Annotated in this window: 53 protein-coding genes and 1 pseudogene (1 of these 54 running past the window's edge); 44 read left to right on the plus strand and 10 right to left on the minus strand. The window is 37.7% G+C overall.

What is annotated here, in order from left to right; all coding sequences use genetic code 11:
* The 3 genes from C7N65_RS12840 to C7N65_RS03355 form a co-directional block, all read left to right on the plus strand.
* The coding region (locus C7N65_RS12840; RefSeq protein WP_158698097.1) for an SdrD B-like domain-containing protein at window positions 1–150 on the plus strand (150 nt) is incomplete at its 5' end.
* A 115-nt stretch (window positions 151–265) separates the two neighbouring features.
* On the plus strand, window positions 266–1,864 hold the full coding sequence (locus C7N65_RS12895; protein WP_415918788.1) for an SdrD B-like domain-containing protein: 1,599 nt from the start codon (window positions 266–268) through the stop codon (window positions 1,862–1,864).
* A gap of 708 nt (window positions 1,865–2,572) precedes the next feature.
* Window positions 2,573–3,085 carry a methylated-DNA--[protein]-cysteine S-methyltransferase gene (locus tag C7N65_RS03355; RefSeq protein ID WP_105993065.1) on the plus strand — a complete coding sequence of 171 codons (513 nt, stop codon included), beginning with the start codon at window positions 2,573–2,575 and terminating at the stop codon, window positions 3,083–3,085.
* Here the strand turns inward: C7N65_RS03355 and C7N65_RS03360 are convergent.
* Window positions 3,070–3,906 (minus strand): alpha/beta hydrolase, encoded by an 837-nt coding sequence (locus C7N65_RS03360; RefSeq protein ID WP_105993066.1) that lies wholly within the window; start codon window positions 3,904–3,906, stop codon window positions 3,070–3,072. The genes C7N65_RS03355 and C7N65_RS03360 overlap by 16 nt on opposite strands.
* Window positions 3,907–4,037: 131 nt before the next feature.
* Complete coding sequence (locus tag C7N65_RS03365) at window positions 4,038–4,658, minus strand: YIP1 family protein (RefSeq protein ID WP_105993067.1); 621 nt, start codon at window positions 4,656–4,658, stop codon at window positions 4,038–4,040.
* Between the two features lie 261 nt (window positions 4,659–4,919).
* On the opposite strand from C7N65_RS03365, the gene C7N65_RS03370 reads away from it, so the two are divergent.
* From C7N65_RS03370 to C7N65_RS03425, 13 genes are all read left to right on the plus strand, one after another.
* Complete coding sequence (locus C7N65_RS03370) at window positions 4,920–6,047, plus strand: efflux RND transporter periplasmic adaptor subunit (RefSeq protein WP_105993068.1); 1,128 nt, start codon at window positions 4,920–4,922, stop codon at window positions 6,045–6,047.
* Entirely contained in the window at window positions 6,044–6,724 is a 681-nt protein-coding gene (locus tag C7N65_RS03375) for an ABC transporter ATP-binding protein (RefSeq protein WP_105993069.1), read from the plus strand. Before C7N65_RS03370 ends, C7N65_RS03375 begins: the two co-directional genes overlap by 4 nt.
* Window positions 6,721–7,911 (plus strand): ABC transporter permease, encoded by a 1,191-nt coding sequence (locus C7N65_RS03380; protein ID WP_105993070.1) that lies wholly within the window; start codon window positions 6,721–6,723, stop codon window positions 7,909–7,911. Before C7N65_RS03375 ends, C7N65_RS03380 begins: the two co-directional genes overlap by 4 nt.
* 150 nt (window positions 7,912–8,061) lie before the next feature.
* Window positions 8,062–8,949 (plus strand): cidABC operon transcriptional activator CidR, encoded by an 888-nt coding sequence (gene cidR / locus C7N65_RS03385; protein WP_105993071.1) that lies wholly within the window; start codon window positions 8,062–8,064, stop codon window positions 8,947–8,949.
* 112 nt (window positions 8,950–9,061) lie between these two features.
* On the plus strand, window positions 9,062–9,196 hold the full coding sequence (locus C7N65_RS12815) for a hypothetical protein (RefSeq protein WP_267894443.1): 135 nt from the start codon (window positions 9,062–9,064) through the stop codon (window positions 9,194–9,196).
* Entirely contained in the window at window positions 9,197–9,598 is a 402-nt protein-coding gene (locus C7N65_RS03390) for a YdhK family protein (RefSeq protein ID WP_234019047.1), read from the plus strand.
* Window positions 9,599–10,034: 436 nt separating this feature from the next.
* A complete protein-coding gene (locus tag C7N65_RS03395) occupies window positions 10,035–10,421 on the plus strand; it encodes a CidA/LrgA family protein (RefSeq protein WP_105993072.1) in 387 nt (128 codons plus the stop codon).
* Window positions 10,418–11,104, plus strand: coding sequence for an LrgB family protein (locus tag C7N65_RS03400; protein WP_105993073.1), 687 nt, complete (start codon window positions 10,418–10,420; stop codon window positions 11,102–11,104). The genes C7N65_RS03395 and C7N65_RS03400 overlap by 4 nt, the downstream gene beginning before the upstream one ends.
* 104 nt (window positions 11,105–11,208) lie before the next feature.
* Complete coding sequence (locus tag C7N65_RS03405) at window positions 11,209–12,951, plus strand: pyruvate oxidase (protein ID WP_105993074.1); 1,743 nt, start codon at window positions 11,209–11,211, stop codon at window positions 12,949–12,951.
* Between the two features lie 158 nt (window positions 12,952–13,109).
* A complete protein-coding gene (locus C7N65_RS03410) occupies window positions 13,110–13,667 on the plus strand; it encodes a GNAT family N-acetyltransferase (RefSeq protein WP_105993075.1) in 558 nt (185 codons plus the stop codon).
* Window positions 13,668–13,745: 78 nt separating this feature from the next.
* A complete protein-coding gene (locus tag C7N65_RS03415) occupies window positions 13,746–14,141 on the plus strand; it encodes an acyl-CoA thioesterase (protein ID WP_105993076.1) in 396 nt (131 codons plus the stop codon).
* A gap of 85 nt (window positions 14,142–14,226) precedes the next feature.
* Complete coding sequence (locus C7N65_RS03420) at window positions 14,227–14,937, plus strand: AzlC family ABC transporter permease (RefSeq protein WP_199790645.1); 711 nt, start codon at window positions 14,227–14,229, stop codon at window positions 14,935–14,937.
* A gap of 1 nt (window position 14,938) precedes the next feature.
* On the plus strand, window positions 14,939–15,265 hold the full coding sequence (locus C7N65_RS03425) for a branched-chain amino acid transporter permease (protein ID WP_105993078.1): 327 nt from the start codon (window positions 14,939–14,941) through the stop codon (window positions 15,263–15,265).
* Window positions 15,266–15,315: 50 nt separating this feature from the next.
* On the opposite strand, the gene C7N65_RS03430 is transcribed toward C7N65_RS03425, so the two are convergent.
* The gene (locus C7N65_RS03430) at window positions 15,316–16,326 is read right to left on the minus strand and encodes a HoxN/HupN/NixA family nickel/cobalt transporter (RefSeq protein WP_105993079.1); all 1,011 of its coding nucleotides are present in this window, start codon (window positions 16,324–16,326) and stop codon (window positions 15,316–15,318) included.
* Window positions 16,327–16,516: 190 nt separating this feature from the next.
* Between C7N65_RS03430 and C7N65_RS03435 the strand changes: the two genes are divergently transcribed.
* Both C7N65_RS03435 and C7N65_RS03440 read left to right on the plus strand, forming a co-directional pair.
* The gene (locus tag C7N65_RS03435; protein ID WP_105993080.1) at window positions 16,517–17,284 is read left to right on the plus strand and encodes an alpha/beta hydrolase; all 768 of its coding nucleotides are present in this window, start codon (window positions 16,517–16,519) and stop codon (window positions 17,282–17,284) included.
* 63 nt (window positions 17,285–17,347) lie between these two features.
* Window positions 17,348–18,373, plus strand: coding sequence for a LacI family DNA-binding transcriptional regulator (locus C7N65_RS03440; protein WP_105993373.1), 1,026 nt, complete (start codon window positions 17,348–17,350; stop codon window positions 18,371–18,373).
* Window positions 18,374–18,537: 164 nt separating this feature from the next.
* On the opposite strand, the gene C7N65_RS03445 is transcribed toward C7N65_RS03440, so the two are convergent.
* Window positions 18,538–19,107 (minus strand): hypothetical protein, encoded by a 570-nt coding sequence (locus tag C7N65_RS03445; protein ID WP_105993081.1) that lies wholly within the window; start codon window positions 19,105–19,107, stop codon window positions 18,538–18,540.
* 757 nt (window positions 19,108–19,864) lie between these two features.
* Between C7N65_RS03445 and C7N65_RS03450 the strand changes: the two genes are divergently transcribed.
* The 9 genes from C7N65_RS03450 (at window position 19,865) to C7N65_RS03485 (ending at window position 29,012) form a co-directional block, all read left to right on the plus strand.
* Window positions 19,865–20,908, plus strand: coding sequence for a PTS sugar transporter subunit IIC (locus tag C7N65_RS03450; RefSeq protein ID WP_105993082.1), 1,044 nt, complete (start codon window positions 19,865–19,867; stop codon window positions 20,906–20,908).
* Window positions 20,909–20,951: 43 nt separating this feature from the next.
* Window positions 20,952–21,629, plus strand: a complete 678-nt coding sequence (sdaAB, locus tag C7N65_RS03455; protein ID WP_105993083.1) for an L-serine ammonia-lyase, iron-sulfur-dependent subunit beta — start codon at window positions 20,952–20,954, stop codon at window positions 21,627–21,629.
* 13 nt (window positions 21,630–21,642) lie between these two features.
* The gene (gene sdaAA / locus C7N65_RS03460) at window positions 21,643–22,533 is read left to right on the plus strand and encodes an L-serine ammonia-lyase, iron-sulfur-dependent, subunit alpha (RefSeq protein WP_105993084.1); all 891 of its coding nucleotides are present in this window, start codon (window positions 21,643–21,645) and stop codon (window positions 22,531–22,533) included.
* Window positions 22,534–22,711: 178 nt separating this feature from the next.
* The gene (locus C7N65_RS12600) at window positions 22,712–22,888 is read left to right on the plus strand and encodes a hypothetical protein (protein ID WP_162912115.1); all 177 of its coding nucleotides are present in this window, start codon (window positions 22,712–22,714) and stop codon (window positions 22,886–22,888) included.
* Between the two features lie 74 nt (window positions 22,889–22,962).
* Complete coding sequence (locus C7N65_RS03465) at window positions 22,963–23,493, plus strand: NAD(P)H-dependent oxidoreductase (RefSeq protein WP_105993085.1); 531 nt, start codon at window positions 22,963–22,965, stop codon at window positions 23,491–23,493.
* A gap of 79 nt (window positions 23,494–23,572) precedes the next feature.
* On the plus strand, window positions 23,573–24,244 hold the full coding sequence (locus C7N65_RS03470; protein WP_105993086.1) for an NAD(P)H-dependent oxidoreductase: 672 nt from the start codon (window positions 23,573–23,575) through the stop codon (window positions 24,242–24,244).
* 166 nt (window positions 24,245–24,410) lie between these two features.
* Window positions 24,411–25,409 (plus strand): D-2-hydroxyacid dehydrogenase, encoded by a 999-nt coding sequence (locus tag C7N65_RS03475; RefSeq protein ID WP_105993087.1) that lies wholly within the window; start codon window positions 24,411–24,413, stop codon window positions 25,407–25,409.
* A gap of 41 nt (window positions 25,410–25,450) precedes the next feature.
* Window positions 25,451–27,247 (plus strand): ABC transporter ATP-binding protein, encoded by a 1,797-nt coding sequence (locus C7N65_RS03480; protein WP_105993088.1) that lies wholly within the window; start codon window positions 25,451–25,453, stop codon window positions 27,245–27,247.
* Entirely contained in the window at window positions 27,231–29,012 is a 1,782-nt protein-coding gene (locus C7N65_RS03485; RefSeq protein WP_105993089.1) for an ABC transporter ATP-binding protein, read from the plus strand. Before C7N65_RS03480 ends, C7N65_RS03485 begins: the two co-directional genes overlap by 17 nt.
* A 71-nt stretch (window positions 29,013–29,083) precedes the next feature.
* On the opposite strand, the gene C7N65_RS03490 is transcribed toward C7N65_RS03485, so the two are convergent.
* Entirely contained in the window at window positions 29,084–29,365 is a 282-nt protein-coding gene (locus C7N65_RS03490) for a GNAT family N-acetyltransferase (RefSeq protein WP_105993090.1), read from the minus strand.
* 345 nt (window positions 29,366–29,710) lie between these two features.
* Between C7N65_RS03490 and C7N65_RS03495 the strand changes: the two genes are divergently transcribed.
* From C7N65_RS03495 to melB, 4 genes and pseudogenes are all read left to right on the plus strand, one after another.
* Window positions 29,711–30,802 carry a metal ABC transporter solute-binding protein, Zn/Mn family gene (locus tag C7N65_RS03495; RefSeq protein ID WP_105993091.1) on the plus strand — a complete coding sequence of 364 codons (1,092 nt, stop codon included), beginning with the start codon at window positions 29,711–29,713 and terminating at the stop codon, window positions 30,800–30,802.
* 148 nt (window positions 30,803–30,950) lie between these two features.
* Window positions 30,951–31,845, plus strand: a pseudogene (locus C7N65_RS03500) (VOC family protein).
* A 103-nt stretch (window positions 31,846–31,948) separates the two neighbouring features.
* Window positions 31,949–34,012: a heavy metal translocating P-type ATPase gene (locus C7N65_RS03505; RefSeq protein WP_199790646.1), complete on the plus strand. Its 2,064-nt coding sequence runs from the start codon at window positions 31,949–31,951 to the stop codon at window positions 34,010–34,012.
* Window positions 34,013–34,249: 237 nt separating this feature from the next.
* On the plus strand, window positions 34,250–35,647 hold the full coding sequence (gene melB, locus C7N65_RS03510; protein WP_105993092.1) for a melibiose:sodium transporter MelB: 1,398 nt from the start codon (window positions 34,250–34,252) through the stop codon (window positions 35,645–35,647).
* A 66-nt stretch (window positions 35,648–35,713) separates the two neighbouring features.
* On the opposite strand, the gene C7N65_RS03515 is transcribed toward melB, so the two are convergent.
* Window positions 35,714–36,556 (minus strand): AraC family transcriptional regulator, encoded by an 843-nt coding sequence (locus C7N65_RS03515; RefSeq protein ID WP_105993093.1) that lies wholly within the window; start codon window positions 36,554–36,556, stop codon window positions 35,714–35,716.
* 94 nt (window positions 36,557–36,650) lie between these two features.
* Between C7N65_RS03515 and C7N65_RS03520 the strand changes: the two genes are divergently transcribed.
* Window positions 36,651–39,620: a glycoside hydrolase family 2 TIM barrel-domain containing protein gene (locus C7N65_RS03520; protein ID WP_199790647.1), complete on the plus strand. Its 2,970-nt coding sequence runs from the start codon at window positions 36,651–36,653 to the stop codon at window positions 39,618–39,620.
* Window positions 39,621–39,691: 71 nt separating this feature from the next.
* Here the strand turns inward: C7N65_RS03520 and C7N65_RS03525 are convergent, their stop codons facing one another.
* On the minus strand, window positions 39,692–41,644 hold the full coding sequence (locus C7N65_RS03525) for a fructose-1,6-bisphosphatase (RefSeq protein WP_105993095.1): 1,953 nt from the start codon (window positions 41,642–41,644) through the stop codon (window positions 39,692–39,694).
* 222 nt (window positions 41,645–41,866) lie between these two features.
* On the opposite strand from C7N65_RS03525, the gene C7N65_RS03530 reads away from it, so the two are divergent.
* Both C7N65_RS03530 and C7N65_RS03535 read left to right on the plus strand, forming a co-directional pair.
* Window positions 41,867–42,724 carry an ABC transporter ATP-binding protein gene (locus tag C7N65_RS03530; protein WP_105993096.1) on the plus strand — a complete coding sequence of 286 codons (858 nt, stop codon included), beginning with the start codon at window positions 41,867–41,869 and terminating at the stop codon, window positions 42,722–42,724.
* Entirely contained in the window at window positions 42,721–43,383 is a 663-nt protein-coding gene (locus C7N65_RS03535; protein ID WP_105993097.1) for an ABC-2 transporter permease, read from the plus strand. Before C7N65_RS03530 ends, C7N65_RS03535 begins: the two co-directional genes overlap by 4 nt.
* 53 nt (window positions 43,384–43,436) lie before the next feature.
* On the opposite strand, the gene C7N65_RS03540 is transcribed toward C7N65_RS03535, so the two are convergent.
* Window positions 43,437–44,051, minus strand: a complete 615-nt coding sequence (locus C7N65_RS03540; protein ID WP_105993098.1) for a DedA family protein — start codon at window positions 44,049–44,051, stop codon at window positions 43,437–43,439.
* Window positions 44,052–44,461: 410 nt separating this feature from the next.
* Here C7N65_RS03540 and C7N65_RS03545 point away from each other — a divergent pair, with 410 nt between their 5' ends.
* The 5 genes from C7N65_RS03545 (at window position 44,462) to C7N65_RS03565 (ending at window position 49,578) form a co-directional block, all read left to right on the plus strand.
* Complete coding sequence (locus tag C7N65_RS03545; protein WP_105993099.1) at window positions 44,462–45,736, plus strand: MFS transporter; 1,275 nt, start codon at window positions 44,462–44,464, stop codon at window positions 45,734–45,736.
* Window positions 45,737–45,950: 214 nt separating this feature from the next.
* Window positions 45,951–46,253 carry a putative quinol monooxygenase gene (locus tag C7N65_RS03550; RefSeq protein WP_105993100.1) on the plus strand — a complete coding sequence of 101 codons (303 nt, stop codon included), beginning with the start codon at window positions 45,951–45,953 and terminating at the stop codon, window positions 46,251–46,253.
* 90 nt (window positions 46,254–46,343) lie between these two features.
* Window positions 46,344–47,051, plus strand: coding sequence for an acetolactate decarboxylase (budA, locus tag C7N65_RS03555; protein WP_199790648.1), 708 nt, complete (start codon window positions 46,344–46,346; stop codon window positions 47,049–47,051).
* 154 nt (window positions 47,052–47,205) lie between these two features.
* Window positions 47,206–49,131: an FUSC family protein gene (locus C7N65_RS03560; RefSeq protein ID WP_105993102.1), complete on the plus strand. Its 1,926-nt coding sequence runs from the start codon at window positions 47,206–47,208 to the stop codon at window positions 49,129–49,131.
* Between the two features lie 42 nt (window positions 49,132–49,173).
* On the plus strand, window positions 49,174–49,578 hold the full coding sequence (locus tag C7N65_RS03565; protein WP_105993103.1) for a DUF2188 domain-containing protein: 405 nt from the start codon (window positions 49,174–49,176) through the stop codon (window positions 49,576–49,578).
* Between the two features lie 182 nt (window positions 49,579–49,760).
* Here the strand turns inward: C7N65_RS03565 and C7N65_RS03570 are convergent, their stop codons facing one another.
* Entirely contained in the window at window positions 49,761–50,960 is a 1,200-nt protein-coding gene (locus C7N65_RS03570; RefSeq protein ID WP_105993104.1) for a GTP-binding protein, read from the minus strand.
* A 215-nt stretch (window positions 50,961–51,175) separates the two neighbouring features.
* Between C7N65_RS03570 and C7N65_RS03575 the strand changes: the two genes are divergently transcribed.
* The 3 genes from C7N65_RS03575 (at window position 51,176) to C7N65_RS03585 (ending at window position 55,284) form a co-directional block, all read left to right on the plus strand.
* Complete coding sequence (locus C7N65_RS03575) at window positions 51,176–51,871, plus strand: GTP pyrophosphokinase family protein (RefSeq protein WP_105993105.1); 696 nt, start codon at window positions 51,176–51,178, stop codon at window positions 51,869–51,871.
* Between the two features lie 594 nt (window positions 51,872–52,465).
* Window positions 52,466–54,562, plus strand: a complete 2,097-nt coding sequence (locus C7N65_RS03580) for an AAA family ATPase (protein WP_105993106.1) — start codon at window positions 52,466–52,468, stop codon at window positions 54,560–54,562.
* Between the two features lie 143 nt (window positions 54,563–54,705).
* Window positions 54,706–55,284, plus strand: coding sequence for a hypothetical protein (locus C7N65_RS03585; RefSeq protein ID WP_105993107.1), 579 nt, complete (start codon window positions 54,706–54,708; stop codon window positions 55,282–55,284).
* A 110-nt stretch (window positions 55,285–55,394) separates the two neighbouring features.
* On the opposite strand, the gene C7N65_RS03590 is transcribed toward C7N65_RS03585, so the two are convergent.
* Window positions 55,395–56,021, minus strand: a complete 627-nt coding sequence (locus C7N65_RS03590; protein WP_105993108.1) for an FMN-binding negative transcriptional regulator — start codon at window positions 56,019–56,021, stop codon at window positions 55,395–55,397.
* A gap of 124 nt (window positions 56,022–56,145) precedes the next feature.
* On the opposite strand from C7N65_RS03590, the gene C7N65_RS03595 reads away from it, so the two are divergent.
* Together C7N65_RS03595 and gntK are read left to right on the plus strand one after the other, a co-directional pair.
* A complete protein-coding gene (locus tag C7N65_RS03595) occupies window positions 56,146–56,826 on the plus strand; it encodes a GntR family transcriptional regulator (RefSeq protein WP_105993109.1) in 681 nt (226 codons plus the stop codon).
* Window positions 56,827–56,848: 22 nt separating this feature from the next.
* Window positions 56,849–57,671, plus strand: the 5' portion of a protein-coding gene (gntK, locus tag C7N65_RS03600) for a gluconokinase (RefSeq protein ID WP_105993110.1). The gene runs 713 nt beyond the window's last position; only the first 823 of its 1,536 coding nucleotides appear in the window; its start codon is at window positions 56,849–56,851; its stop codon lies off the right edge, out of view.

The following is a 57,671-nucleotide window of genomic DNA, read 5'->3' on the forward strand; positions in this document are numbered from 1 at the left end:
GCGACTGGTAAGTATAACTTCGCTGGATTAGAGAACGGCGAGTACACAGTAACGTTCACACCGCCAGCAGGTTATGAAGCATCACCAGTGAATGTAGGTGATGTTGCATTAGATTCAAACGGCTTTAACAACAACAGCGACAATCAATAACGCTGATAATACAACAATTGACAGTGGTTTCTTCAAACCAGTTGTAGAAACACCGCAAGAACCAGCAACTTATACAGTTGGAGACAAAGTATGGGAAGATACAAACAAAGACGGAATCCAAAACTCAAATGAACCGGGTATCGAAGGTGTAACTGTTACATTAACTAAGCCGGACGGATCAACGGTTGTGACAACAACTGACAATAACGGTAACTACGAGTTTACGAACCTTCCAAATGGTGATTACACAATCACGTTTGAAACACCAGAAGGTTATGAGCCGACAACGCCAAACGTTGGAAACACTGAATTAGATTCAAACGGCACAACTACAACAGTTACAGTTAATAACGCTGATGATAAAACAATCGATAGCGGATTCGTTAAACCGACGGTTGAACCAACACCAGTTCCAGCAACGTACAACTTAGGTGACTATGTATGGGAAGACTCAAATAAAGACGGCATCCAAAACTCAAACGAGGTTGGTATCGAAGGTGTAACAGTAACGTTGACTAAACCAGATGGTACAACAGTAACGACAGTTACAGACGCGACTGGTAAGTATAACTTCGCTGGATTAGAGAACGGCGAGTACACAGTAACATTCACACCGCCAGCAGGTTATGAAGCATCACCAGTGAATGTAGGTGATGTTGCATTAGATTCAAACGGCTTAACAACAACAGCGACAATCAATAACGCTGATAATACAACAATTGACAGTGGTTTCTTCAAACCAGTTGTAGAAACACCGCAAGAACCAGCAACTTATACAGTTGGAGACAAAGTATGGGAAGATACAAACAAAGACGGAATCCAAAACTCAAATGAGCCGGGTATCGAAGGTGTAACTGTAACATTAACTAAGCCGGACGGATCAACAGTAACAACAGTTACAGATGAAAACGGTAACTATGAGTTCACAGGTCTTCCGAATGGTGATTACACAATCACATTTGAAACACCAGAAGGTTATGAACCGACAACACCAAACGTTGGTAATACTGAATTAGATTCAAACGGTACAACAACAACAGTTACAGTGAATAACGCTGATGACAAGACAATCGATAGTGGATTTGTTAAATCTGTAACACCAGAGGAGCCAACAACACCAGAAGAGCCGACGACTCCAGAAGAGCCAACAACACCAGAAGAGCCAACAACTCCAGAAGAGCCGACGACTCCAGAAGAGCCAACAACACCAGAGGAGCCAACAACTCCAGAAGAGCCGACGACTCCAGAAGAGCCAACAACACCAGAAGAGCCGACGACTCCAGAAGAGCCAACGACTCCAGAAGAGCCGACGACTCCAGAAGAGCCAACGACTCCAGAGGAGCCAACAACTCCAGAAGAGCCGACGACTCCAGAAGAGCCGACAACACCAGAGAAGCCAACAACACCAGAAGAGCCAACAACACCAGAGGAGCCAACAACACCAGAGGAGCCAACAACACCAGAGGAGCCAACGACTCCAGAAGAGCCGACAACACCAGAGGAGCCAACAGCTCCAGAGAAGCCAAGTCAACCTGAAAAGGCAGCTGTAAGCCCAATCAAAGAAGGCAAAACTGAAACACCATCTAAAGGTAAAGAAGCTAAAAAAGAATTACCTGAAACTGGTCAGGATGGATTGAATGCTACGTTAATCGGTTCAGCTTTTGCGGCACTTGGAAGCATCTTATTATTCAAACGTCGTAAAAAGAATCAATAAGATCAAACGAAATCAATAAAAAATGCAATACAAATAAGTATCGTTTTACTAGAGTACTGCTCTAGTAATTCGGTACTTTTTTTATTTTAAATAATGTGGAGGATATAAAATTGAATGAGGCAAAAAGCGTATAAATAAGAGTATTTACTTTAAAAATGATAACTATTCATATTAATGTGGATAGTTATCTCTATAAATGTGTCCAATTTGTGACAATTGTAAACGTTTTATTAAGTGTATTATGTAACTTTAAATAGGGAAAAATGTCAGTTTTTGCCATAGCAAAACCTTATTTTCAACGGGAATTGTATAAATATAAAATTGATTGAACTCAATTGCATTGCGTAATCTAGCGTGCTTTATTTAGGTAAAGTATATAAGAAAATTATGTTATAGATTGCAAAATTGCATATCGAAAATTATTTGATAATAAAAAGCGTGGCGACATAAAAATTTAAGAAAAAATGGATAAAAGACTTAACTAAATTGATAGGTTCAATCTTCTTATTCGGCAAACGCCGCAAAGAAGACAAAGAAAAATAAGAATTGAAAAATCTCTATAGATTTTAAGGGGCACATCTCATTTGAGGTGTGCTTCTTTTTCTTTCATAATAGGTATAACGCCATGTATTAAAGTAATGCATTTTAACGAAAGCAAAAGCCTATTTTGAAACGTTTAAATATATAAAATGAAGAAAAGGTGATGTCATGATTAAAATAAGCGATTATCCTTCACCCATCGGTTTATTAACATTGATGAGCGAAGATGATATCTTAACAGGGGTTTATTATCCAGGACAAATCAATAAAGACAATCCGCATTATGAGAAGGTGCAAATTAATGAAGTGCCTGTTTTACAGAAAACAGGGCGTTGGTTAGATGCATATTTTAAAGGAGAAAATCCTGAAATTGATTTTAAATACCATGCTTCAGGTACAGAATTCAGAGAGCAAGTATGGGAAGAATTAACGAGAATACCTTACGGTGAAACAGTCACGTATGGCTCCATTGCACAAAAGATTGCTAAGCTTCGAGGCAAAACAAAAATGTCGGCACAAGCAGTCGGAGGTGCAGTAGGAAGCAATCCGATCTCTATTATTATTCCATGCCACCGTGTTGTTGGTCATAATCATAAACTTACAGGGTACGGCGGCGGATTGGATAATAAACGTTATTTGCTGCAATGCGAACATCATGATTTGAGTCAGTTCACCGAATAAGCATCAGCCCATTGATGCAAGAACTTTACAGCTTTTAAATAGATAGCTTCTGCCTCAGTATTAAAAGTTCGGTCAAAGTCATGTGCGTCGCTATCAACCGCAACTAATTCTGCTTGTGCAGTATGCTGCATAAGACGCAAGCTTTCGTGATAAGGCACATCGATATCTCCTTTCGCATGTGCAATAAACACAGGCGGCAATTGTTTTAAGGAGAGATTATCTAAATTCAAAGTATGTCTCTTTTCATCAGTAATGCCGGTATAGTCAAACCATTGTCCTTGGCCGCGTGTATAGAGATAAAGCGGATATCTGAATTGTGCATGGCCTTCAATGATAGGCTCAGGCTGAATCATAAATTGAATCATCGCTTCGTTTAAATGCGCAGTCATTTGACGAAATGCTGCGTGCGGGTGTATCAATTCAGGAAGTGCAACTTGTGCGAAACCATAGAAATCAAGCACACCTTGGACATTGCGCTTATGTGCAGCCTGCAATGCAAGAAAGCCGCCCGAAGAACGTCCGAAAGTAAAGCATGGCAGATCAGGATATTTTGCAAAAACTGCATCAAATACACATAAAGCATCTGACATAATCGTATCGATTTTTGCTTCCGGCGCAAGACGATAAGGGGCTTCTGCAAGATAAAAGTGTTCAGTGAATAATGCAATCACTTCAGGAGGCAAATCATGCGGTGTGCCTGCAATCAAACCGCCGCCATGATAATAAACAATAATCCCTTTCGGTTTTTGTTTCGGTGAATGTATTTGAATGGGTAAAGCAAATTTGTCTTGAGTCAGAACGGTAAAAGTGTGTGACGACATAGTAATTCCTGCTTTCTTTCTAATTGAAATGTATGAATAACTCTATTTTAGTGGTTAAAGGATTAAATAGGTAGCAAGAAGTTGAAAAAGGAGCAGCTGAACATGAATGTGTTCAACTGCTCCTGATTTTTTTACGGTTGCACCATTGCGCCGATTAAGCCGAAACCGACAGATAATACGACTAAGATAACACCGAATATTATAGAAACTTTTCCTGATAACTTGCATGTTTTATAAAGCAGCAAGCTGAATAAATAACCAGATAATAAAGTTTGGAGATTAAATACTCCTAATACTTTATTTCCACTGTCAAATATATTCAAGCTGGTAATTGAAACTTGTGCAACGTCTAAACCTACAATAGCTTGAATACCTAAAACTACGAATGCGACAAGCGAACTGATTAACAATGCGAAGAGTGTACCTGCAAAGATACTTCTTTTTCTTACATCTGATTTAAAAATTCTCGCAATGCCCCAAACAATCAGATAGGCAAATAACAGAGAGAATAATTGCCCGAGAATTCCAAAAATAATTGTCACAGGACCCATGAATAACTTGAATTGTTCAAGTTGTGCTTGATTCATTTCTTGATTTCTGTCTTTTAAGACTTGTGTCCAATCTGTAGCAACAGAAGTAATCCATAAAACTGCAAGTACGATAACAATCCAAATGATTAAGTTGATGATCCATTTCGGATGTTCTCTGTACTTTTGGAAGTTTGAACCTAATAGTAATTTTGAATGTTCCATGCTGTACTCCTTCTCTTTTTTATTTCAACAAAAGCGTATCATAATTGTTTATTATAATAAATAGGTTTCTTAAAATTGAAAAACATACTTTAATTCTGCATTTTCATGAAGTGTTTTTGATAAAGATTATAGAATCAATATTAGAGTATAGTTAAAGAATTTAAAATTCTAATTTAATTCATGTAAAGGTATTTATTTATTTTTAAGTTGTGATATTATGCAAATGAAGTAATAAAATCAAAGCAAGGAGAGAAAATCAGTGTGAAGAAAAAACTTATTTGGATTGCTTCGATCATCGCAGCTGTTTTAGTCTTATTTATTGTTGCTGTGATTGTGAAGAATGCAACCGGTACATCGAATGGCGAGGATACATATCAAGTCTTTAAAGTTAAAAAAGAAAGTCCGTTAACTATGCAAGGCAAGGCTTCTCCAGAAACAGTGAAGTCTTATAAAAATAATTCGTCGATAGGGGATTATATCAATACTACCGTATCAGACGGCCAAGAAGTTGAGAAAGGTCAACAAATTATTACCTATAATACTAATAATCATCAACGTCAAAGCCTTGTAAATAAAGTAAATGAAGCAGAACAAGCAAGACAAAAGGCACAAGAAGCGGTCAATCGCGCACCGAATGATACACAAGCTAATCAACAATTATCTGATGCACAAACCCAGCTAGATAAAGCGAATCAATCTTTAAATCAATTAGATAATCAAATCAATGACAGTTTGTTTGCGGCATTTGACGGCAAAATCGAAATCGAACAAGATGAAAATCCTAATGAAGGAGATACTATTCTGCAATTGATTTCAAAAAATCCTCAAATCAAAACAACAGTCGCTGAATATGATTTAAGCAAAATCAAAGAAGGCCAAAAAGTCGAATATACTGTAAGCAGTACAGGGAAAAAAGGTTACGGTGAAATTTTAAAGATCTCTGAATTGCCGACAAACTATGAAGAGCAATTAAACAGCGGCAGTATGAGCAGTGCCGCAGCCGGACAAGGCGGAGAACCATCAGAAGAAGGTATGGATACAGCACAAGCGTCAAATCCAGTTGTGAATGATATTTCCGGAAAAGGAGATGCAAGTGATGCATCTAAATATACGGTGCTCATCGGACAATTGTCATCACCGGTACGTCCAGGGTTATCTTTAGATGCAGCTGTTACGACAGATAAAGTGAAACTGCCTTCTAATGTATTAGGCAAAGATAATACTGTTTATGTGCTGAATAAAGATAATAAAGTTGAGAAGCGGAAAGTGAAAATTGAAAAACAAAATGGCGATATTTATGTGAAGTCAGGAGTTAAAACTGGAGAACGTCTAGTGAAGCACCCGAAAGCATCTCTGAAAAATGGTGATGCAATAGAGGTGAAACAATGATTAAGCTGGATAAGATTAATCGTTCTTTTAAAAATGGAAACAAGGTGAACCATATCTTAAAGGATATTTCCCTGGAAATAAAGAAAGGGGAATTCATTGCTATTATGGGTCCTTCCGGTTCAGGAAAAAGTACGCTGATCAATATTATCGGCTTCATTGACAGAGGTTATGAAGGCAACTACTATTTCAACGATAAAAGTTATAAAGAAAGTTCTGATAACCAACTCGCAGAAATCAGAAACCGTGTGGTAGGATTTGTCTTTCAAAACTTTAAGCTGATTCAAAATAATACAGTGTTAGAAAATGTCAGCATTCCTTTAGTTTATGCAGGTATCGGCAGTCAAGAACGCAAGCAGCGTGTAATAGAAACACTGCATAATGTAGGGTTGTATGAAAAAGAACATTTAGTGCCCAATAAATTATCCGGAGGTCAGCAGCAACGTGTTGCGATTGCGCGTTCTGTAGTCAATGAACCGGAATTCATCATCGCAGATGAGCCGACAGGGGCATTAGATTCAAAAACTTCTGAGGATATCATGCAGTTATTTACACGTTTGAATGAGGAAAAGCATACGACCATGATTATGGTGACACATGATAGAGCTGTCGCAGAAAAAGCAGACCGCATTATTCATATCTTAGATGGACGCATCCAAGAAGAAGAGGTGGTAAAATGAACCGATTTTCAAACATTCTGGCGGTATCATTACGCTCTATTATGAAAAACAAACGACGCAATATCTTTACAATGATCGGTATTATTATCGGTATTGCGGCAGTTATTACTATTATGTCTTTAGGTAACGGATTTAAGAAAACAGCCAATGAACAATTTTCAGATTCAGGTGCCAGCAAAGATACAGCTTTAATCAGTTATATGCAATCTATGGATAGCAACAACAATGATAAAATCGATCCGTTTTCACCTAGCGATATCACTTTAGCAGAAAATGTAGAGGGTGTTGAAAAAGCACAAAAGAAACAAGATAAAACCCAGTCGTTCAAAGCTAAAGTGACCAATTCTCAAAAGAACGGCGATGCCAACATCTACATTAATAAGCATTATAAAAAGGTCAGCAAAGGCAAAGGGTTTAATGAAGATGACAATGATTTAGCTGAAAAAGTAGTAACGATAGATAAAAAGCTAGCGAAATCATTGTTCCACCAACCCAAAAAAGCTGTAAACCGTACCTTATATATTAATGGGCAAGGTTTCAAAATTGCAGGTGTCACAAATGGTGATCAATTTGAAACGAATACAGTGCATATGCCGACAAAGACTTTTGAACGCTACTTGCCGAATCTGACACAAGATTTTGTGCAGTTGGAAGTGAAAATAGAAGAAGGTTCGAATAAGAAAGACGTTGCGCAAAAAGTCGCAAAGACTTTAAGTAAAAAAGGCACCGGACAAGCCAACGGCAGTTATCAGTACTCTGATATGGAACAAATGATGAAGGGTATCGAAAAAGTATTTGATGCGATTACTTATTTCGTAGCGGCAGTCGCTGGTATTTCACTATTTATTGCTGGTATCGGTGTAATGAATGTGATGTATATTTCAGTTGCTGAACGTTCTGAAGAAATTGCAATAAGACGTGCTTTCGGCGCAAAAGCAAGAGATATCGAAATACAATTCTTAGTTGAAAGTGTGGTCTTATGTTTAATCGGGGGTATCATCGGATTAGTATTAGGTATTGCTATTGCTTCTCTTGTTGATGCGGTCACACCGGATTACATTAAGAGTGCAGTGACTCTAGGATCTGTGCTGCTTGCTGTAGGTGTCTCATCTTTAATCGGTATTGTCTTCGGTTGGATTCCTGCACGTGCAGCAGCTAAGAAAGAATTAATTGATATCATTAAATAGTCTTTTTTAAACCGGGTGAACGTTATCGTTCCTCGGTTTTTTATAATGCGAATATCGGGTACATTTTAGAGAAGCAGTTGATTATTTCTTTGAAAGTGGATATGTTTAATTTAACGAATTAAAAACGTTGTGAAAGGGGGTACAAAGGTTTTGGATATTAAACAAATGGGTTACTTTATTGCTGTAGTACAATACGGGGGTATGACCAATGCATCCAGAGAGTTATTTATTGCACAACCGACAATCAGTAAAGCTATTAAAGATTTAGAAAATGAACTCGGCAGTGCTTTGTTTGATCGCAGCAAGCGTCATTTAACCTTAACAGACAGCGGTGAAATCTTTTATAAAAAGTCACTGGAAATTATGAATCTTTTCGAGAATTTGCCGAAAGAAGTCAATCAGCTCAAAGGGCTTGAAGCAGGACATATCAGTATTGGTTTATCTGCGGTCATGAATATGAATAAATTCATTGAAACATTAGGGAACTTCCACCAGCTGTATCCAAACATTACTTATAACTTAGTAGAAAACGGCGGTAAAGCGTTAGAGTCTCAAATTATCAATAATGAGATTGATATCGGCATTACAACACTGCCTGTAGATAGTGCAATCTTTGAATCGATTCCGCTCTATACGGAAGATTTACTGCTGGTTGTCAGCGAAACACATCCGCTTGCAAATAGAGAGGTAGTAGAGATGCATGAACTCGCAAATGAGGACTTTATTTTATTTAATGAAGATTTCTATTTAAATGATAAGATTATTGAAACTGCGAAGCGGTCTGGCTTTGTACCGAAAACTATCTCTAAAATTTCTCAGTGGAACTTTATCGAAAACTTATTAACAGCCGGATTAGGTGTTAGTATTCTTCCTGAAAATATCGTTAAGATGTTAAACGGTCCGATACATAGCTCAAAGATTAATGATTCTGCGATGCGATGGCAATTAGGAGTGATATGGAAGAAAGAAAAATATATTAATTATGCGACAAGAGAATACATTGATTACATGAAATCATCATTGACGATGCAAGATTAAAAAAGAGCGGCGTACTTTACAGTAGTTGTAGGGTACGCCGCTTTTAAAGCATAAAGTTTGTTATATACGTTATAGGGGTATATGGTATATGTAGCAAGAAAGGAAGGATAGAATGCTTTATAGATTAGGAGCTGCAGTTATAGCTTCAGGTTTATTATTAACTGCTTGCGGGACACAAGAGCAATCGGACAAACAATCAGAACAACATCAAATGGAACATAATCAAAAAAGCGATGCACCAAAGTAAATGACACAAGCTAAAGACAGCCAATTTAAAAAAGGTGATAAAGTCATCTTAAAAGAAGGGCATATGCCGGGCATGATGAATGCTGAAGGCAAAGTTAAAGGTGTTTATCACACAAAAGTGTACCAAGTCAGCTATGAACCGACGAATGGCGGTAAAAAAGTAAACCATCATAAATGGGTAGTAAATGAAGAAATCAAAGATGCGCCGAAAGAAGGATTTAAAAGCGGTGATCAAGTTACTTTAGAAGCGGATCATATGAAAGGTATGAAAGGTGCTAAAGCAACTATTGATAAAGTTGAAGATAAAAACGTATATATGGTGGATTACAAAGATACTGACAATGGCAAAATAGTGAAAAACCATAAGTGGATGACAGAAGATGAATTAGAAGCAGATCAATAAAGTTCATCTAAATGTCATAAAGCGGTTAAAAGCGAATGTTTGCAGCAAAACCTGATTCCAATCAATCTATAACTGCCATACTTGCGCGTTTAAGCAAGATTAAAGCAGCGGTTGTTCGGTAAAGCCGAGCAGCCGTATTTTTGCGATGCAATGCCGAACGCTAACAATAGGATAAAGGGGTAAATACTGTATGGCCATGGTGTAATCTTCAGAAAGTTTCGATTTGAATGAAAAGTAATAGATGGTATCGCTTACATAGAAAAAAGTAATAGATACTATCTAAAATCGATATTTTTATGATACACAAAATTGTCATACAATAGGGAATGTAAGTCAAAAGAATATGTATAAATGATGATGGACACTTAGGTTCAGACACCAGAACCGACATGAAAATGACCATTTATACAGTTAAACAAAAGAAAGGTGTTAGCTTATGACATCGAAAGTTTTAAAGATTATCTTTCAAATTATCTTGATTATGGGCATCACGTATTTAGGCAACACCCTTCAACGCCTTTTGCATATTCCATTAGCTGGAAGTATCGTCGGCCTAGGACTCTTTTTCCTACTTTTACAATTTAAAATTATACCTGTCAAATGGGTCGAAGCGGGTTCCAACTTCCTTTTAACAACGATGGTCTTTTTCTTTATTCCATCTGTCGTTGGTGTAATGGATATCATAGGCGACATTCACCTTAATTTTATTGTGTTCTTCGGCGTCATTATTCTCGGCACAATTGCTGTCGCTTACGTCTCTGGGCTTATTGCCGAGAAAATGGCTAGAAGACTCCATGGTGATAAGGGGAGTCACACATCATGATTATTATTAAAGACATCATTATGATCTTGCTTACAGTATTCATGTATCTAGCAGCAAAGAGATTACACAAACGGTTTCCAAGCCCGTTTTTAAATCCAGCCTTAGTTGCTTCAATCGGAATTATAATCGTGTTATTATTATTCCGCCAGAATTATAATTCTTACATGGCCGGCGGACATTTAATCAATTATCTGCTGAGCTGTACGGTTGTATGTTTAGCATATCCGCTGTATATTAACCGTCATAAAATCTTCGAGAATTTTAATATTATTTTTACAAGCGTATTAACTGGTGTATTACTCAATTTTGTGTTAGTTTATTTCTCGTTGAAGATTCTAGGCTTCGATAAGGAAGAAATTGTAACACTGTTGCCAAGATCAATTACTGCAGCAGTCGGTATCCAAGTATCGCATCAGATGGGCGGTGCGGATACGATTACAGTATTGTTCATTATTACGACTGGTTTAATCGGCAGTATGCTTGGTTCAATGCTGCTTCGCATGGGCAATTTCAGAACTTCCATTGCAAAAGGGCTTGCATTCGGAAATGCCTCTCATGCGTTCGGTACAGCTAAAGCACTGGAATTGGATCTAGAATCTGGTGCATTCAGTTCAATCGGTATGATTTTAACTGCAGTTATCAGTTCTGTATTATTACCGATTCTCATCATTTTGTTTTATTAAAAGTTTTATATATAACGACGCTCAAGCATAACGAAGTATCAAACACTAAAGGGTAGTTTGAATACAGTTACTTTTTTAATGAATAGAAAGGGGCTATTTTTAAAATGGCAAAAATTAAAGCAAATCAAGCACTTGTAGAAGCGTTACTACAATGGGATATTGATCATTTATACGGAATCCCTGGCGACTCAATCGATGCGGTAGTAGACAGCTTGCGTACAGTAAGCGAACAAATCAAATTCTATCATGTTCGTCATGAAGAAGTTGGAAGCTTAGCAGCAGCATCTTACACTAAACTTACTGGTAAAATCGGTGTGTCATTAGCAATCGGCGGACCAGGTGCAATCCACTTATTAAATGGTATGTATGACGCTAAAATGGACGGTGTTCCTCAATTAGTATTAGTTGGTCAATCTAACAGCAACTTATTAGGAACTAAAGCTTTCCAAGAAACAAACTTATTAGATTTATGTAATGATGTTTCTGTTTACAACCGTCAAATCAGCGAAAAAGATGATGATATCTTCGGTATCGTAAACGAAGCTATCAAAACAGCTTATGAGAAAAAAGGTGTGGCAACTTTAATCTTGCCTAACAACTTATTAACTCGCAAAGTTAAAGACACAACTAACAAACCAGTTAATAAAAAACGCCCAACAATCCCAGCTCCAAACCAAGCTAAAATTAAAAAAGCAGCTAAATTAATCAACAAAGCTAAAAAACCTGTATTATTAATGGGTACTGGTGCTAAACATGCTGGTCCGGAAGTAGAAGCTTTCATCAACAAAGCTAAAATTCCTACAATCATTACTTTACCAGCTAAAACAATCATCCCTGATGATCACCCGTACAACTTAGGTAACATTGGTAAAATCGGTACTAAACCAGCATATCAAGCAATGCAAAATGCTGACTTATTAATTATGGTTGGTACAAACTATCCTTACGTTGACTACCTACCTAAGAAAAATATCAAAGCAGTTCAAATCGACGTTGATCCGAAAGCAATCGGACACCGTTTCAAAGTGAATGCTGGAATTATCGGCGACGCTAAAACTTCATTAATCGAATTAAACGACTTAGTGAAACCAGTTAAAAGCCGTAAATTCTTAGACGAAGCTTTAGATAACATGAAAACTTGGAAAGAATGGATGCAAAAAGACCTTGATAACGATGCATTCCCAATCCGCCCAGAACACTTAATGGGTGCAATCAACAGAGAAGCAGACCATGATGCTGTTTACTCAATCGATGTAGGTACATCAACAGTTTGGTCTACACGTTACCTAAGCCTTAAACCAAGCAACGAATTCATTATTTCAAGCTGGTTAGGTACTATGGGCTGTGCATTACCAGGAGCAATTGCTTCTAATGTAGCATTCCCTAACCGTCAAGTTATCGGTATCGCTGGTGACGGTGCATTCCAAATGGTAATGCAAGACTTCGCAACTGCAGTTCAATACAACATGCCGATGGTTATCTTCATCATGAACAACAAAGAATTGGCGTTCATCAAATATGAACAACAAGCAGCTGGTGAATTAGAATATGCTATCGACTTCTCAGATATGGATATGGCTAAATTCGCTGAAGCATGCGGCGGTGCTGGTTACACATTGAAAGACCCAGCAGACATCGACACTATCGTTGAAGCTGCATTAAACGAAGACCGTCCAACAATCGTTGACGTACACGTTGATGCAAATGCTGCACCACTTCCAGGTAAAATCGTACCTGACGAAGCAATCAACTATGCTAAATGGGCATACAGATCTATTACTGAAGATAAAAAATTAGACTTAGAAGAAATTCCACCACTTTCAGTAGCAGCAAAACGTTTCTTATAATTTGAGAGATAATCGAATATAATTTCTAATAATCAAGCAACGTGTAATGATGCATTTCATTACACGTTGCTTTTTTCTTTTTAATTGATATTGAAATATTCAGTTAATTCAACTATAATCAGGATACTATTCAAAATGGAAAGCAGGTGATTGTGCTTATGATGTTATACCTTCCAATAGATAATGATTTGAAACTCGTGCAACCGGAAATACAAATGGCACAATCATTGTTTAATGTGATTGAGCAAGAAAGAGCGTTCCTCTCAACTTATCTTCCTTTTATTGATCACACGCTTTCAGTTCAAGATGAGATAGAATTTATTAAATTGATGCTTACACATCAATCAAGAGGCACAGGCAGATTATTTTTGATTTATTATCAAGACCAACTTGTGGGTACGATAGACTTGCATCAAGTGAACCAAGAGCATCAGAAAGCTTGGGTAGGCTATTGGTTGAGCAGTCAATATAATGGTCGAGGGATTATGACACGTTGTCTGACTGCACTATGCGACTTTGCATTTAATTCATTGAACCTGAATAAATTATCGATTCATGCGAATATCAAGAATGAGCCGAGTATTAATGTTGCTAAACGTGCAGGATTTCAATATGTCGGTTCCGATAAAGAAGAATTGTACGAACGCGGACAATATGAAGATTTTGTAAGATATGCATTGCTTAAGCGCGAATTCAATTCACAAAATTCATTATAAATTAAGGTAACGCCTGTCAACGTTTAAAGGAGTTTTGTTATACTGATAACGTAAGTTTCAAGATAGGAGTTGTCAGTAATGACTGAACGTAAATTAGTCGCAGAAAGTGAAATAGAAGTCAACGGCTACGACATAGATGCAATGGGCATTGTCAGCAACATTGTTTATATCAGATGGTTTGAAGATTTAAGAACGTTATTTATTAATCAGCATATGAATTACTCTGAAATGATGAAACAAGCAATTTCTCCGATTTTGATGCATACTGAGGCAGATTATAAAATGCCAGTCACAATTCATGATCGCCCGGTCGGCAGATGCTGGTTAACAAAAATCAGCCGAATGAAATGGGTCTTTGAATTTGAAATCAGTTCTGGTGATAAAGTACATTGCAAGGGCATGCAATACGGCGGCTTTTTCAATTTGGAAGAACAGAAAATTATCCCTGTCCCAGATATCTTCAGAAATATTTAATGCATAAAAGTAAGGATTAATCTTCGAAAACATGATGTTTTCGGAGATTTTGTAATATACATATCAGAAAAGAGGCATGATAGGCATGACACAACAGCAACATCCGCATTTAACAGCGTTTAAAGCTGCTTTCCCTCAAACCATCCCAATCTTTGCGGGTTTTTCTTTTATCGGCATTGCGTACGGGATTTATATGCATTCTTTAGGATTCCATCCTATTTATGCAATGTTGATGAGTTTATTGATTTTCGCAGGATCTATGGAATTTGTGGCCGGCAGTTTATTGCTTGCGCCGTTTAATCCTTTCAGTGTCTTTATTCTGACGCTGATGCTGAATTCCAGACATTTATTTTACGGTATTTCGATGTTAGACCGCTTTAAAGGCACAGGCAATTATAAACCGTATTTGATTTTCGGTATGTGTGATGAGACCTTTGTCATCAATAATATGGCAAATGTACCTAAACATGTGGATCGTACTTTGTTTATGTTTTATGTCACATTGCTCAATCAGATTTATTGGTTCCTAGGCACAACAGTCGGCAGCTGGTTCGGAGTGTTTATCAAATTTGATACCACAGGCTTAGACTTTGTGATGGTCGCACTTTTTGTGGTCATTTTCTTAGAATCATGGCTTAAAGAAAAGAATCATGTCAGTGCACTTATCGGTTTAATCTTACCGACAATTTGTCTCATCCTATTTGGACCAAATCATTTTATCTTGCCTTCAATGATTTTAATTGTCATTGCTTTAACATTGTTGAGAGGCTATTTCAGCAGAAAGGGTGTGGCTTAATATGACTTTGACGCAGCAAATCATCACAATCGGTGTTGTCGTTATCGGGACGATGTTAACACGTTTCTTGCCGTTTTTGATTTTCTCAAAAGACAAGCCGACGCCTAAATTTATCCAATATCTCGGCACTGTACTGCCCGCTGCAGTATTCGGCTTTTTAGTCGTTTATGCATTACGCAAAACACCTGTGTTAACCGGCAATCATGGTTTGCCTGAACTGATCGCAATATTGGTCATCATCTTATTGCATGTCATTAAACGCAATATGCTGATATCTATTGCAGGAGGAACGATTGCCTATATGTTATTAGTACAATTTGTATTTTAAAAGCAATCCATCATGATGCATGGATTGCTTTTTTAAATTATAGTTGTTTGTTAATGACTTTCTTCGAATCGATTTGTTTTCCAAATAAAGACAGAAAGCATCCAGATTAAAATGAAGACAGCAACAAGAATATAACCTAAGTGGTCAAATTCAATGGCTGCAATAGTATTCCAAAAGCTGCCTTGCAAATGGAAGTGATCAATTAGAATTTGCATAAGTTCTACCATACCTATGATAAGTGCCGCAATGACAGATATCGCAGTGATTGTGATATTGTAATAGATTTTGCGTACAGGTTTTAAGAAAGCCCAATGGTAGGCGGACTGCATTAATAGGCCGTCTAATGTATCTAACAAACTCATGCCGGCCGCAAAAAGCAGCGGCAAGGCTAAGATGCCGATGAGTGAAATCGATTGTTCCGAGGCCCCTGAAGAGAGTGCCAGTAATGCAATTTCACTTGCAGTATCAAAGCCTAATCCAAAGAGGAAGCCTAGCGGCAATACATGCCAGCTTTGATTGATACATTTAAAATAAGGGCCGACAAAGCGGTTAATCAAGCCGCGTGATGCGAGCAATTCATCTAACTGTTCGTGGTGCAGGCGCTCTTTACGCAAGCGCATAAACAAACGTATCAATGCGATAAGAATGATTAGATTCAAAATACCGATTAACAGTAAGAACATACCGGAAACAATCGTGCCGATGATACCGCCGACAGCTTGAAAAGCAGGCAGCTGATGTTTCGCAAAACGGACTGAAATTCCCAGCAGCAATGCCATTATAAAGACGACACTTGAATGGCCGATAGAGAAATAAAAACCGACGCCGATTGGATTTTTCTTTTCTTGCATTAATTTACGTACGGTATTATCGATGGCGGCAATATGGTCAGCATCAAAAGCGTGTCTCAGTCCTAAAGTATATGCTAATAGTCCCATGCCGAACAGCATAGGGTGTGTTTGTCCTGCGATAAATAAAAACAGTAATCCTAGCCCATGCAAAGCTGCGACAATAAGCAAATAGGGGAGGATAGGTTGTTTAGGTATAAGATGATGATTCAATGGGTGTCAACTGCTTTCTGTTTTAAATTTGTATTGAGCAACGTTATTATTTTAATACTGAGGCTGGTGAAAGTAAAAGGTTATTGTATGTTTTCAAAGAAAAAGACATCAACGTGTATGTCATCATGTGTAAGGGGTAAAGTAACTATAATGGAAATTTTAAGGATTGAAAGAGAGAGAGGTTATAAATGTGTCAGACATCAATTATATTTCATCATTTGACGATGTGAACCTTTACAGCAAGATCACATTAGGGGAAAGACCTATCGCGAACTTAATTATTGTACAGGGGCTAACGGAAGATTTAGATGATTATGATAGTGTGGCTTCATTTTTTAATGAATATGACTATAATGTAATTCGTTATGACCAGCGTGGTCATGGCAATACTCCTGGGGAAGAGAAACTGTTGAATCATGTGGATGTAGTGATTGAAGATTTGAAAGCAGTTGTGGATTATGTGAAAGACAACTTGCACGGCAAAGTGTTTATCTTAGGGCATGGTGTAGGCGGTACGATAGCTACATTATTTGGTATCAGATATCCGCATCAAGTATACGGTTATATTTCTGCTGGCGGTTTATCGCCGACAGGCCAGCCGGTCTTTCGTGATGATGCGGTGGATCAATCTGTCGAGCTTCAAAGTCATGGCAGAGAAGAAAATTTGAAGAAGCATATGATGATTAAGACGTTTCGTGAAGCGGTGCGCAAAATGGATATCGAGTTTTCAAAATTTGATGACAGAGTATTAATTATGCATGGCGGCAGCGACAGAGTAGTAAGTTCGGATGATGCGATAGAGTTCTTTAAAAAATCTAAAACGACACATAAAGCTTTAAGAATTTATGATGGGCTGGATCATGAGTTATTAAATGTATCTTCATATCGTGGTATGTTATTATCAGATATTGTAAATTGGTTAGAATTTGAAATGTCGATGGATGAGGCAACGAAATAATCAGTTTTTAAAGATGAATTTTTGTTGCGGAGCATTCCAACCACTCAAGGAGTATGAATGAAAATGAAGAAAACACAACCTACGTTACATGATATTGCGAGAATTTCTGGACTCTCGATTGCGACAGTCAATCAGATTTTAGAAGATAAACGCCATGTGGCAAATGATAATGCACGTACACGTGTCGTTGAAGCATTAGAAATGTTAGGTTATGAACCCAGTCGCTATATTCAATCTTTACGCGGAGAAAGTGTTAAGACTATCGCATTTATTATGCCGAGACATGATGCTTATTATGCTTCGATTATCGATGCGATAGAACATCAAGAAGGTTCTGAAGGTATTCGTATTATTGCGATGGCTTCTAATGAACAAGCTGCGCGTCAAGATGCATTGATCGATTGGTTCGTTTCACAACAAGTCGACGGCATCATCGTATCTCCGGTGTCTGCACAAATGCGTATTGCGAAACGCTGGAGAGATATTCCAATGGTTATTATTGATAATCAAATTGAAGACGGCTTATTGCCATATATCGGTATGAACTACGAAGATACAACATATCAAGCAGCAGAACATTTATTGCAACACAATCACAAAGCTATTGCGCTGATTCTAGGCAATGAAGCATCAAGTGCGACAGCAGATTCCAGAATGGGCTATAAAGCTGCACTTGAAGATTTTGAATTTCAAATGGACGAGCGTCTGATTGCGTATCAATATACAGATTTAAGTTTAAATGCGACAGAACGTTATGGTTATGAGACAACTCAAGCATTATTTAGCCAAGCACAGCATCCGACAGCATTAATCGCAGCGAACCATGCGATGCTTACTGGTATCTTGCAAGCATTGAAAGCACAAGAACTATCTGTACCTGAAGATGTTGCAGTCGTCACATTAGAAGAAAACAGCTGGAATAAAGTACATGCGCCTGAACTGACTTCTGTCGGTATTGATTCAGAATCGATCGGCGCTTCGATATTCAAACGTTTGAAACAGTACTTTGATGGCGAAACCGATACGATTGCATCAGATTGGCTAGCCGCGCGTTTGAATGAGAGAGCCTCCAGCCGTAAACATTTATAAAATGAGTGAAAATAAAATAATACAATAAAAACAGACCTGGTCAGCATGTCTTAAAGAAAGGGAGAAAAGACATAGCAGTGACGAGGTCTGTTTTATTAGGGATTTTAGAAATGATACACTAGGGATTTTTAAAATGCTTTTGATTGTTTGTTTAACGGATACATTTAAGGGTTTTGTCTGCGCACCCTTATAAGGGCAACAGTGGATATTACAATACCAATAATAATGGCTATGACAGCACCTGATTCTGGATGGTCAACGTGTCCTGCTTTTGGCAAGGCAGCATATGATGATTGTTCGCCTTGATGTTTTGTGCTTGCATCTTGCCCAGTTTGACCTTCTGAAGCTGCTGCTGATTTTTGATTCTCATTGTTTTGTACCGCTTTTTGTTGATGGGTTGTGGACTCAGCAGCTGTTGCTTTGCTAACTTCATTTGCATCTGCTTTGCTTGCTGCTGAAGGGTGCGTTTGAGTATTTGATGAAGAAGCAGTATCGGGTTGATCTTCTGCACCATCAGCCACAAGAGTTGTACTTGATGCGTTAGGGTTGTCATCAAGTGATTGAGATGTTTCTGAATTTTGGACCAAAGCGGATTGCTTAGCGGACTGTTCGTTTGAGACATCATTATTTTCGGCAGCGTTTATCACTCCAGGCATATTAGTAAATAGTAAACCGCTTAAAGCGATTGTTGAAACATGAAGCAAGCATTTCTCTTTACTTAACTTCATACGCATGAAAACAACACTCCTATTCCAAAATGAAAGTGTCATGTCATCCATGGTGTCAACTGGCAGTGTGTAAATCCAAAAGGATGAAACAGACGATTTCGACAACAACGAAGAAAGTTGAAAGCAGCTGCGGATATGTTATTTATGAAGGGTTCAATGGGATGTACAAATGATAAATAAGAATAGTATTGCTTTCCGTCAGCACTTTAATGTTCAACTTCTTCAACTCTAGGATGGCATAGGAATGTTAAGCAGGATTTAATCTGAGTTAAAGGATTGATAAACTTCGTAAATATTCAGTATATTAGAACATTTTCAGTGTGAAAGTACTATGAAAACTTGAAGTGTCAAGGCATGAAGGACTAAATCCGACAAATTGTGTATAATTCGTTGGTTTAAAGTTATTTTGCAAAGTGTTATAGTTACATGTGGAAAATAATTTGTATAGACAAATGATGATAAAAGCTAAAGGGAGTTATTATCATTATTTATCGGGTTCGTAGATTATTTTTATTTATGATTTAGTGTTTGAAATATCAATAGATGTTTATACTAATTGTGACAACTTTATATCCAAAGTACGAATATTTAGGAATATATATCAAAAAAACAGAGTAATTATAACCTAATTAAATAGTTTGTGAAATTATTCGCAATATGTTCACAATTAATATAATTAAGCTATTGAAAACGCTTCATCAAAGGTAGTATGATGTCGGTGGTAGGAAAATTAAATATATAGTAGGAAAAGAGGTCATTTGGCATGGATATTATTTTAGGAACTGGGACGTTATTGCTAGTCCTATTAGCAATGTCTTTATTCTTAAAGTTTGCTCCTTATGGTAAACAGGGGCTGCAAGCACTATCAGGTGCTGCATGTGCGACATTCTTGCCGCAAGCATTCTTAAGTTACGCAATCGGCGGTGTGTTTCACATTGAATTCTTCCAAAGAATAGGAGATATGGCTGGGAGTTTAAGCGGTATCGCAGTAGGTATTTTAACAGGTATGAAAATGGGTATCTCACCTGTTTTCGCAGTAATCATCGGTTTAGTATTACACGATCAAAAATTACTGCCTGCATTTATCGCAGCTTACTTAGTCAGCTTCGTAATTAAATTAATTGAGAAAAAGGTACCAGAGGGCTTAGACTTGATTGTAGTGATCTTAGTGGCTCCGGCATTAACATTCGGAATCGCTGGATTAATTTCACCAGGAGTAATGGCTGTGTTAAGACAAATCGGTGGTGCGATTACAGCAGTTGGTGACAACAATCCATATGCACTTGCAGTTATTTTAGGTTTAATCGTTCCAGTAGTAGGTATGACACCATTAAGTTCTATGGTATTAACAAGTCTATTAGGCTTAACAGGTGTTCCAATGGCAATCGGTGCATTAACTTGTACAGGTTCATCATTCGTTAACTTCATGTTATTCAGAACACTTAAAATCGGCGGCTTAGGTAAAGCATTCGCTGTTGCAGTTGAACCATTAACACAAATTGATACGATAGCGAAGTATCCGATTCAACTCTATGGCGCAAACGCCATTGTCGGTATGTTTAACGCGATCATCGTTACTATTGCAGGTTTAGTTATCAATGTAACGGGAATGGCAACACCAATAGCTGGTGCTATTGTATTATTCGGATTCAACAAACCTATTCCATCAGCTATTACAATCGTAGCTGTTATTGTAACAAGTATCATTCTTGGCTGGATTTTAGGTAAAGTAATCCAAAAAATCAACTTCAAGAAAATTACTGACAAACTACCAGGTAAAAAAGCTCAACCGTCAGAAGCAAATTAATAGAACATTTCTTATAAAGAGATTAAGGAGATGACATTACGCTATGGCACGTAAACATGACTACCAAAGCGCATTTGATATCATAGGTCCAGTAATGATGGGACCATCAAGTTCACACACTGCAGGTGCAGTTAAAATAGGCAACGCAGCAAGAATGGTATTGCAAGGCGAACCAGAAGATATTGAAGTTCATTATTATGAATCGTTCGCACAAACACATTTAGGTCACGGTACTGATGTTGCGATTATCGGAGGTTTACTTGGTTACAGTACGTTCGATGAACGTATTAAAAACGCAGTAGACATCGCAAAAGACGAAGGTATCGGTGTTCGTTTCATTGAAGAAACAGGCAGAAGCTTAGGTGAACACCCTAACTGTGCATTAATCAAAGCAAAACAAGGAGATCGCCACATTGAATTAAACGGTATTTCAATCGGCGGCGGTACAATTAAAATTAAAAGCATTAATGTCAATGGTCAATGTATTCTAATGAACCATGGTTTACCATTATTAGAAATCGATGGACCAACAGATAATGCGACAATCAACCACTTAATTAACGATTTAATCGAACATGGTGCAGACATCAACGAAGAAATTAAAACAATTAATCCTGATGGCTGTTTAATGGCATTGCATTTAAACAAAGCTTTATCAGAAGACGTACTGAATAAATTAAGAGAAAAGTATAGCGACTTAAACTTTGCATATATAAAATAAAGAGGTGTAATGTATGTTTGATTCAATTAAAGAGATCATAGATTATGCGAATGAACATGATATGAAATTCTCAGAAATTATGATTCAAGAAGAGATGGAATTAAGCGGTAAATCTCGTGAAGAAATCCGCGAACAAATGAGAACAAACTTAGAAGTAATGCGCGATGCAGTTGAAAAAGGGACAACTGGCGAAGGCGTAAAAAGTGTTACAGGGTATACTGGCCAAGATGCCATTAAAATCAAAAACTACAATGATAACAACCATGCGTTAGCTGGTAAAGAAATGATGCAAGCGGTTATGGGCGCAGTTGCGACAAACGAAGTTAACGCAGCAATGGGTATCATTTGTGCAACTCCGACAGCTGGTTCCTCGGGTACAATCCCAGGTACACTATTCAAATTAGAAGCATCACACAATCTTACAGAAGATCAAATGGTAGACTTCTTATTTGCAGCTTCAATCTGCGGACGTGTTGTAGCAAACAACGCAAGTGTTGCAGGCGCGACTGGCGGTTGCCAAGCTGAAGTAGGTTCAGCAGCAGCAATTGCAGCAGCAGCGGCAGTTGAAACATTCGGCGGTTCTCCTGAAGCATCTGGTCATGCTTTAGCAATCGCAATCAGCAACCTTTTAGGTCTAGTATGCGACCCAGTTGCAGGATTAGTAGAAATTCCATGTGTTATGCGTAACGCGATTGGTTCAGGCAACGCATTAATTTCAGCTGACTTAGCATTAGCTGGCGTGGAAAGCCGTATCCCAGTTGACGAAGTTATCGAAGCTATGGACAAAGTAGGTCGTAACTTACCAGCTGAATTACGTGAAACTGGTTTAGGCGGTTTAGCAGGTACACCTACAGGTGAAGCAATTAAACGTAAAATCTTCGGAGACTCTGAAGTTAAATCATAATTGTTACTAAAATATGTAAATTCCATTTAAAAGATGGATTAATGGTTTTTGAGAAACACACAATCACTAAAAGGTTGTGTGTTTTTCTTTATTCACTTATAAATTTTCACAAAATTCAAAATTTATATTGCAAATTATCCCTTTTATAGGTAAACTAGTCAAAAGGGGATGATGGGATATGATAACTCGATTATTATTAATTTTTGTAGCTTTCATCATTAACTCAGCTATCACATTTTATCTGACGGATATCGGGACAATGATGAATAACTTATTGAAGTCTATGTCAATCAGTATGATCATTGTATTCTTATTCTATTACACTAAGTTAATGATGGAGATAAAAGGGGAATAACAAAATCAGCAACTTTCTAAATGAGATGACTTCGGGGGCATCTCATTTTTTATTTCATTGAAAGGATGAATGTTATGTCAATACTCGTTATTATTGCACATCCCAACTTAAACGAAAGCACAGTAAATCAAGCCTGGAAGGAACAACTAAAACAGCAATCTGAGTTAGTGGATGTACATGATTTGTATCAAGCATATCCTAACGGCAAAATTAATGTGGAAAAAGAACAACATCTCATAGCGCAATATGACCATATTGTATTTCAGTATCCTGTATTCTGGTTGAATTATCCGCCGCTCTTGCAAGAATGGTTCGATCAAGTTTATTCAGGAGACTTTGATTTTGATTCGGACGGCTTAAAAGGAAAACGTTTCGCTTTAGCAGTGTCATGCGGACAGCCGAAAGTCCATTATCAAAAAGATAATGCTATCGGATTTACATTAAAAGAAATTTGTTCGCCGATTATCGGTGTTGTACATTTAGTCGGAGGAAAATTCTTCGACATTCATGCGATATATGAAACAGACAAGATTAATAATAAATCAGAATTAGCAGGAAATACGGCAGATTATATTCGTTTCCTTGAACAATTCTCAGCGTATTAAACTAAGCAGTTTCCTTTAGTCTCTTGATAGGCTCCATTATACTATTAGGTGACTACATATGATGAGGAGCGAAATATTAATGGAACAACAAGCGATACGCGAACAAATTTTAGACGCATTCAATTTCAGACATGCGACAAAACGTTTCAACCCAGATAAAAAAATCAGCTCAGAAGATTTCCACACAATTATTGAGTCAGGACGTCTGTCACCAAGTTCTATCGGTTCAGAACCATGGCGTTTCCTAGTCGTTCAAAATGAAACATTGCGCAAAAAATTAAAAGAAGTTTCATGGGGTGCACAAGGCCAATTAGATACTGCCTCTCACTTTGTGATTATCTTAGCACGTAAAAACGTACGTCCAGGTACAGAGTACTTAACACACATTATGAAAGAGATTAAAAATGTACCAGATGATATATTAGACGATATGAATCAACGTTATGAAGCGTTCCAAAATGACAGTTTGAACCTTTATGAAAGCGAACGTTCATTATGGGATTGGGCCAGCAAACAAACTTACATTGCATTAGGCAATATGATGTCTGTTGCTGCGTTCTTAGGTGTAGATTCATGTCCGATTGAAGGTTTCGGTATGAAAGAGGTCACACAATTGCTTTCTGATGAAGGCATTATGAATGAAGATGAATTCTTGCCTTCAGTAATGGTCGCATTCGGTTATCGTGCAGATGAACCTAAACGCGGCAAAACACGTCAAGCATATGATGACGTCATTGAATGGATTGAATAATATTTTATTGACCTGGGTTAAGCAGCTCAGGTCTTTTATTTTGTTCAGTTATACAATATAAATTATCAGAATTTTGTGTTTGTTATAGGTGCAAATTTGCTATAATTAAAGCTGTCAATCTATTTTATTCTTGCTTCATAGAATGAATACATAAAGGAGTGTCAAAATGGTTAAAATTAAAATGTTTAACGTGGCACCTTACGAAGTGCCGGCAATTGAAAATTGGGTCGCAAAACACGACAACATTGAAGTTGATTATGAGAGCGGACCGATGACAAAAGAAAATATCGCAACAGTGAAAGGGTATGACGGCCTTTCTTTATCTCATAACGGACCTTTTAATTCGGACTTCTATCCGATTTTAGCAAGTTACGGTATCAAACAAATTGCACAGCGCAGTGCAGGCTTTGATATGTATGATTTAGAGGAAGCTTCAAAGCATGGTTTGATTATTACGACAGTACCGAGCTATTCGCCAAGTTCCATTGCTGAGTTTGCGGTGACAGGGGCATTGTATTTTGTCAGACAAGTGCCTTTGATTCAACAACGTATGCAGCAGCATAACTTCGTATGGGATCAGCCATTAATTTCGCGTCCGGTTAAAGATTTAACGGTCGCAGTAGTAGGTATCGGACGTATCGGCAGTGTTACTGCAAGATTATTTAATGGCTTTGGATGCAAAGTTGTCGGTTATGATCCAGTCAGAAATCCTGAACTGGAAAATATTGTAGATTATAAAGATACATTAGTTGAGGCAATTTCAGAAGCGGATATCGTTTCGCTCCATGTACCGGGCAATAAAGAAACATATCATTTGTTTGATAAATCTGTATTCAAACAATTAAAAGATGGTGTCATCTTAGTTAATGCGGCACGCGGTACCGTTGTAGAGACTGAGGCATTGCTTAATGCATTAAACAGCAATAAAGTATCAGGTGCTGTGATTGATACGTATGAAAATGAAGCACATTATTACCGCAGAGATTTTTCTGAACAAACAATCGAAGATGAAAATTTATTGGAATTAATCCGACGCGACGATGTGTTAGCTTCTCCGCACATTGCATTCTTTACACATGAAGCTGTGAAAAATCTTGCGGAAGGCGGATTGAATAGTACGATGGAAGTATTGAATACAGGAGATGCACAGCACAGAGTAAATTAACAAGTACGTGAACCAATTTTCAGAAAGGGGGAATGTTCATTATGAAAGTGTTTATGAAGTTGAGCTGGTTTTTCAAACAAGAAAAATTCAAATACCTTTTCGGTTTGATTGTCTTGCTTGGTATTGCGTTGATTTCATTAATTCCGCCTCAAATTATCGGTAAAACGATAGATGCTATCGCATCAGAACGTTTAACTGGGCGCCAGTTATTAATGTATATGCTGCTTTTGGCAGGTGCGGCTGTCATGATTTACATACTGCGTTATACATGGCGGGTGCTGATTTTCGGTACCAGCAACAAATTAGGCAGAATTTTACGCAACCGTCTTTATGAAAAGTATACATCGATGAGTCCGTCGTTCTTCCAACGCCGCAGAACAGGTGATTTGATGGCCCATGCGACTAATGACATTAATGCGATACAAGGTGCTGCTGGACCGGGTGTGTTAATGATTGGGGACTCAATGATTACAGGAACTTCTATCTTAGTAACCATGGCCATTACAATCAACTGGAAGCTGACCTTGATTGTGATGCTGCCATTGCCTGTACTCGTCATATTGTCTAGTTATTACGGCAGATTGATGAGTAAAGGGTTTAAGAAAGCACAAGCAGCATTCAGCCGGCTGAATGATAAAACACAAGAAAGTATTGCGGGTATAAAAGTAACTAAAACGATGGGCTATGAAAAAAGCGACCAAAAAGATTTCAAACGTATCAGCGATGACGTGGTGAAAAAGAACTTAAAGGTAGCTCAAATCGATGCATTATTTGATCCGACGATTATGCTGGTTATCGGTACCAGTTATTTCTTAGCACTTGTCTTTGGTTCTTTTATGATTTTCAACAACACGATAACATTAGGACAATTAATCACGACAACTACTTATCTGGGTATGCTGGTATGGCCGTTGCTGGCACTAGGATTCTTCTTTAATGTCATCCAAAGAGGACATGCTTCCTATGAACGTATCAGCGATATTTTAGATGCAGAAAATGAAATAGATTTGTCTTACAAGGTAGAAGGTTATCCTTCTGGTACCATTCGTTTCCAAATCGAATCTTTTACTTTCCCAGATGCAGAACAGCCAGCATTGAAAAATGTCTGCTTTACGATTGAAGAAGGCATGACAGTCGGTATTGTCGGCCGTACAAGTTCGGGTAAAAGCACATTGCTGCGCCTGCTGGTGAGAGAGTTTGATACACAAAGACCAGAAGATATTACTTATGGTAAAAGACCTCTAAGGGATTATGAAATCAAGCATTTGCGTGCCATGTTCGGTTATGTACCGCAAGATAACTTTTTATTTTCTACTACGATTCGCGAAAATATCGCTTTTGCACAGCCTGATGTATCAGACCAGCAAGTGAAACAAGCAGCTGAACTCAGTGACATTCATCAAGATATTATCCATTTCCCTAAAGGGTATGACACGATTGTCGGAGAACGCGGTGTATCTTTATCAGGCGGTCAAAAGCAGCGTGTTTCTATTGCACGTGCAGTAATCAATAATCCTCCTGTGCTTATCTTTGATGATTCTTTATCAGCAGTAGATGCTGCGACAGAAGAACAAATCTTAAGCAATATGCATCATGACAGACAAGGCAAAACGAATATTATTACTGCACACCGAATGAGTGCAGTCAGTCATGCAGATTTAATCATTGTTATGGAAGACGGTACAGTCGCAGAACAAGGTACACATGAACAACTGATGCACAATCAAGGCTGGTATTATCAAACCTACCAATCGCAGCAATTGCGCGAGCAGCTGACAAAAGATTTAGATCAAGCTGCGCGTGAGGAAGGAGATGATCCTCATGGCGAAACAACATAAAGCACACACTGACCATCAACTTAGCGCAAGCGACCAATGGCGGACATTAATTCGTTTAATGCGTTATACGGTTCCGTTTAAGTGGCTGATTGCGGCTGCGTTTTTAATGCTTGGTATTTCTACTGCCGCAAGTGTCCTAACACCGTATTTAGTAAAAGTGTTTATCGATGATTATTTAACACCGAGACACTTCCCGCAACATGAAATCACTTGGCTGATTGTGCTGTTTATTGGTGTAGAATTAATCGGTGCCGTCACAACATATATTAATATTTATATGTTCCAAAACTTTGCCTTTAAGATTATTCAGCAACTGCGTATCGACGCATTTGAGAAAATCGGCAAACTGGGAATGAAGTACTTTGATGAGGTACCTAGCGGCAGTATTGTATCACGTTTGACGAACGATACAGAGGCCATTGTCAATATGTTTGTCGGGGTCTTTGCGACTTTCTTAACTGCGTTGTTTACGGTGATTTCAAGCTTTATCATGATGTTTATATTAGATATACGTTTAGCGTTTATGGCACTGTGTTTTATGCCGATTATTATTTTGATTTTAAGCTTGTATCGTAAATATGCTTCGTTGCTTTTTGCACAAGCAAGACAGCGGCTGTCTGATTTGAATGCGAAGCTTGCTGAATCAATAGAAGGCATTCGCATGATTCAAGTATTCAACCAAGAAGCACGGCTTCAAAAGGAGTTCTCTGAGATTAATGAATCATATTATCAATATAATTTGAAGACAATTCGCTTAGATGGTTTATTGCTGCGTCCTGCAATAGGGATGCTGAGTATCTTTGCGACTGTGATGATATTAAGTTATTTCGGATTATTAAGCTTCTCATCTACAGTAACTGCAGGGATTGTTTATGCCTTTGTACAGTATATGCAGCGCTTCTTTGAACCGATTAACCAAGTCAGTCAAAATTTAAATATTTTCCAGCAAGCTTTAGTAGCGGCGAATCGTGTCTTTGCTTTGTTAGATAATGATACATTAGAGCCAGAGCAGCTTGAATCCAAAGACAATATGATTACACAAGGCAAAATAGAATTTAAAGATGTAACTTTCAGTTACGATGGCGAACATAATGTACTTAAAAACATTTCCTTTACCGCAAATCCAGGAGAAACTGTAGCCCTCGTCGGTCATACAGGATCAGGTAAAAGTACGATTATCAATTTGTTCATGCGTTTCTATGAATTTTATCAAGGAGATATTTTAGTAGATGGGCATTCTATCAAGACACTGCCGAAAACAGAACTGAAACATAAAGTAGGATTGGTATTGCAAGATCCGTTTATCTTTTACGGCACTATTTTATCGAATATCCGTTTATATCATCCGAAGATGACATATGAACAAGCAAAAGCAGCCGCACAGTTTGTGCATGCAGATCGTTTTATTGAACAATTGCCTGATACTTATGAACATAAAGTGATTGAAAAGGGCAGTGCCTTTTCAAGTGGCGAAAGACAGTTGATTGCGTTTGCGAGAACGATGGCGATTGATCCTAAAATTTTAATTTTAGATGAAGCCACTGCGTTTATTGATTCTGAAACAGAAGAACAAATTCAAAATTCATTGAAAGAAATGCGAAAAGGACGTACTACACTTGCGATAGCACATCGGCTTTCAACAATTCAAGATGCTGATCAAATCTTAGTGTTGAATCGCGGAGAAATCGTTGAACGCGGCAACCATGAATCATTGCTTGCGCAAAAAGGGATTTATTATAATATGTTCTTGCTTCAAAACGGTTAATTTAAAATTTTATAAAAATCGCAAAGCACCTAGGGTCAGACGACCTTAGGTGCTTCTACATATATGTATGCTTATTCTTTTCCAGCTAAGAATTGTTTGAACTCAGGAAATTTGTCGATTACACGTCGTGCAAATGAGCAGCTGGCAGTAATTTTAAGATGGTTTTCATTGGCATAGTCTACAACTTGTTCAACCAATTTCGTCCCAATACCTTGGCCCCCTAATTCATCGCTGACTGCAGTGTGGAAAATATCAATGACATTGTCATTTTCCTCTCTGAATTCGATAATGGCACTTGGTGCACTTTCTTCCCCCATAAAGAATTTATGGTCGCCCTGTTTCATATCTGTCATAGTTAACCCCTCTTTATTTATTTTTTAAGTCAAACTCCTACCTAAATGGTACACAATAGGAAGGGGAGGAAACAAGGGTTATTACACAAAATTTATCATTTCTTTAATGAAAACGCTTTCTTAAATACAATTATAATAAACAGTTGATTCCTTTTTAATTAGAATACTTTTTGCTTTATAGGTTATATGAATCGTGAACGGGCTAGTAGATTTGTTATAAATTACAGTAATAAAAATTTCAGAATTCTGGAAATCTAAAAGATTTGTAGAATACCATTGCATTTACCTGTATTTAGGGGTATAGTTTAAACCATAATGATTACGATTTGGAGGGACCTTTTTAAGATGAAAAAAGTAATTTATTCATTACTCGCACTTGTCTTAACTGTAGCTTTAGCAGCTTGCGGCAACTCAGGCAACGACAGCAAAGATAGCGGCAATAAAGGCAGCAAAGACGCAAAAGTCAGTGAAGACAACAAGTTGAAAGTTAATACTACAGTATTCGCATTCCAAAGTTTTGCGGATCAAATCGGTGGTAAATACGCAGATGTGAAATCAATTTACCCGCCAGGTTCAGACTTACATAGCTTTGAGCCAACACAAAAAGAAGTCATGAACATTTCTAAAGGCGACTTATTCATTTATACAAACAAAGAAATGGACCCAGCAGCAGGTAAAATTGCGAAAACAGTTAAAAACAAAGACAATGTTCTTGAATTGACTAAAGGCTTAGACAAAGGCGCAATTCTTCCAGGCGAAGAACATGAACATGAGCACGAACACGGTGAACACGAAGAACATGGCGATCATGAACACGGCGACCATGAAGAGCACGGTGACCATGAAGAACATGGTGAGCATCATGAACATGGTGAACACGAAGAACACGGCGAACACCATCACCACCACGGCAAATATGATCCTCATATTTGGTTAGATCCAGTAGCAGACAAAACATTTGCGAAAGAAATCAAAGACGCATTTGTTAAAAAAGACCCTGATCATAAAGATTACTACGAGAAAAACTATAAAAAATTAGTTGGCGACATCGATGATGTAGATAAAGAATTAAAAGACGTTTCTAAAAACAAAAAACGCGATAAAGTTATTATCTCTCATGATTCATTAGCTTACTTAGCAAAACGTTATGACTTCGAACAAGAAGGTATTAACGGTATGAATAACGATGAACCATCTCAAAAAGAATTAATGGCACTTGTTTCTGACATCAAAAAAGAAAAACAACCATATGTATTATATGAACAAAATATCAGTTCTAAAGTGACTGACATCATCAGAAAAGAAACAAACACTAAACCATTACCATTCCACAACTTATCTGTATTAACTAAAGATGAAGCGAAAGATAAAGATATTACTTATCAATCATTGATGAAGAAAAATATCGAGTCTCTTAAAAAAGCTTTAGACAACTAATCGATAACGTTTAATCTACGCACTTCCGGTTAAATCGGAAGTGCGTATTTTTTTAAACAAAAGAGTGGTATAAAAATTATACTTGTGATATAATAGCATTAACAAAGTAAGTATAATAATTATACTGAACAGAGGAGGTTTTTCGTTTATGGAAAATATTAAACGTATTCATCACATTTCCGCAATTGTAGGGGATGCACAAGAAAATTTAGATTTTTACCGCGATGTATTAGGATTGCAATTAATTAAACAAACAGTGAACTTTGATGACCCTGGTGTTTATCACCTTTACTTCTCAAGACAAGATGAAGATAAACGTATGGTTATGACATTCTTCAACTGGCCTAATCAGCACAAAGGCCGTGTCGGCAGCGGACAAGTCGGCCGTATCGCATTCAGAATTCCAAAAGGTTCAATGGATGCTTGGGAAAAACATTTGAATGATAAAGGCATCGAAACTAAAATTTCAGGTCTCTTTGATGACGCGACATTAGAATTTAAAGATGTGCACGGTTTAGCTCTTGAGTTTAGTAGAAGGTGAAGAAGAAGCTGAAGATAATGCAATTTTAGGCTTCCATGGTACAGAATTATTATCTTCTGATCCGCAAGGTACACGCAGTACTTTAGTCGATGATATGGGCTTGAATGTAGTTAGTGAAAATCCTTCTAAAATTCATTTAGAAACAGAAGGCGAAGAAAAACATCAAATCATCATGGCAGCACAACCTTTACCAAAAGGCTTATTCGGTGTCGGTACAGTCCACCATGTGGCATGGTCTATTCCAACAGAAGCAGAACATTTAGATTGGCAAAAACACATGGAAGATAACGGCTATTTTGTAACAGAAGTTAAAGACCGCCATTACTTCAAAGCAATTTACTTTAAAGAAAAAGGCGACATTGTCTTTGAAATGGCTACAGACGGACCTGGCTTTGCGGTAGATGAACCATTTGAATCAATGGGTGAACATCTTCAAATTCCGCCGCAATATGAAGATCGACGTGAAGAATTAACACAAAACCTTAAACCATTAGAACTTTAAACCGCAAATGTGTGCAATGTCTTAGGGCATTGTGCACTTTTTTTATGATTAAATATACCTATAAGGGGTATATTAAGAATGTAACTAGAAAGGAGTGACGTCAATGGCTCAACATTCAACACACCATGAACATACGATGCCGCATGATGAACATCAACATCATGAACACCATCATCATGACAGCGGCGGTATGCATCACATGCATCATCATGGTGACTTTAAAAAGAAATTTTTTGTGTCATTGATTATGGCGATACCGATTATTTTATTATCGCCGATGATGGGAATTAAACTTCCATTCCAATTTACATTTCCATTTTCTGAATGGTTGGTACTTATATTAGCGACTGCCTTGTTTATCTATGGCGGCCAGCCATTCTTAAGCGGTGCGAAAGATGAATTGAAACAAAAGAAACCTGGAATGATGACGCTTATAGCGCTAGGGATTTCGGTTGCTTATTTTTATAGTCTTTACGCATTTGCGATGAACCATATCGTGCATGCTGAAGCACATGTTATGGATTTCTTTTGGGAACTTGCGACACTGATTGTAATTATGCTTTTAGGGCATTGGGTTGAAATGAAAGCAGTCGGTAATGCCGGCAACGCATTAGAAAAAATGGCAGCCCTTTTGCCGAGCACAGCGATTGTGATAGATGCACAAGGCGAACGTAAAGAAGTACCTGTGCAGGATTTGAAAACTGGTGATGTCATTGAAGTACAAGCAGGTTCAAACATACCTGCAGATGGTATTATCAAAAAAGGGAAAACAAGCGTTGATGAATCGCTGGTGACTGGTGAAGCGAAACAAGTCGAAAAAGGACCGGATGATCAAGTCATCGGCGGCGCCATGAATGGTTCAGGTACGATAGAAGCAGAAGTCACTGCTGTCGGAGAATCAAGCTATATTAACCAAGTGATGACGCTAATCAGCGATGCTCAAAAAGACCAATCCAAAGCAGAATTGCTTTCAGATAAAGTCGCAGGTTATTTATTCTACTTTGCGGTGATTGTCGGGTTTATCGCATTTGTGGTTTGGCTGATGCTTACACACAGTGTGGACTTTGCGTTAGAACGTCTTGTCACGGTATTGATAATTGCTTGTCCGCATGCGTTAGGATTAGCTATTCCACTCGTTGTGGCGCGTTCAACATCATTAGGCGCAAGCCATGGTGTCATGATTAAACATCGTGAAGCGGTAGAGAAAGTGAAAAATCTGGATGTTGTCATGATGGATAAAACAGGCACATTAACTGAAGGCAACTTTGCGGTTAATCATTATCAAAGTTTGAGTGAAGATTATTCAGATGAACAAGTCTTAGCTTATTTTGCGGCGATTGAACAATCTTCTAATCATCCGCTGGCCGAAGGGATATTGAATAAAGCTGCTGATTTAGACTTGGACATACCTGAAGCTGAAAATGTGCATAACTTGCCGGGTGTCGGTTTGGAAGGTGAAATGAATCATCACCACCTTAAAGTCGTCAGTGTATCTTATTTGCAGTCTCATCAATTGGATTATGACCAAGAGACTTTCGATCGATTGGCAAGAGAAGGCCAATCTGTCAGTTATTTAATTATTGATGACAAAGTGACAGGTATTGTTGCACAAGGCGATCAAATCAAAACAAGCTCTAAAGATATGGTGAAAGCCTTGCACGATGCTGGCATCAAAGTTGTTATGCTGACGGGGGATAACGAACAAGCTGCACATACTGTCGCACAACAAATCGGCATTGATGAGGTATATGCACAATTAATGCCGGAGGATAAAGAAAATATTATTCAACGTTATCAAGAAGACAATCAGATGGTCATGATGGTCGGCGACGGTATTAATGATGCGCCGAGTCTTGTACGTGCAGATATTGGTGTAGCCATTGGCGCAGGTACAGATGTCGCAATTGATTCTGCGGACATTATTTTAGTGAAAAGCAATCCGATGGATATGTTGTATTTCATTCAATTATCAAAAGCGACTATGCGCAAAATGGTTCAAAACTTATGGTGGGGTGCTGGTTATAATATTATTGCAGTACCGCTTGCCGCAGGTGTTTTAGCCTTTATAGGTATCATGCTGTCGCCTGCAGTCGGTGCTGTATTAATGTCATTAAGTACAGTTATTGTCGCAGTGAATGCGATGATGTTGAAAGTTAAAAAAGAATAATAAGTCATGTTGGTACTAACAATTGCACCGTTTCTTTAGGAAACGGTGTTTTTTTAATGAAAAAGTGTTCGAAAACAACCGAAAAATACATAACTGGAAACATTTGGATAACAAAAAGAACGATTTGGATATTCTTTTGTATCAGATAAAATGATAACGTTTACATGTATAGTAAAAGTTTAACGATATCGAGAAAACAGCTTAAGAAATAACAGTCTTTAGATAGAGGTGAAAAGGTTGGAAAGAAAATTAACTAAGTTTGAAAAGTATGCATTTGGTTTTGGTACAGTCGGAAAAGACGCAATCTTCAATATTGTCAGCCTGTTCTTGATGTTTTACATCACAGATATTGTCGGATTGTCTCCAGCGTTTGTCGGCGTATTATTCTTCGCTGCACGTATTTGGGATGCAATTAACGACCCGATCATGGGAATGGTAGTTGATAATACACACAACCGTTTCGGTAAGTTCAAAACATGGCTGGTTATCGGAACATTAATTAACGCAGTTATCACAGTGTTGTTATTTACGAACTTCAACTTTCCTGGCAACGGGATGTATATCTACATTTCAATTATCTATATTGTTTGGGGTATGACTTATACAATCATGGATATTCCATATTGGTCATGGCTGCCGAACTTGACGAACAACCCGCGTGAACGTGAAGAAGTCGCAGTTGTACCGCGTTTCTTCGCAAGCTTTGCGGCATTCGTAATCGGAAGCTTCGGGTTAATGTTTATCTATAAACTTGATGGTTGGTTAGGCGAACCTTTCACAGGTGCAGGTATTTTCGCACTTGCGATTATTTGCAGTATTACGTTCTTGATTACTATCGGAATTACAGTCTTCTGCGTACATGAAGATACAGAAATCGAAAGACAGAACGCAATCAAAATCCGTTTTAAAGACATTTGGCGTATTTTATTCAAAAATAAAGAGCTGCTTGCGATTATCGGTGTGATTTTAGCATTCAACTTATGCGGGCAAATGATCAACGGTATTATCTTGTATTACTTTAAATATGTAGCGGGTGTAGAAAACTTATTCTCAGTTTTCAACACTATGATTTTAATGGAAATGGGTTCATTGCTCATCTTCCCATACCTTGTTAAGAAATTCGGACGCAGTGCCGTCTTCAACTATGCGGTATTCGGAATTATAATCGGCCTTGTAGTTATTTTAGCGGCTGGATTTATTGCACCGCATGCGGCGATTTGGGTCATTATCGGTGGTGCTTGTATCCGCTTTGGTACAGGTACATTAGTCGGTATCAATACAGTTGCACTTGCGGATGTTATTGATTACAGTGAAGTAAAATTCGGTCAACGAAACGAAAGTGTCATCACATCTACACAAACATTCTTAGTAAAATTAGCACAAGCCTTTGCAGGTTTAAGTGTGGGTGTCGGACTTTCGATGATCGGTTATGTACCAAACGTAGAACAAACAACAGATACGATTTGGGGTATCAGAATCGGTATGATCGGTGTACCTATCTTCTTTATCATTATTTGCAGTATTCTCTATCATAAAGCCTTCAACTTAAAAGGCGACTTCTTGAAAGACATTGAACAAACGTTAGAATACAAACGTAAAAGAGAAGGACGCGAACCGATTCATCGCGAATTATAAAAAGCCATAAACAAAAGCAGTGCGCATGGATTAATACATTAATCAGGTCACTGCTTTTGCATGGTTTTATGAATTTTTATGATTTAATTTCTCTGCACGGTAGGCAGAAGGAGAGAGATTGAAGTGCGCAGTAAATGCTTTGGTGAATGGGACAGATTGAGCATAATCCAATTCCGAAGCGATTTCATAAATCGGCTTGTTGGTAAAGGTCAGTTCATGTGTGGCATAGCCCATTCGCAGTTCTTTGAGATATTTGCTTGGCGAAACGCCGAAGTGTTTGGTAAAGAGCTTGAATAATTTGCTGCGGCTGACATTAGCGAGTTTCGCTGCTTGATCTACAGTCGTCTGCTGACTTTTGAAGTTATTGTTGAAATATTCTAATGCGACTTTTAAATCTTGCGATGCGAGTTGTTCGGGTACTTCGATTGCTTTCGGATAACGCTGCGTAAGCAAGTACAACAGCTCTAGCAAGTGCTGGTTAAGCAGGATATCATGAGATTCTTCTGTGATGATGCTGTTAGCGAGGACACAGATTCTGAAAATGAGTTTAAACAAGTCAGATGTGTCATGATTTTGATCGACATAATCATCTGCTAAAGTAGAACGGTTCAGGTAATTGAGCGCATGCGATCCGCTGAAACCGACCCACATATAGTGCCATGGGATTTTGCCGGAAGAATAATATTTTACTTCCATGCCTTTTAGGAGTAAGAAGATATCTCCTTCTTTTAAATAATAAGTTGAACCATCAACGATGAACGTACCTCTGCCTTGAGTGACAATATGGAGTACAGCTGGTTTGGTGACGGTGTACTCAAAGCCGTTGCCGGCATATAATTTTTCCATGCCGCACTCATCGACTTGAGCTTCATAACTCAGTTTTTTAAATTTCGTCCAGAAGACTTGCACATATTTCAACTCTCTTTCTTATATGATAAAGCCATTATACCATTTGCATTTGAGAAAAATATGGAATTTTAGAAATATTTTAGGAGGGTCTCAATTGACTTTAGATTTACACTTTAACTTAGATAAATTACATGTAAATACATTGCCATATGCAGCATACTTTATACCAAAACAAAATAATCCATCCGCTGATACTACAACTGAAAACAAAGTTGTGACAAATTTAACAGGAGATTGGAATTTTGGATTCTTCGAAAGTATTGAAGACTTTGAATCCAGCCGAACAAAAGCTGCACAAACATTACCTGTGCCATCGGTTTGGAACTTGCATGGTTTCGATCAAACACAATATGTAAATATTAAATATCCGATTCCGTTTGATCCGCCATATGTACCAAAAGAGAATCCTTGCGGCTATTATGAACGTACTTTCAATATTGATTCAGTCTATGACAAAGACAATCAATTTGTCCTAAACTTTGAAGGGGTAAGCAGTGCATATTATGTTTGGATTAATGACAAGTTTGTCGGCTACAGCCAAGTATCTCATAGTGCTTCACGCTTTGATGTGACTGAATTTGTCGAAGAAGGCAAGAATAAAATCGAAGTCTTAGTTGTGAAATATTCAGATGGTACGTATTTTGAAGACCAAGATATGTTCCGCCATTCAGGTATCTTCAGAGATGTTTATATTGTAGAACGCCCTAAGGACCGTATTGAAGACTTTGTGATTCAAACGAAAATCAAAACAAGAAAACAAACAGGCCAAGTACATTTAAATGTGACAGATACACATGGCAAGCCAAACTACACAGCATCGTTGTATGATGCGGAAGGTGCATTGGTAGCTGAAGATGTCAAAAGCAATCGTAAAGGCGATATCGTTATCAATGTAGAGCATGCACAGTATTGGAGTGCAGAAACACCTTATCTTTACCAGCTTGTTATCAAAACAGAGGATGAGCTCATTACACAACAAGTCGGATTGAGAGAAGTTGAAATTAAGAAGCAGCAACTGTGGATTAACGGCAAATCTGTTAAATTACGCGGTGCAAACTATCATGACAGCAACCCTCAAACAGGTTATGTATTAACAGAAGCACAAATGCATGAAGATTTAACATTAATGAAACATGCGAACTTCAACGCGATTCGTACAGCACATTATCCTAAAGCACCGCGCTTCTATGAACTTGCAGATGAATACGGCTTCTATGTGATGAGTGAAGCAGACTTAGAAACACACGGTGTTGTTTTATTCTATGGTGATGAAAATACGAAAGACTTTAATATTATCGCAGATGACCCGCAATATGAAGCACCGATTTTAGATCGAATCGAAGCATCTATTGTACAATTGCGCAACTTCTCATCTATCATTATGTGGTCTTTAGGCAATGAATCAGGGTATGGTGTGAATATCGAAAAAGCAGCAAAATTAGCTAAAGATTTAGATGCGACACGTCCGATTCATTATGAAAGTGCCTTTTATGCAGAAGGCGGGGAAGACTTCTCTAAATTAGATATGATCAGCCGTATGTATCCATCGCCAGAAGAAATCAAAGAACGTTATTTAGAAAATAAGAAAGTGAAACAGCCATTCATCTTATGTGAATATGCACATGCAATGGGGAACTCTCCAGGCGGTTTAGCAGAGTATCATCAATTGTTAGAAGACTATCCAAGCTTTATCGGTGCTTTTGTTTGGGAATGGTGTGACCATGCGATTGATATCAGCGAAACAGATGCAAATACACCGGTTTATCGTTACGGCGGCGACTTCGGTGAGGTACTGCATGACGGCAACTTCTGTGTGGACGGTATTGTAAGTCCTGACAGAACACCGCATGAAGGTTATTATGAATTCCAACAAGTGAATCGTCCTGTGATTTTAACGAAACACCGTAACCATCAACTGACATTTTATAACCGCTTAGATTTTATCAATGCTGAAGAAGTTGTTGCATTAGGCTTTACTTTCACAACAACAACAGGTGAAATCTATGAAGAACAAGTAGAACTAGAAGATTTCAAACCGCATACAGAAACAACAATTGATTTGACACAAATTGCAGATGCAGAAGTATTAAATCAATTAAGCGATGTATTAGTAGAGTATGTACGTACAGCAGATCAAACTGTAGTCGGTCATGATCAAGTGGTTGCAGAGCGCTTGCAATTTGTACCAGGCGGATTTGACGCAGCATCTGATTTGAAAGTCAATGTGGATGATACAGCACACACAATCGAAGTCATCGGCGACCAAACACAGTTTGCATTTGATATGACAACAGCTGCACTGACATTCGCCAAAGCAGATGACAGTATTCTGCTTCATGAACCTACAGCTATCAGTATTTGGCGTGCACCGACAGACAATGATATTTATGTACGTCCGGATTGGGAAGAAATGGGTTACCAGTATGCTTATACACGTGTATATGATTATAATATTGTGAAGAGCGAAAAAGCAGTAAGTATCCGATTCGATATTAGTATTGTGAATCACCGTGTACCGAAAATTTTAGAAGGCACTTTAACATGGCAAGTACAAAATGATGGCAACATAGATGCAGCACTGCGTTTGGATAAAGATCCGCGTATGCCGTTCTTGCCGCGTATCGGTTTAGAGTTTAAACTTGCAAAAGATTTCGAGCGTTTAGCTTATTACGGACAAGGACCTTTCAGCAGCTACAGCGATAAACAGCTGGCTAGCCACTTAGGTTACTTCGTATCAAGCGTAAAAGAGAACTTCTGGCCGCATATCCGTCCGCAAGAAGACGGCAGCCATAATAATACGACGTTTGTTAAAGTCGAAAACAACGTGTCGCAACTGACATTCAACGCAGCAACTCCGTTCAGTTTCAACGCGAAACCATATTCAGATCAACAGCTGACTGAAGTAGAACATGCTGATCAATTAGTATCAGAAGGTTATACGTTCATCAATATCGATGCAGCACAAAGCGGTATCGGCACAAACAGCTGCGGACCTGAATTGCCAGAACGCTACCGTTTGAATGCAGACCATTATGACCTCGAATTTACTATCAGTTTCAACTAAAAGCTTATCAAAATAATAAAGCATCAGAAGGCGTTAACAATGCCTTCTGATGCTTTTTCATTTTCTAATCATTATTCTGTATAACGGTGATACATCAATTCTTTTAAGTTGCTGATTTCTTCTTTAATCAGCTGACCTGTATTTGTATCGCGGATGCGTTTACGTTGTAATTCTTTATCCACTAAACGTTTTGTGGAAAGTTCATCTGCACCATAGCGCAATACATTTTCTTTCGTATTGAAGTGCTGATGTGCAACCAGCTGCATGCCGTAAGAATTGTACAATAATGTATAACCAGCAATACCTGTTGTTGATTGGTATACCTTAGAGAAGCCGCCGTCAATGACAATCATTTTGCCGTCTGCTTTAATCGGATCTTCGCCGTCGATTTCTTTAACAGGTGTATGACCATTAATGATGTGGCCTTGTTCAGGGTCTAAGTCGAAGTCTTTAAGCAATTTGCCGACAACTTCTGGGTCTTCTCGTAATGAATAGTATGGGTTTTTCTCTTCTTTATGTGTTGCTTTATCTTTAATAAAGTAACGTTCGAATGTAGTCATTGCACGTTTGCCGAAGAGGGATGAATATTTCCCAGTCCATAAATACCATACTAAGTCAGTAGCTAAGTCATCTGTTACGTCTTTGTTTCTGAAAGCTTTACGCATATATGCTTCAAATTGGTCTAACAGTTGACGTCCGGCATAAAATTCGCCGTTGATTTCCATACCTTCCATCTTACCGTTCTCATCAATCGGAATACAGCCGTGAATTAATAAGTTGCCGTTGTATGGCAGGTATAAAGAACCTTTATCCATTAAGAAAGTCATATGGCGTTTTAATTTCTCAGATTCTTGTACAGAGATTAATAATTTATCAATGACTTCTTGTTCTTCCGGCAATAATTGTGCTGGGTCTTTCGGATCTACTGTCACGAAACATGTATCTGTCAGTTCATGTGTTTGGCCATGCAATGTGTAAGTCAAATTATCATAGTCGACATGTTCTAATACCAGACGTTCTTCCATTTCAAATGATGGACGACGTTTGATAATCGGCATTTCTAATTTAAATTGAATCATCGCAATCGCTTGATGGATTTTCGTGATTTGAAGCTGTTCTTGTTCTGATAAGTTAGAATCAGAACGCAATTTAGGACGAAAAGCAGGGTTGTCGCCGTAATATTTCTCAGCTAAGTTTAATAGCGGTCTTAAGTTGATACCATAGGCATCTTCCACAATGTTCAAGTTGTCGTAACGTGCGCAAATACGCAAGATGTTTGCTAAACATACGCGTGAACCTGCATAAGCACCGATCCAAATCGCATCATGGTTGCCCCATTGAATATCTACAGAGTGATAGTTGATCAATGTTTCTACGATTTTCTCTGGTTCAGGACCACGGTCGTAAATATCGCCGACAACGTGCAGATGGTCTACAACTAAACGTTGAATCGTGTATGAAAGACCGATAATTAAATCGTCAGCTTGTTGTGTTTCGATGATTTGATTCATCAATGTATTGTAATAAGGTGTTTTGTTTTCAAGTTCATTGGTTTTATAAAGCAATTCTTCAATGATATACACAAACTTTTTAGGCAAGGCTTTGCGCAGTTTAGAGCGTGTATATTTAGAAGCGGAATATTGGACCATTTGAATCATTTGGTCAATACGTTTTTCATACCAACGATTTAAAGGTTCTTTGGTATCAAAGCTGCTTTTCACCATTTTCAGTTTTTCTTCTGGATAGTAAATCAAAGCAGTAAAGTCGCTGATTTCTTGATTAGACAATTTGTCTTTGAAGATATCATTTACTTTGGTGCGGACATTTCCAGAACCATTGCGCAATACATGCTGGAATGAATCGAATTCACCATGCAAGTCGCTGACAAAGTGTTCTGTGCCTTTTGGTAATTCTAAGATAGATTCAAGGCTGATAATCTCAGATGCAAGTTGTTCTTCGTGATTGAATTTCTCCGCAAGCAAGTCAAAATATTTATGTTTAAGTTCACGTTCGTTGGTAATCATTTTTTCCTCCTGGACTCAATAATAATAGCGCTTACATTTGATTATTGTACTTTTTTTAAAATTTTTCAATGGTCGCGACTGAAAAGATGAAAAAAAGATAGAATCCATGAAGGAAATATGGCTATTGTAAAGCAATTTTTAAAATCAGTTTTAAAAAAACAAGGTGTCTTTAATTAATTATGTTAAGATAAAAAATGAATAAAGTATACATAAGGAGGTACTATGACAACATTACTTTCAGTTCAGAATTTGACGAAACAATTCATCGACAGCCGTTTCTTTGTCAACGATGTTTCATTTGAAGTGAATGCAGGGGAGATTGTTGCGCTGATTGGTAAAAATGGTTCAGGCAAATCTACATTAATACGTATGATTACAGGCAGTTATACTGTCGACAGCGGTCAGATCAATTTCTTCGGCAAACAAGTGACACCTAAAGATACCGCTTATAAAAATGACATAGGCGTTGTCTTTGATGCGATGAACTTTCCAAAGAAGATGACTATTTTAAAATTGGAGAAAGTATTTCAAGCACTGTATCAAAACTGGGACAGCAATTACTTCTTCAATTTGATCAAACAATTTGAATTGCCGGCAGGACAGCTGGTTAAGGATTTTTCAAGAGGTATGTCGATGAAGCTGATTATGGCAGCTGCTTTGTCTCATGAGACAAAGTTGTTAATTCTTGATGAAGCTACAGCGGGATTAGATGCGGCTAGTCGAGATGAGATTCAAGAGGAAATCGAAAAGTTCGTTCATCAGCAACATCACGGTGTGCTTTTGACATCGCATATTGCGGAAGACATCGAACGATTAGCGACACATTTGATTTTTATCAAAAACGGAGAAATCTTTGCGAAAATAGAGAAGAAAGACTTATTTGAACATTATAGTATTGTAAAATGTGATCAAGCTGAATTTGAAAAGTTAGAATATGATGATGTTTTAGCCGCAAAAGAACATTTAGGGGAAATCGAAGCGGTTGTCATCCATAATGCACGGACAGCACAATTGCCTCTCCAACCGATTCAGCACATTGATGAGGTCAACAAAATTATTTTGAGAGGTGAGTACCGATGAAAGGTATGATTTATAGCCAATATTATGTGACGAAAAATATGCTGATTTTGTATCTGATTCTTGCTTTAATGGCAGGTATCTTTTTTACCGTTTTGGGTAATGAAGATTCCGCTAACTTTGTGGCTATCATTATTATCGCTTTTACGGTAACTGCACCGACAGATAATTTGAAAAATGAAGCCGCTGCAAATTGGTATAAGTACGCGATTACCATGCCAGTAACCCGCAAACAAATTGTACTAGGACATTATGCGTATTACTTCATCACAGTCGGTCTCGGTTTAGTAGTCGCATTAGTAATCTTTGCGGTACGTTTAATGATAGGCATGAATAATCTGACACAAGTTATCGCAGCACTTTTAATAGGTATATCCATCAGCTTTTTGCTTTCGTTGTTATACCCGTTTACTTATGCGGTAGGATCAGATAAGTCCAATCTGATTCAAATGGTCATTACCGTACTACTCGTTGTGATTTATATTGCTTTTAATGTCGTTACATTATTAATCGGCGGAATGATTTATGGAACCGGAGAAGCAGCTATGCATCATGCGGTATTTGAAATCAGCCGAACTTTCTTATTCTTAATCTTTTCTTTCCTCATTGCACTAGGAGGCTATTTGTTTGCGGTGCATAAATTCAATAAACAAAACTTTTAAGCAAAATAAAGGAGCACGTTGACTGAATTATCAGTTGGCGTGCTCCTTTAACATTATTGCTGGCTTTGTCTTCTTTTTGCAATATAGCGATATGCAAAGATGATAAGTGCAATTGCGATGATGGCATACATAATGTATGAGTAGGTGTGCATGACGTTTAAAATATCATGCCAGTTATCACTGAGTGATTTGCCTAAGTAAATCAGACCGAAGTTCCAAATAGTTGTACCGATTAATGAAAGTGTCGCAAATGTAACGATGTTCATTTTGTTGACACCGGCAGGAATTGTGATTAATACACGCAAGACTGGAACGAAACGGCAGATAAAGACTGCAATCGGTCCGTATTTTTTAAACCATGCATTGGCACGTTCGACATCTTTGCCTTTGAGTTTAATCCATTTACCGTATTTATCGACAAAGCGATATAGTTTTTGTTCGTTGACAAGGCTGCAGATATAGTAAAGGACTAATAAACCAATAAATGAGGCAATAGTCGCAATAATCAGCAGCATCCAAATAGAAATGTGTGATTTAGCAGCTAAAACACCTGCAAAAGTTAAAACGATCTCTGAAGGCACGAAGGGCAGAATGTTCTCTGAAAGAATCAAAATGAAGATCGCAATATACCCAAAGCGCGAGATAAAGTCTGTCAGTAGTTGTTCCATGGTAAATAGCAGTGCTCCTTTAGTTTTATATATCGATTGAATATGTCATGTTTATGCGATTGTGTTTTAATATGTCTAATCTTCATTGTACTAAAAATAGAAAAGAATAACATCCAATTAGATATTCCAAGTGTAAGAAAGTTAAAAGATAGATTATTTCATTGCATGCATATCTAAAATATATTTTTTGAAAATCTAATACCGAGTGCAGAATTCGGATAAAAGACAAGTGTGATAAGACTTAGGATTATTGGGATATATCTATTCATAATAATATTGTGTAATGCTCAGTGTTCATATTTTTGTAAAAAAGTTATTGTTAACGGTTTCAATTAGTGGTAATATTTACTAGAATAACTTAGGTCATATGATGACCTAATGTATCTTTATTACAGAAAGTTGGGATATCTATGAGTGAAAGAAAGAGTAACGTACGTTGGTTCTTCGCTTTTGCATTCTTTATTATCGGGGTTATTGCTTATATGGACAGATCTAACATCTCGTTGATTGCAGCACCTATGATGGAAGATTTACATATGACGAAGGCTCAATTTGGTCTATTGGCAACATTCTTCTCAGCGGGTTATGCCATCATGCAAGTTCCATCGGGGATTTTAGCGGAGAAATTCGGTCCGCGTAAAATGTTGACGCTTGCTTTGATTTGGTGGAGTGCCTTCACAATCTTAACTGGTCTTGTGAAGAACCACGGTTTATTATATACAGTCCGTTTCTTATTCGGAGTTGGGGAAGCGCCGATGTATCCATCAAATGCAGTGTTTAACTCTTATTGGTTTACACGTAATGAAAAAGGACGTGCATCGAGTGCATTATTAGCCGGTTCATATTTCGGTCCGGTAATTGCGCCGATTGTGACAGTTTGGATTGTCAGCATGTTTAATTGGCAAGCAGTCTTTTATATCTTTGGTGGGGTAGGTTTTGTAATTGCGTTATTATGGGTAATAATCGCAAAAGACTTGCCAGAGCAGCATAAAATGGTCAATGAAGCAGAAAAACGCTATATCATGGAAGGTCGTGATGTAGTAGATACAGGTGACAAACAATCTGCACCTTGGAGTGCTTTCTTTAAACATTTCAGTTTCTATGCAATTGCGATTCAGTACTTTGTTGTACAATTTATCGTTGGTTTATTCTTAATTTGGCTTCCAACGTATGTAATGGAACAATATCACGTAAAATACACAGCTTTAGGTATTTTAGCCGGTGTACCATGGTTAGCAATGTTTATTTGCATCATGGCAGCAGGTGCGATTTCAGATAAAATTTTACAATCAGGCAAATCACGTTTTGTGGCACGCGGTACAATTGCGATTATCGGTTTAGTAGTTTTCGGTATCGGTTTATTGTTTGCGATCCGCAGTGAAGTCTTAGAAGTCAACATTGCTTGGTTAGCTGTATGCTTAAGCGGTATGGGTATCGCGACAGGAATGAGCTGGGCAGCTGCTGCAGACATCGGACGCAACTTCTCAGGTACAGTATCAGGCTGGATGAACTTATGGGGTAATGTCGGTGCGATGTTAAGTCCGTTAATCGCGGGTATTTTTGCAGAATTAATCGGCTGGACTTGGACATTGCAGTCATTGTTGATTCTAATTGCAGTTGCTGTATTTATGTGGTTCTTTGTTAAACCGGATGAACCGCTTGTGGTCGATAAATCAAAATTGTAATTTGACAAAAACATAAGCTTTATACAAGATTTAGTCAATAAGGTCATGTTATTATAGGTCAGTGCAAGGGGCTTGCTTATAGAACATGGCCTGTTTGTATGCATTCACTTTGCGTTTGATAATAGATGCAATTATGTTATGTATGGTTGATAGTTACATTTTTAGGGAAAATGTAACATGTTGATTTTATATAATTATAGAGAGGTATAGAAATATGATTACAGTTATTGTTAATACAAAAGTAAGCGACATGAACTACGACAGATACTTAGAGCTGATGGGGCAGCTTGTCGCAGCTTCGCAAGCAGAAGCATCCAACCACAGTTATGAGCATTATGAAAATGCGAATATTCCTAATTCCTTTGCGATTATTGAGCAATGGAGTTGCGAAGAAGGTTTCGAAAACCATAAAAAGTCAGATCATTTCCAAGTATATTGGAAAGAAGTTGTACAGTTATGTTTAGATGAACCGAAAATTACAGTGTTCGATGATGCGGAAGCATTGTCAGAAAAGTAAGCGTAATGTAAGGCAGCCTGCATCTTTAATGCTATAATAGAGATTAATAAAAGAAGATACGGTGTCAGCAAATTCGTATTTATAAGGAGATTGAAAGTTATGATTTACCAACATGGAACGTTAGCAACGTTAATGGCCGGAATGCTGCAAGGAACTGTTTCAATTAATGATATGCTGGAACAGGGCGATATGGGTATTGGTACATTAACAGGTTGCGATGGTGAAGTTATATTTGTCAACGGCAATGCATACCACGCAAATGAATACGGTGAATTCAGACGTTTGAATGGAGATGAAATGCTGCCGTTCGCGACGATAACTAAATTTGATCCGACACAATCTTTTGAAGTTTTGGAAGTAACAAAACAAGATGCGTTATACGATCAGATTTTAAAACGAATGAAAAGCCGAAACTTGTTTTCAGCGATTCGCATTGACGGCAGTTTCAACCATGTACATGTACGCATGATGCCTAAACAAGAACCGCCTTATGAACGATTAATGACATCGGTGAATCGTCAGCCGGAACATCATTATGATTATGTGAACGGTACAATTGTAGGTTTCTTTACACCTGAATTGTTCCATGGTGTAGGTTCTGCCGGTTTCCATCTGCATTTCGTTGATCAAGACCGTACAGTAGGCGGACATATTTTAGGCTTTGAATTAGAACGCGGCAGTGTGGATATCAGTGATGCTGAAACATTCGAGCAGCACTTCCCGACACAAGATGAAGCGTTCTTAGAAGCGGATATCGATTATGAAAATATTGATGAAGAAATCAGAATGGCTGAATAACATTACGCAATGATTATTTAACGTCACGGTATAATACGAAAGTATTATATCTTGGCGTTTTTGTTTTGTCTCATTTGTTGTTGCATAATTCAATAGACGTTCATGATACAATAGGTACGTTGATCAATAGAGAAAAGGAAAGGAGTATCAACGGATGATGCATTATTTAAGCTCGCTTTTTAAATTCAAGAAGCAGAATATTAATATTAGTAAGGGGACAAGACAAGGTCTGTTAATGCTCATCCCGTTATTAATAGGCTATTTAACCGGTTACTTTCAATACGGCTTATTAGCAGCAACCGGTACGCTGACTAATATTTATGTCTTTGGCGGTTCCAATAAGTCTAAGTTGCGTATTTTATGGTGGTGTACCATAGGCTTTACACTCTGTATTATGCTGGGAACTATCACTGTTTCGATTCCACTATTATTCGGACTGATATTATTAATCGTGACAGTGGTGACTTATTATATTTTCAGTGCATTAGAGATTCCAGGGCCTTCGGCTACTTTCTTTATCGTAACGTTTGCACTGCCGATTAATATGCCGATTGCACCGGATGAAGCATTGGTTCGCGGTTTCTTTGTTTTCTTAGGCGGACTTTTCACGATTACAGTCGTCACAATATTATTGAAGTCACAAAAGAAAAATACCCAAGAACGTGCAATTGAAGGAGAATATCAGTCTTTGCTTCAATTGTTCAAGGATTTCTCAGACAAAGAAAAATTCAAACAAACAGCTGAAAAATTAGTCGGTCAATTCAAAGCGACAGATAAACAGCTGATTACCTCATTTACTTCAAGCAAGAAACAATCAGAACAACTCCAAAGACTTTATTTACTGCACAATAATGCAGAAGGTATATTCGCAGAATTACTAGAATTAAATACGAAAGAAATCGAAACACTGCCAGATGTGCTGATCGATATGATGCAATACATTGAACGCAGTGTCTTTTCAACGATAGATGAACGTTCGACGATTCAATGGAAGGAAACAGTCGATATCCCTGTTGTTTTCCAACGACTAGAGAAACAAATTTATCGTACTGACGAAATTTTGCACAGTCCGACAGGACAAATCGAATACGAAGCTCATTTACGTCAGCCGCTTTACGGTAAACAATTGAAATACAACCTGACACTAGACTCATTAGTATTTATGAATACGATGCGTTATTTAATTATCATGGGTACAGCAGTATTTATTGCGCTGATGTTTGATTTTGATAAAGCATACTGGATTCCATTAACAGCACATACTATCTTAATCGGTACACATACCATTCATAGTATGGAACGTGCTGTTGCACGTACGATTGGTACCTTTGTCGGTGTCTTATTATTAACATTGATTTTAATGCTGCATCCGCCTATGGTGATCAGTATTTTAGTATTAGCACTCAGTGCCACATTAACTGAGATTATCATCGGTGCGAACTATGCCGTTGCGATGATTTTTATTACGACACAAGTAATCATGCTGAATGGTTTAGCTTCAGGCAAGTTATCGATACTCATCGCATTGCCGCGAGTAGTAGATGTGATTATCGGTGTTATTATCGCAGTCATCGGACTGTTGATTTTAGGACGCAAGAATGCATCTCAAACCTTGCCGGGTGCGATTGCGGAAGTCGTGCGCTATGAAATGTCGTTCTTCTATTATGTATTCTCTAAAAATAACTATTTAAGCAACAATGAACCAAAATACAGCGAATTGAAACTGAGTATTAAATTGAGCAATATGAACAGCATGTATAATAATGCACACGGCGAATTGTTCGCAGACAGTACGAAGATCAGTGCCTATTATCCGATTATCTTTGCGCTGGAAGAAATCAGCTTCATGTTATCGAGAGCACAAAATAATCCGAATCCGCAAACCATTGATGACGTGGTAATGGGACAATATTTGATTGTATTTGAAGATATCGCAGCGCATTTTGAAAAACATGTGCCGATTTATCAAGGTACAGGTTTGCCATCACTGCCGCAATACGTCAATATTCGAACAGCTTTATTAAACATTCAGCAATATGCACGTCTCAAAAGCAATGAAACGGTTGAGCAGCCGAATTAAGTGGTAGTTATACTATAAAGCTATTCTATTAGGAGGTTGCTTATGCCTTGGACTTTAGATGATTATCCGAATTCATGGAAGAATTTTGAGCCGTTAGAACGTAAGAAAGCCATCGATATCGGCAATGCGCTGTTAAAAGATGGCTATGATGAAAGTACTGCGATTCCAATCGCGACGAAACAAGCTGAATCGTGGTATCAAGATGCGACTAAGAAAGAACGCGAAGCATTAGAAGAGAAAGATGTAACGCAGCATAAAAAAGATAAAGATGCACGCCCGCAATTAAATGATAATGATGTAGAAGTATATCAAGAAGATGACAAGTGGAAAGTACGGACTTATGGTGCGAAACGTGCAGCAGATGAATATGATACAAAAGAAAAAGCAGTTCAGCGAGCTGAAGAAATTGCAAACAACCGCAACACACAAGTACATGTCAAATCCTAGTGCTAAAAGCATTTTATGATTATTTTATTGAATAGCCGGGTATTTAATAATTACCGATTCACAATCGCGGCAGAAACGGCAAAACTGAGCGTGCCGCACAGTGAATCAAGGGAGCAACAGAAACGTTTACTCATAATGAAAGCCTCTTAACAGTCGATGTTAAGAGGCTTTTTGTTCATTTATTAAGCTTGTGTAATTTGCCAGCCGTAAGGTTCTGGTAATTGTGACCAGTCTTGTTCGTATTCTTCTGTTGTTAATAAGCATTCGTCTAATTCTTTTGTCAGTTTTTCTTGGTCTAAGTCAGTACCGATGATTACGAATTGTGTATGGCGGTCTCCGAATTCAGGATCCCAGTTTTCGCGTACATCTTCACGTTCATGCAAGATTTCTCGTTGCTGCTGTTCTGACATTGCTGCGACCCAGAAAGTGACAGGGTGGATAGATACAGATGAACCTGCTTGTGAGATTAAGCATGCAACATGGTTATATTGTGCAAGCCAAACAATCCCTTTAGCACGTACAATGGTATTCGGCATATTTTCCAACCATTTGTGGAAGCGTTCTGCATGGAAAGGCAGACGGCGTTCGTAAACAAATGATGAAATGCCGTATTCTTCAGTTTCAGGCGTATGGTTCGCGTGGCCGCCTTCAGTTAATTCTTGAAGCCATCCTGCTGAGTTGCTGGCTTTTTCAAAGTCGAATAAGCTTGTATTTAAGACATCGCTTAACTCTACTTTAGAGTTTTGTGTGCGAATGAATTTTGCAGTCGGCTGCAACTTGCGCAAGATACCTTCTAATTTATCTAATTCTTCTTTAGAGACTAAATCTGTTTTGTTTAATACTAAAACATCACAGAATTCAACTTGGTCGATTAATAAGTCAGCGATAGTACGCTCGTCTTCGTCGCTAGCACCTTGGTCGCGGTCTACAAGCAGATCTTCTGATTTGATGTCATTGATGAAACGGTTAGCATCAACCACTGTGACCATTGTATCTAAGCGGCAGATACGTGTTAAATCGATACCTAATTCATCATCAATATATGAGAATGTTTGTGCGACAGGTACAGGCTCTGAAATACCTGTAGATTCGATAACGATTTGATCGATACCGCCGCGTTTAACGATGTTTTCAACTTCTTGAAGCAAGTCTTCACGCAACGTACAGCAAATACATCCGTTTGATAATTCAACAAGCTTTTCATCTGTACGTGACAAACCGCCGCCTTGTACGACTAAGTCTTTATCGATATTGACTTCGCTCATGTCATTGACAATTACTGCAATACGCAAGCCTTCTCTGTTTTGCAGAATATGGTTAAGTAATGTTGTTTTCCCTGAACCTAGGTAACCACTTAATACAGTTACTGGTATTTTAGCCATAAATAAATCCTCCTATTATATATACACACGTTTAATCGTAATTATTACGATTTATATTGTATAGAAAAAAAGGTTGCAGCGCAAGGTGCTGCGCTCATGTTATAAAGATAGAAAAATATAACTTATTACGATTTAGTTTATTTTAGAATGGCAAATAATTAAGTTTGCATGCTAACTCCGTTATAATGAAGCTAAGCAAAGAACGGGGGATTATTATGTATGTAGAGAGAAGAGAGACTTTAAATTTGAATGCGCTGAAAGAAGATTTAAAGCGCAATATTCAAAAGTTCCAAGAAAAGCATTATCAAATTGAGGAACTGGTAGACTTTGTCAGTCTGCATCATTTATATGCTTCAGCATTAGAGGAAGTCAGTACCAAGCTCAGTATATTGGATAATGACTTTCAAATTTTATACGAACACAATCCAATACATCATATGGAACGCAGAGTTAAAGAAATCAGCAGTTTAGTACGCAAACTGGAAAGCAGGGGACTTCCGGTTACGACTGAATCTGCACGAGATAATATCACAGACATCGCAGGGATTCGTGTCGTCTGCAACTACTTAGAGGACATTGAAGTTGTAGCTTCGTTATTATTAAGACAAGCAGATGTCAAACTGCTTAAACGAAAGGACTATATTGAAAGTCCAAAAGAAAATGGTTATCGAAGCTTGCATCTTGTTGTGGCAATCCCTGTATTTTTAACGGATAAAGTTGAAAATGTACCGGTAGAGATTCAATTACGTACTATAGGTATGGATATGTGGGCAAGTTTGGAACATAAGCTGCGTTATAAAAATGCGACCAATACAGAAATTTATCAAGATACATTGAAACAATGTGCAGAAGAAATCAAAGCAGTCGAAAACAAACTACAAACACTGCATGGCAAAATCAAAAATAAGTAAACAACGAACAAAGAAGCTGGATCTTTAATGAGATTCGGCTTCTTTTTCTTCCTATATATAGGAAACAACACATAAATAAGCTGCTGTATCCCTTGTGACATACGGGAAGATAAAAATTGGTGAAAAATCAAAAAAACTTTGAAAAATGCATATTTAACCCTTGCATTATGCATAAATATGCGTTATAATTACATATGTAAGGTTGATAGAGGAGATAACAAAAGGATTTAGGTTATTTGACTTTAATTGACCAAATAATAAATATACAATAAATAGTAACAGAAGTTTAAAGATTAAATAGAATAACGAATGATGCAAATACCCATAGGAAAGTATTGATATTTGTTACAAAATAAAGAATATTGTCTGGTACGATGTTTTGAAATTTTAAATGATGGCAATAGTTAAGTGTAATAATTAGTATTATGTATCAACTAATTGAGTGCACTTAAGCAGTTGTCAGTCGTACAAAGAAGATTCAAATGTTCATCAAGAAGTGAGTCTATGACGTATTTGCATCGAAGAAATAACAATATTATAGGAACGCAAACATATTAAGAGTGATGTTTGCACAGTAACGGAGGTTATGAATATATGAATAACGGATTTTTCGGAAATGAATTCGACTCAATTTTTAGAAGAATGATGCAAGATATGCAAAACGCAGATGGAAACAAAAAATATTATATCAATGGTCGCGAAGTATCACCTGAACAATTGCAAGCATTGCAACAACAAGGCGGTCAACCGACACAACATGTTCAAGGTGCACAACCAGGACAAGCAGCTAATGGCCAAGGCGGAGAAGACTATTTAGAAAAAGTAGGCCGCAACTTGACACAAGAAGCTAAAGACGGATTATTAGATCCAGTTATCGGCCGTGACAAAGAAGTACAAGATACTGCAGAAGTATTAAGCCGACGCAACAAAAACAACCCTATTTTAGTAGGGGAAGCTGGTGTAGGTAAATCAGCTATCGTTGAAGGCTTAGCACAAGCGATTGTAAAAGGTAATGTACCAGCTGCAATCAAAGACAAAGAAATTATCTCAGTCAATATTTCTTCATTAGAAGCAGGTACACAATACCGCGGTGCTTTCGAAGAAAATATTCAAAACTTGTTAGACAGCGTTAAAGAAAGAAAAAATGTCATTTTATTCTTTGACGAAATCCACCAAATCATCGGTTCAGGTTCAACTGGCGGAGATTCAGGCAGCAAAGGCTTATCTGATATTATCAAACCAGCATTGAGCCGCGGTGAAATTTCAGTTATCGGTGCGACTACACAAGATGAATACAGAAATAACATCTTAAAAGACCCAGCATTAGCACGTCGTTTCAACGAAGTGGTTGTAAAAGAACCTTCAGCACAAGATACTCAAAAAATCTTAGAAGGTGTACGTGAAAAATTCGAAGAACACCACAACGTGATCTTGCCGGATGATGTATTGAAAGCATGTGTGGACTTATCTATTCAATATATTCCTCAACGTTTATTACCGGATAAAGCATTAGATATCTTAGATATCACAGCTGCACACTTAGCTGCACAAAATCCAGTTGTAGACAAAGTGGAAGTTGAAAAAGAAATTAAAGAATTAGAAGATAAAAAATCTAAAGCAGTCAGCGAAGAAGCTTACTCTGATGCAGATAAATATCAAAAAGAAATCAAACAATTACAAGACAGACTTGAATCAGGACATGGCGAAGGTTCAACAGCAACTGTACAAGATGTCGCTGATACTGTAGAACGTATGACTGGTATTCCTGTATCTCAAATGGATGACAATGATATTGCACGCTTGAAAAACATTTCTAAACGACTCAAAAGCAAAATCATTGGTCAAGACGATGCAGTAGATATGGTTGCACGTGCTATCCGTCGTAACCGAGCTGGCTTCGATGAAGGCAACAGACCAATCGGCAGCTTCTTATTCGTAGGTCCTACTGGTGTAGGTAAAACTGAATTAGCAAAACAATTATCTATTGACTTATTCGGAAACAAAGAAGCATTGATCAAATTAGACATGAGTGAATATATGGACCGTACAGCAGTATCTAAATTAATCGGTACTTCTGCAGGTTATGTAGGTTATGAAGATAACTCAAATACGTTAACTGAAAAAGTAAGACGTAATCCATACGCAGTCATCCTATTCGATGAAATCGAAAAAGCAAACCCTCAAATCCTTACTTTATTACTTCAAGTGATGGATGACGGTAACTTAACAGATGGTCAAGGTAATGTGGTCAACTTCAAAAACACAATCATTATCTGTACTTCAAACGCAGGTTTCGGCGGAGAAGATGAAAAAGAACGCGAAGCATTAATGGATGATCTTAAAAAATTCTTCCGTCCAGAATTCCTTAACCGCTTCAACGGTATCGTAGAATTCGTACACTTAGATAAAGATGCATTGCAAGATATCATCAACTTATTATTAGATGATGTTCAAGTGACACTTGAGAAAAAAGGCATCTCATTAGAAGTCAGCCAAGAAGCTAAAGATTGGTTAATCGATCAAGGCTACGATGCTGAATTAGGTGCACGTCCATTACGTCGTGTCGTTGAAAGAGAAGTACGTGACCGTATCACAGACTACTACTTAGAACACACTGATGTGAAAGAAATCAAAGTAACACTTGATGGTGATGATATCTTAATCAATGGTGAAAAAGTAGATTCACTATAATAGTAAAATAGCAATAAAATTTGAGTCATCAATTATAAATAGAAAATGTCCTCGTTATCGTAATGGTAGCGAGGGCATTTTTGTTGTTTGAATCTTTATTTAGGGTATATTGCAACTATCATCTAAAAAGAGAGAGGTTCATCATGTTTATCGTTAATATCATCATTGTATTAGTATTATTTCTATTAACAGGCTTTCTATCTGGCCGCTATCAAGATAAATATTTGTTCTTAAAGTCATTTTTACTTAGTGTCGCAATGATTATATCGGGCTTGATTTCTTTATTAATTTCCGCAAGTATTGTTTATTTTTTGATAGTGAAATTGATTGGAGATAAAAGTAGTATCTTTGTATTAGGGATTATTATCATTTTACTTGCTGGGATTATGAACTATTTTGTCGTGCGACAATTAATCAAATGGAATGGCTATAATGACATGATGGTTGCGATATTAGAATACTATATCCAATGGACGACAATCTTCTTTACGCTGTATCAATTTTTAACTTCCAGCAAAGCAACGATTAAAAATATCGCATACCTAGAGATTTCAACACATACACTTGACTTGAATTTAATGAACATCATTATCTTGCCTGTATTATTGGTGAGTTGGATTGCACTTGCGATGGTAAGACTGTTCATTAAAGATCATAAATGGGAAACAAGACAACAACATAACAAACAGTCGCATGATGAAGATGATAATGAAGGAAACTAATCGTTAAATTAAAACTAATAGTTAATGGATAGGTACAAAAAAATAATCAGAGGTTAGCATACGCTATTCTCTGATTATTTTTTATTTTAATTTTTACCTTTCATCTTCTATCAATCTTCTTTAGGGTTTAAAGCATAAGTATCAATCGCATTAGCGAGTGCAAGGTCTTCATAGTTTTGGCTGGATTTTAATTGTTGGATGATAGTTTGAATATCATTTGTACTTTTGTTTTGGCTGAGTTTATAAGCAGCATTCATGTCTTTTGCTTCAACTCTAAATCCTTTGATGCCATGAATTTGGTTTAAAGTTTCGTCAGATAGATTGTCAAAGCGTGCACCATCTTTTGGTTCAAAGTGATTAAGTAATTCAATTAAATCATCTTTCGTTTCTTCATCATTTAGCAACCAACTACTTCCACTGACCTGCACACTTTGATAATCCCAAGTTGGGACGTCTTCATTTTCATACCAAGTACTAGAAATATAGCCATGTGGTCCTTGAAAAATTAACAAGACATCATCATGATCTGCATTGAATGTTTGCCACTGCTCATTGCTTTTCGCAAAGTGACCAGAAAATACTAAGGTATCACCATAATCATGAAGCATGAGTGGCATATGGGTCGCATGCAGTTTGCCTTTCATATCTTTTGAGACGACTGTCGCAAATGGGTGTGCTTGTATGAAAGAAATCATTTCATTGATATCATCGACTTGATAAGCTTTTGGAATAAACATCAGTAGAACCTCCTTTCTTAGTAGTTATTCCACCTTAAAAAGAAAATAAGTGTAAGCGATTGCATTTTTTGGTAATTTGCCTTAATATACTTGTATACAAGTATGTAGGAGAGGAGGGCTTTATGTGAAGATGACTTATCCAACACAATGGAAAACGAATATGACCACAGGGGAATCAGTCGCGGCTGAATTGCGATTAAAAATTATTCATGGTGATATTAAAGCGGCTGATTGTTTAACTGAAAATCAAGTCGCAAAACAATTTAATGTCAGTCGTTCTCCAGTAAGAGATGCGTTTAAATTATTAAAACAAGATCAACTGATCCGTTTAGAACGCATGGGTGCAGATGTTTTAGCATTCGGGGAATCTGAACGTCGTGAAATTTATGATTTACGTATCATGATGGAGTCTTTTGCGTTTTTGAAAATCAAACAAGAAGAACGTACGACTTTGGCTAAGGAAATGCGCAAACATCTTGAAATGATGAAAGTTGCGGTTCAATTTGAAGATGCTGAAGCATTTACGGAACATGATATTAAGTTTCATGAAGTATTAATTAGTGCGACACAACATCGTTACTTGCAAAGCAGCTGGAATAACTTAAAACCTATTTTAATATGTTTGATTTTACTTTCGATGAGAAAACGTATGAGTGAAGCACCCTCTGATTTTGAACGTATTCATCACAACCATGAAATTTATGCTCAAGCAGTGGAACAAAATGATACGTCGTTATTACGTGATGCATTCCATTTAAACTTTGATGATGTTGGAGATAATATTGCAGGTTTATTTTTCGGATAATTTTAGATTGGAGGGAAGCATCATGAAATATATGATTGGAGTAGATGTTGGGACAACGAGTACCAAATCTGTGTTATATGATGAACAAGGACACTATATTTTAAAACATAATATTGGCTATGACATGAATACGCCGAATGTGGATACATCTGAAGAAAATCCAGATGAAATTTTTGATGCGGTCTTAATGACGATTAAAAATGTGATGCGTGAGGGAAAAGTCGGGCCTGATGATATTAAATTGATTTCATTTAGTGCACAAATGCATAGCTTGATTGCGATGGACAACAATCAAGCACCTTTAACTGAAAGTATCACATGGGCAGATAATCGTGCGAGTCTGTATGCAGATGAAATTAAACAAAAACATCAAGGACATGAGATTTATCAACGGACAGGCACACCGATTCATCCTATGTCGCCACTTTCTAAGATCTTTTGGTTAAAACATGAACATCCAGAAATTTATAAGCACACAACCAAATGGATTGATATTAAAAGTTATATCTTATACCAACTCTTCGGGCAATATGTGATGGATTATTCAATCGCATCAGCAACAGGGCTGATGAATTTATCGACACTAGAATGGGACCAAGGTGCATTAGCGTTATTAGGTATCACAAAAGCACAACTGCCAGAGCTTGTTCCTACAACAGAAATATTAAGAGGTATGAAACAACGCTATGCGACATTGATGGGTATTGACCCAGAAACACCTGTGGTTGTCGGCGCAAGTGACGGTGTATTGTCTAATTTAGGTGTGAATAGTTTCAAACCTGGCGAAGTGGCTGTAACGATTGGAACATCAGGTGCCATTCGTACTGTTATCGATCATCCGAAAA

Origin of the sequence: Staphylococcus simulans (assembly GCF_002994445.1) — a bacterium.
GTDB lineage: Bacteria > Bacillota > Bacilli > Staphylococcales > Staphylococcaceae > Staphylococcus > Staphylococcus simulans_B.

Excerpts from the sequence above, each read along its gene's own strand:
- C7N65_RS03355 (WP_105993065.1), top strand. The coding sequence starts at position 2,573 with ATGATTAAAATAAGCGATTATCCTTCACCCATCGGTTTATTAACATTG.
- C7N65_RS03360 (WP_105993066.1), bottom strand. The coding sequence starts at position 3,906 with ATGTCGTCACACACTTTTACCGTTCTGACTCAAGACAAATTTGCTTTA.
- C7N65_RS03365 (WP_105993067.1), bottom strand. The coding sequence starts at position 4,658 with ATGGAACATTCAAAATTACTATTAGGTTCAAACTTCCAAAAGTACAGA.
- C7N65_RS03375 (WP_105993069.1), top strand. The coding sequence starts at position 6,044 with ATGATTAAGCTGGATAAGATTAATCGTTCTTTTAAAAATGGAAACAAG.
- C7N65_RS03380 (WP_105993070.1), top strand. The coding sequence starts at position 6,721 with ATGAACCGATTTTCAAACATTCTGGCGGTATCATTACGCTCTATTATG.
- C7N65_RS12815 (WP_267894443.1), top strand. The coding sequence starts at position 9,062 with ATGCTTTATAGATTAGGAGCTGCAGTTATAGCTTCAGGTTTATTATTA.
- C7N65_RS03390 (WP_234019047.1), top strand. The coding sequence starts at position 9,197 with ATGACACAAGCTAAAGACAGCCAATTTAAAAAAGGTGATAAAGTCATC.
- C7N65_RS03395 (WP_105993072.1), top strand. The coding sequence starts at position 10,035 with ATGACATCGAAAGTTTTAAAGATTATCTTTCAAATTATCTTGATTATG.
- C7N65_RS03400 (WP_105993073.1), top strand. The coding sequence starts at position 10,418 with ATGATTATTATTAAAGACATCATTATGATCTTGCTTACAGTATTCATG.
- C7N65_RS03405 (WP_105993074.1), top strand. The coding sequence starts at position 11,209 with ATGGCAAAAATTAAAGCAAATCAAGCACTTGTAGAAGCGTTACTACAA.
- C7N65_RS03410 (WP_105993075.1), top strand. The coding sequence starts at position 13,110 with ATGATGTTATACCTTCCAATAGATAATGATTTGAAACTCGTGCAACCG.
- C7N65_RS03415 (WP_105993076.1), top strand. The coding sequence starts at position 13,746 with ATGACTGAACGTAAATTAGTCGCAGAAAGTGAAATAGAAGTCAACGGC.
- C7N65_RS03420 (WP_199790645.1), top strand. The coding sequence starts at position 14,227 with ATGACACAACAGCAACATCCGCATTTAACAGCGTTTAAAGCTGCTTTC.
- C7N65_RS03425 (WP_105993078.1), top strand. The coding sequence starts at position 14,939 with ATGACTTTGACGCAGCAAATCATCACAATCGGTGTTGTCGTTATCGGG.
- C7N65_RS03440 (WP_105993373.1), top strand. The coding sequence starts at position 17,348 with ATGAAGAAAACACAACCTACGTTACATGATATTGCGAGAATTTCTGGA.
- C7N65_RS03445 (WP_105993081.1), bottom strand. The coding sequence starts at position 19,107 with ATGCGTATGAAGTTAAGTAAAGAGAAATGCTTGCTTCATGTTTCAACA.
- C7N65_RS03450 (WP_105993082.1), top strand. The coding sequence starts at position 19,865 with ATGGATATTATTTTAGGAACTGGGACGTTATTGCTAGTCCTATTAGCA.
- sdaAB (WP_105993083.1), top strand. The coding sequence starts at position 20,952 with ATGGCACGTAAACATGACTACCAAAGCGCATTTGATATCATAGGTCCA.
- sdaAA (WP_105993084.1), top strand. The coding sequence starts at position 21,643 with ATGTTTGATTCAATTAAAGAGATCATAGATTATGCGAATGAACATGAT.
- C7N65_RS12600 (WP_162912115.1), top strand. The coding sequence starts at position 22,712 with ATGATAACTCGATTATTATTAATTTTTGTAGCTTTCATCATTAACTCA.
- C7N65_RS03465 (WP_105993085.1), top strand. The coding sequence starts at position 22,963 with ATGTCAATACTCGTTATTATTGCACATCCCAACTTAAACGAAAGCACA.
- C7N65_RS03470 (WP_105993086.1), top strand. The coding sequence starts at position 23,573 with ATGGAACAACAAGCGATACGCGAACAAATTTTAGACGCATTCAATTTC.
- C7N65_RS03475 (WP_105993087.1), top strand. The coding sequence starts at position 24,411 with ATGGTTAAAATTAAAATGTTTAACGTGGCACCTTACGAAGTGCCGGCA.
- C7N65_RS03480 (WP_105993088.1), top strand. The coding sequence starts at position 25,451 with ATGAAAGTGTTTATGAAGTTGAGCTGGTTTTTCAAACAAGAAAAATTC.
- C7N65_RS03485 (WP_105993089.1), top strand. The coding sequence starts at position 27,231 with ATGGCGAAACAACATAAAGCACACACTGACCATCAACTTAGCGCAAGC.
- C7N65_RS03490 (WP_105993090.1), bottom strand. The coding sequence starts at position 29,365 with ATGACAGATATGAAACAGGGCGACCATAAATTCTTTATGGGGGAAGAA.
- C7N65_RS03495 (WP_105993091.1), top strand. The coding sequence starts at position 29,711 with ATGAAAAAAGTAATTTATTCATTACTCGCACTTGTCTTAACTGTAGCT.
- C7N65_RS03505 (WP_199790646.1), top strand. The coding sequence starts at position 31,949 with ATGGCTCAACATTCAACACACCATGAACATACGATGCCGCATGATGAA.
- C7N65_RS03525 (WP_105993095.1), bottom strand. The coding sequence starts at position 41,644 with ATGATTACCAACGAACGTGAACTTAAACATAAATATTTTGACTTGCTT.
- C7N65_RS03530 (WP_105993096.1), top strand. The coding sequence starts at position 41,867 with ATGACAACATTACTTTCAGTTCAGAATTTGACGAAACAATTCATCGAC.
- C7N65_RS03535 (WP_105993097.1), top strand. The coding sequence starts at position 42,721 with ATGAAAGGTATGATTTATAGCCAATATTATGTGACGAAAAATATGCTG.
- C7N65_RS03540 (WP_105993098.1), bottom strand. The coding sequence starts at position 44,051 with ATGGAACAACTACTGACAGACTTTATCTCGCGCTTTGGGTATATTGCG.
- C7N65_RS03545 (WP_105993099.1), top strand. The coding sequence starts at position 44,462 with ATGAGTGAAAGAAAGAGTAACGTACGTTGGTTCTTCGCTTTTGCATTC.
- C7N65_RS03550 (WP_105993100.1), top strand. The coding sequence starts at position 45,951 with ATGATTACAGTTATTGTTAATACAAAAGTAAGCGACATGAACTACGAC.
- C7N65_RS03560 (WP_105993102.1), top strand. The coding sequence starts at position 47,206 with ATGATGCATTATTTAAGCTCGCTTTTTAAATTCAAGAAGCAGAATATT.
- C7N65_RS03565 (WP_105993103.1), top strand. The coding sequence starts at position 49,174 with ATGCCTTGGACTTTAGATGATTATCCGAATTCATGGAAGAATTTTGAG.
- C7N65_RS03570 (WP_105993104.1), bottom strand. The coding sequence starts at position 50,960 with ATGGCTAAAATACCAGTAACTGTATTAAGTGGTTACCTAGGTTCAGGG.
- C7N65_RS03575 (WP_105993105.1), top strand. The coding sequence starts at position 51,176 with ATGTATGTAGAGAGAAGAGAGACTTTAAATTTGAATGCGCTGAAAGAA.
- C7N65_RS03580 (WP_105993106.1), top strand. The coding sequence starts at position 52,466 with ATGAATAACGGATTTTTCGGAAATGAATTCGACTCAATTTTTAGAAGA.
- C7N65_RS03585 (WP_105993107.1), top strand. The coding sequence starts at position 54,706 with ATGTTTATCGTTAATATCATCATTGTATTAGTATTATTTCTATTAACA.
- C7N65_RS03590 (WP_105993108.1), bottom strand. The coding sequence starts at position 56,021 with ATGTTTATTCCAAAAGCTTATCAAGTCGATGATATCAATGAAATGATT.